Raw genomic sequence first — 56594 nt, 5'->3', positions numbered from 1 at the left:
GCACTTCTTCAACCCGCCGCGCTACATGCACCTCGTCGAGCTGATCCCGACCGCGCATACGCGTCCGGAAATCCTCGACCAGCTCGAAACCTTCCTGACGAGCGTCGTCGGCAAGGGCGTCGTGCGTGCTAAGGACACGCCGAACTTCATCGCGAACCGCGTCGGCATTTTCTCGATTCTCGCGGTGATCACCGAGGCCGCGAAGTTCGGCCTGCGCTTCGACGAAGTCGACGATCTGACGGGCAGCCGCCTCGGCCGCGCGAAGTCGGCGACGTTCCGCACCGCGGACGTGGTCGGCCTCGACACGATGGCGCACGTGATCAAGACGATGCAGGACAACCTCGCCGACGATCCGTTCTTCCCGGTCTATCAGACGCCTGCCGTGCTCTCCGAGCTGGTGAAGCAGGGCGCGCTCGGCCAGAAGACGGGCGGCGGCTTCTACAAGAAGGAAGGCAAGGCGATCAAGGTGCTCGACGCGAAGACGGGCGCCTACGTCGACTCGGGCGCGAAGGCGGACGAAACCGTCGGCCGCATCCTGAAGCGTCCGCCGGCGGAACGCCTGAAGCTGCTGCGCGAGACCAACCATCCGCACGCGCAGTTCCTGTGGTCGATCTTCCGCGACGTGTTCCACTACATCGGCGTGCATCTCGAGTCGATCGCCGACAACGCGCGCGACGTCGACCTCGCGATCCGCTGGGGCTTCGGCTGGAACGAAGGCCCGTTCGAAGGCTGGCAGGCCGCCGGCTGGAAGCAGGTTGCAGAATGGGTGCAGGAAGACATCGCGGCAGGCAAGGCGCTCGCGAACGTGCCGCTGCCGTCGTGGGTGCTCGAAGGCCCGGTCGCGGAGAAGGGCGGCGTGCACACGGCCGAAGGCTCGTGGGCGCCGGCGTCGAAGCGCTTCGTGCCGCGTTCCGATCTCGCCGTGTACCGCAAGCAGGTGTTTCGCGCGCCGCTCATCGGCGAAGCGGGCGCCGACCCGAAGACGTACGGCAAGACGCTGTTCGAGACCGACGCGGTGCGCGCATGGGTCGACGACCGTGCCGGTGAGGACGACGTCGTGATCGTATCGTTCAAGTCGAAGATGAACACGATCGGACCGAGCGTGATCGACGGCCTCGTGCAGGCGATCGAACTCGCGGAGAAGGACTACAAGGGCGTCGTGATCTGGCAGCCGACGTCGCTTAAGCTCGGCACGCCGGGCGGCCCGTTCTCGGCCGGCGCGAACCTCGAGGAAGCGATGCCCGCGTTCATGATGGGCGGCGCGAAGGGCATCGAGCCGTTCGTGAAGAAGTTCCAGGAAGGCATGCTGCGCGTGAAGTACGCGAACGTGCCGGTCGTGGCGGCCGTGTCGGGCATCGCGCTCGGCGGCGGGTGCGAGCTGATGCTGCACAGCGCGAAGCGCGTCGTGCACGTCGAGAGTTACATCGGTCTGGTCGAAGTGGGCGTCGGCCTCGTGCCGGCGGGCGGCGGCCTGAAGGAAGCGGCGCTGCGCGCGGCGGAAGCCGCCACGGCCGCGAACGCGACCACCGACATCCTGAAGTTCGTCACGAAGTCGTTCGAGAACGCAGCGATGGCGAAGGTGTCGTCGTCCGCGCACGATGCGCGTGCGATGGGCTACGTGAAGCCGTCGGACACGATCGTCTTCAACGTGTTCGAACTGCTGGACACCGCGAAGAAGGAAGCGCGTGCACTGGCCGACACCGGCTACCGCGCACCGCTGCGCGCGAAGGACGTGCCGGTCGCCGGGCGCTCCGCAATCGCGACGATCAAGGCATCGCTCGTCAACATGCGTGACGGCCGCTTCATCAGCGACCACGACTTCCTGATCGCGAGCCGCATTGCCGAAGCCGTGTGCGGCGGCGACGTCGAAGCGGGCAGCCTCGTCGACGAAGAATGGCTGCTCGCGCTCGAGCGCCGCGCATTCGTCGAGCTGCTCGGCACGCAGAAGACGCAGGAACGGATCATGGGCATGTTGCAGACCGGCAAGCCGGTGCGTAACTGAGCGAGTGCACAGCATGGGACCAGGGTGAGCGCCGACGCGCAAGCACTGGTCGACAGGCCAAGGAGTCTCAAATGAGCAAACAATTGCAAGACGCATACATCGTCGCCGCCAGCCGCACCCCGATCGGCAAGGCTCCGCGCGGTGTCTTCAAGAACACGCGGCCGGACGAGCTGCTGGTTCACGCGATCAAGTCGGCGGTCGCGCAGGTGCCCGGTCTCGACACGAAGGTGATCGAGGACGCGATCATCGGCTGCGCGATTCCCGAAGCCGAGCAGGGGCTGAACGTCGCGCGGATGGGTGCGCTGCTCGCGGGCCTGCCGCAGACGGTCGGCGGCGTGACGGTCAACCGCTTCTGCGCGTCGGGCATCACCGCGCTCGCGATGGCGGCGGACCGCATCCGCGTCGGCGAATCGGACGCGCTGCTCGCCGGCGGGTGCGAATCGATGAGCATGGTGCCGATGATGGGCAACAAGCCGTCGATGTCGCCGCACATCTTCGATCGCAGTGAAGACTTCGGCATCGCGTACGGGATGGGTCTGACGGCCGAGCGCGTCGCCGAGCAGTGGGAGGTGAGCCGCGAAGACCAGGACGCGTTCTCGGTCGAATCGCACCGCAAGGCGCTCGCCGCACAGCAGGCCGGCGAATTCGGCGACGAAATCGCCGCGTACACGATCACCGAGCGCTTCCCGAACCTCGCGACCGGCGAGATCGACGTGAAGACGCGCGAGATCAAGCTCGACGAAGGCCCGCGCGCGGATACGTCGCTCGAAGGCCTCGCGAAGCTGCGCACGGTGTTCGCGAACAAGGGCTCGGTCACGGCCGGCAACAGCTCCCAGACGTCGGACGGCGCGGGCGCGCTGCTCGTCGTATCGGAGAAGGTGCTCAAGGAGTTCAACCTGACGCCGCTCGCGCGCTTCGTGAGCTTCGCGGTGCGCGGCGTGCCGCCGGAAATCATGGGCATCGGTCCGAAGGAAGCGATTCCGGCCGCGTTGAAAGCCGCGGGCCTGAAGCAGGACGACCTTGACTGGATCGAACTGAACGAGGCATTCGCCGCACAGTCGCTGGCGGTGATGCGCGACCTTGGCCTCGATCCGTCGAAGGTCAACCCGTTGGGAGGCGCGATCGCACTCGGCCACCCGCTCGGCGCGACCGGCGCAATCCGCGCGGCGACCGTCGTGCACGGGCTGCGGCGCCGCAACCTGAAGTACGGGATGGTCACGATGTGCGTCGGCACCGGCATGGGTGCGGCGGGCATCATCGAACGCCTGTAAGCGGGACGCAACGAAGAGCGACGACGGTGCGCGGGCCACGAGCTCGCGCACCGTTTTTCATTTCGGTAGGGGCAAGACAAGGAGACGGTGGTGTCCGACATTCAAGTGGAACGCGCCGAAGGCGTGATGACGATCACGATCGCGCGCCCGGCGAAGAAGAATGCGCTGACGGCGGCGATGTACCAAACGATGGCCGACGCGCTCGCCGACGCGCAGGAAGACAAATCGGTTCGCGTAATCCTGCTGCGCGGCAGCGACGGCAATTTCAGCGCGGGTAATGATCTCGAGGATTTCCTGAAGGCGCCGCCGACGGACGAGAACGCATCGGTGTTCCAGTTCCTCGCGCGAATCAGCACCGCGAGCAAGCCGATCGTCGCGGCGGTGCCGGGCGTCGCGGTTGGCGTCGGCGTGACGATGCTGCTGCATTGCGACCTCGTCTACGCTGCCGACACCGCGACGTTCTCGCTGCCGTTCGCGCAGCTCGGCCTGTGCCCGGAGGCCGCATCGAGCGTGTTGCTGCCGCGTCTGGCCGGCCATCAGATCGCCGCCGAAAAACTGCTGCTCGGCGAAGCGTTCGACGCGCTCGAAGCACACCGGATCGGCATCGTCAATCGCGTGCTGCCGGCGGCCGAGCTCGACGCGTTCGCGGCGAAGCAGGCGGCGAAGCTCGCGGCACTGCCGGCGTCGTCGCTGCGTGTGACCAAGGCGCTGCTGAAGGAGACGGGCGGCGTGGCGGTCGCCGCGCGGATGAACGAGGAAGCCGCGCACTTCTCCGCGATGCTGCGCGCCCCCGAGGCGCGCGAGGCGATGACCGCCTTCTTCGAGAAGCGCAAACCGGATTTCCGCCAGTTCGACTGACAACGTCGGCCTGCGCCGGCGGTCATGCGCGGGCGCGGGCCGCACCGGCCGCATCAGGCCGTGCCGTAATCCACGTGGCCGGTTTCGCGGCAAAAGCTCACGAGCCGCAGGCCGGCCGTCCTCGCGATCGCGATCGCGAGCGACGACGGCGCGGAAATGGTCGCGACCATCGGGATGCCGACTCGCGCCGACTTGCGCACCAGTTCGTAGCTCGCGCGGCTCGACAGAAACACGAACCCGTCGGTGGTGTCGCCGCGCGACAGCACCAGCGAGCCGATCAGCTTGTCGAGTGCGTTGTGGCGGCCGACGTCCTCGAATGCCATCCGGATCGCGCCTGTTGCATCGCACCACGCGGCCGCGTGCAGGCCGCCGGTGAGTTGCGTGAGCGCCTGGTGCGCCGGCAGCGCATGAGCCGCACGCGCGAGCGCGTCGGGCGCGAGGCGCGCGAGGAAGCCGGTGTCGGGCACGCGTTCGGGCGCAAGATCGAGCAGGTCGATGCTTTCGATCCCGCACACGCCGCAGCCGGTGCGCCCGGCGAGCGCGCGGCGCCGGTCCTTCAGCGCGGCGAACGCCTGCTGGACGACTTCGAGATGCACCTCGGCGTGCGGCAGCGGCGCGTCGGCGTGCAGGATCACGTCGATGTCCTTGATGTCGCTGCCGCGCTCGACGATCCCTTCCGAGATCGCGAAGCCGACTGCGAACGCTTCGAGATCGCGCGGCGTGCACATCATCACCGCATGCGAGATGCCGTTGAAGACGAGCGCGACCGGCCACTCCTGGCCGACGTAGTCGTGCGCGGTTTCGACGGCGCCGCCGCGCGCGCGGCGCACGGACAGCTCGATCGCGCCGCGCGGCTCTTCTGTTTCGGTCGGATTCACGAGCACTCCCGTTGATTCGAGGCGGCGGCGGCGATCGCATGCGCCGCTCGCGCGCAGAGGTTCTAAAATACCCCAGGCAGGCCGGCCGCGCCGGCATCGCCATTCAGGTAACGATCATGGGACTCAGCGACGCTCCGCTGCTATTCAATTTCGAACACGATTCGTCGGAAAACCTGACGTACATCCCGATGATCGTGCGCTTCAATCTCGACCGCTTCGGGCTGCGGATTTCCCTCGAGCAGTGGCAGTTGCTGCCGCTCGAGGACCGCAAGCTGCTCGCGCGGTTTCCGGCCGACGACGACACCGCGATCGAGCCCAACTTCGACCATGCGCTGTTCGAAATGCTGCGTACGCATGCCGACCTGGAGCCGTCGTGGTTTCAGCCGGACGAGCAGCCGGGCTGGCGCGCGACCGATACGGTGCCGGACGCGCTCGTGCAGCAGAGCGCGCTGGCCGGGCTGCCGGCGCCGACGCTCGCGCAGTGGCAGCGGCTTGCACCGTTCCAGCGCTACGTGCTGATGAAGCTGTCGCGCAAGCCGACGCTCAATCACGACTTCGTGCCGGCGATGCGCGAGTTCGGGCTGACGGCCACGCACTGATCGGTTCCGGGCAGTGTCGCGGGCGCTGAGGCGCCGGTGCGCGCTTACAGCGGCGGCAGCTGACGGGGCTTGCGGTCGGGGCCGGTCGCGACGTAGGTGAGCGTCGCTTCGGTAACCTTCACGATTTCGCCCATCAGCCGCATGCGCTGCGCGTAGACCTCGACGTCGACCGTCACCGACGTGTTGCCGGTGCGCGTGATGGTCGCGTAGAAGCTCAGCAGGTCGCCGACGAACACCGGCTGCTTGAACACGAACGAATTGACCGCCACCGTTGCGACGCGGCCGTTTGCGCGCTGGCTCGCGGGAATCGAGCCGGCGATGTCGACCTGCGACATGATCCAGCCGCCGAACACGTCGCCGTGGACGTTCGCGTCGTGCGGTTGCGGGACGACGCGCAGCGCGGGCTGCTTCTGCGGGAGTTCGAGGGTCGAATCGGTCATGGCGGGGGCTTTCATCCTGTAATAAATGCGCCGCCGCGCGCAGCCTGGCCGGCGAGGCCGCCGGCAGCGGCGCGTAGCGGCTTCTGCGACAATACAACGTTCGCAAATTGTACGAGAAAGCACGCGAGTCGAGCGCCGCAGCACGCGTTTCGCATCGCCGCCGATCCATTCCCCCATGCGCCGATACTCCGCTTCCGGCGAGCCCGCGCCGGCTCCGACCGGGCCTCGCAACGACTGGCAGACCATCCGGTCGCTGCTGCCGTACCTCGTTACCTACAAGTGGCGCGTCGCACTTGCGCTCGGCTGCCTGATCGGCGCGAAGGTCGCGAACCTGGGCGTGCCGGTCGTGATGAAGCGCATCGTCGATCACCTGTCCGCCGTGCAGCAGCTCACCGCGCTCGGCCGCGCCGAGCAGTCGGCGGGGATCGTGCTCGCGGGCGGCGTCGGGCTGCTGGTCGTCGCATATGCGCTCGTGCGGCTGTCGACGTCACTGTTCACCGAGTTGCGCGAGATCCTGTTTTCAAAGGTCACCGAGAGCGCGGTGCGCCAGCTTGCGCTGCAGGTGTTCCGGCATCTGCACGGGCTGTCGTTGCGATTCCATCTCGAGCGGCAGACAGGCGGGATGTCGCGCGATATCGAGCGCGGCACGCGCGGCATCCAGCAACTGATCTCCTATTCGCTGTACAGCATCCTGCCGACGCTCGTCGAAGTCGGGCTCGTGCTCGGCTTCTTCGTCGTCAAGTACGACGCCCACTACGCGTATGTCACGTTCGCGGCGCTCGTCACGTACATCGTGTTCACGGTGAAGGTCACGAACTGGCGCACGCACTTTCGCCGCACGATGAACGAACTCGATTCGCGGGCCAACTCGCGGGCGATCGATTCGCTGATCAACTACGAGACGGTGAAGTACTTCGGCAACGAGGAGTGGGAAGCGCAGCGCTACGACGAGAATCTGAAGCGCTACCGCAAGGCCGCGATCCGCTCGCAGAACTCGCTGTCGGTGCTGAACTTCGGCCAGCAGGCGATCATCGGCACCGGGCTCGTGTTCATCCTGTGGCGGGCGACGCAGGGCGTGCTGGCCGGCAAGCTGACGCTCGGCGATCTGGTGCTGATCAACACGTTCATGCTGCAGCTGTACATCCCGCTGAATTTCCTCGGCGTCGTGTATCGCGAACTGAAGCAGAGCCTGACCGACATGGACCGGATGTTCGGGCTGCTGTCGGCCGCGAAGGAAGTCGCGGACTTGCCCGACGCACGTCCGCTCGCGGTGTCCGGCGCGCAGGTGCGCTTCGAGCACGTGAACTTTTCGTACGAGGCGTCGCGGCAGATCCTGCACGACGTGACGTTCACGATCGACGCAGGCACGACGACCGCGGTGGTCGGCCACAGCGGTTCCGGCAAGTCGACGCTGTCGCGGCTGCTGTTCCGCTTCTACGATCTCGACCGGCAAACGGGCGGCGCGATTCGCATCGACGGCCAGGACATTCGCGACGTCACGCAGGACTCGCTGCGCGCGTCGATCGGGATCGTGCCGCAGGACACCGTGCTGTTCAACGATTCGATCTACTACAACATCGCATATGGCCGGCCGACCGCGAGCCGCGACGAAGTGATCGCGGCCGCGCGCGCCGCGCACATCCACGAATTCATCGAGAGCTTGCCGAAAGGCTATGACACGCCGGTCGGCGAGCGCGGGCTGAAGCTGTCGGGCGGCGAGAAGCAGCGCGTCGCGATCGCGCGCACGCTGTTGAAGGATCCGCCGGTGCTGTTGTTCGACGAGGCGACGTCCGCACTCGATTCGCGCTCGGAGCGCGCGATCCAGCACGAGCTCGACCAGATCGCGCGGCATCGCACGACGCTCGTGATCGCGCACCGGCTGTCGACGGTCGTGCATGCGCAGCAGATTCTCGTGATGGATCACGGGCGCATCGTCGAGCGCGGCACGCACGACGAACTCGTGCGCGCGGACGGGCTGTATGCGCAGATGTGGGCGCTGCAGCAACAGCGCGCAGCCGCGGGCGGGGAAGCGGCCGAGGCCGCGTGAGCGCGGACGGCGGGCGGCGCTCAGCCCGCCGCGGCACGCAGTCGCGCGTCGAGCTCGCCGAGCTGCGCGGGCGTGCCGACGTTCTCCCAGATGCCTTCATACAATTCGCCGGTCGCGCGGCCGGCTTCGATCGTCGCCTTGAAGTACGGCGACAGCGCGCGGTGCGTGCCGGGCTCGATGTCGCGGAACATTCGCGTGTCGTAGACGCCGATGCTGCCGAACGTGACGCGCGGCGCACCGGTGAGCGCGAGCCGGCCATCTTCACGCAGCACGAAATCGCCGGCCGGGTGGAACGGCGGGTTCGGCACCATCACGAGATGCATCGCGGGCGCGTCGAGCGCGGCCATCTGCGCGGCGCGCGCGGCAAGCGTCCGGTAGTCGAATCCGCAATACACGTCGCCGGCCACTGCGGCGAACACCGTCGGCCGCCCGTCGCGTTCGAGCAGCGGCAGCGCCTTCGCGATGCCGCCCGCGGTTTCCAGCGCTTCGCCTTCGGCCGAATACGCGAGCCGCACGCCCCAGCGCGAACCGTCGCCGAGGGTCGCCTCGAGCTGCTCGCCGAGCCACGCGTGGTTGATCACGATCGTGTCGACGCCCGCGCGTGCCAGCGCCTCGATCTGCCAGACGATCAGCGGCTTGCCGCCGGCTTCGAGCAGCGGCTTCGGGCGGGTGTCGGTCAGCGGGCGCATCCGTTCGCCGCGGCCGGCGGCGAAGATCATCGCCGTGGTCAGGGTAGTGCTCATGTTCGGCTGAAAATGGAGGCGGTGAGGGCGTTCAGAATGTATAGCCGACTTCGGCGGCGCCTTTGCCCTCGAGCTCGTCGAGCAGCTTTGCGAACGGCACGAGCGGGCGGTAGCGCAGTGCGACCTTGCGCGCGTATGCAAGGAAGCGCGGCAGGTCCGCGACGTAATGCGGCTTGCCGTCGCGGTAATTGATGCGCGCGAACAGGCCGAGGATCTTGATGTGGCGCTGCAGCCCCATCCATTCGAGCTGGCGGTAGAACTCGCCGAAATCCGGCTCGACCGGCAGGCCGGCCTTCTTCGCCTTTTCCCAGTAGTACGCGAAGCAGTCGAGCTCGAACTCCTCGTCCCAGCTGATGAACGCGTCGCGCAGCAGCGACACGACGTCGTACGTCAGCGGCCCGTACACGGCGTCCTGGAAGTCGAGCACGCCCGGGTTCGGCTCGCACACCATCAGGTTGCGCGGCATGAAATCGCGCAACATGAAGCCCTGAGGCTGCGCATGCGCGTTGGCGACCAGCAGCGCGAACGTGCGGTCGAGCGTGCCGCGCATCGCGTCGCTGACGGTCTTGCCGAGGTGCCGCCCGATGAACCATTCGGGCAGCAGCTCCATTTCGCGGCGCAGGAACGCCTCGTCGAACGGCGGCAGCACGTCGGGCTTCGAGCTCAGCTGGAAGCGGATCAGCGCGTCGAGCGCGTCGCGCATCAGCGGGCGGGCGGCGGCCGGATCGGCCGGATCGAGCACCGAGATGTACGACTTGCGGCCGAGGTCGGTCACCAGCATGAAACCTGCGTCGAAATCGTGGGCCAGCACGTCCGGCACGTGGTCGCCAGCCGACGCGAGCAGCTGCGCGACCTGGACGAATTCGCGGCACTTCTCGGGCGGCGGCGCGTCGACCGCGATCAGCGAGCCGCCGGGGCTCGTGGCCGATGCGACACGGAAATAGCGGCGGAAACTGGCGTCCGACGATGCGGGCGCGAGGGTCGACAGGTCGAGGGCGTAGCGCTCGGCAAGCGGGCGCAGCCACGCGGTGAGCGCTTCGAGGCGGGCGTCGGGCTGGGATGCGGCGGATGGGGGCGTCATGAAACTCGGCGGAGGGGGGAACGTCTTGCCATATAATACCCCACGACTTTTTTGACGCGCCCCGCGTCAGCTTCCGCCGTGCAGGCCTGTGGCCTGTCGCGCGGCCCGCCCGATCGCCTCCCCGGTTTGCGAAGAGCCGCAGTCGCGGTTCGACGGTGCGGCCCGTCGTGCGCGGATGTGCCGTGCAGATGCGGCTGACAAGGGGCGATTCGCCAAACGATAGATGCCGCCCAAACCGCTATTCCCGAATGTCTTCCCCGGTGACGGGGCGCCGCGCAAACGGCGGCTCGCGCTCGCGCTCCTGGCCGTGCCCGGCCTCGTGCCGGCCGTGTCGCACGCGCAGCTGTCGGGCGCGGCCGCGCAACCGCAGCCGCTCGATTCGCCGTGGGACCTGCGCCTCGCACCACAGCTCGAGGATCATCCGCTGAAGGACGGCGCGAAGCCGGCCGCCTTCGTGATCGCCGACCATACGAGCGGCACGGCCGAGCAGGACCTGGCCGCGAAAGGCTCGGCCGAGCTGCGCCGCGGCGAAGCGGTCGTGAAGGCCGACGCGATCCACTACGATCAGGATACCGACATGGCCGATGCGTACGGCCAGGTCAAGGTGATCAACGGCGGTACGTCGTTCGCGGGCCCCGAGGCGCACCTGAAGGTCGAGGCGAACCAGGGCTTCATGACGGCGCCGAAGTACCACTTCAACGTGACGGGCGGGTCCGGCAGCGCGGAGCGCGTCGACCTGCTCGACAGCGAGCGCTCGGTGTTCGTCAACGGCACCTACACCGCATGCCAGTGCGCGACGGACCCCGCGTGGTACATCAAGGGCAGCCGCTTCGACTTCGATACGGGCGCCGACGAAGGCACTGCACGCAACGGCGTGCTGTTCTTCCAGGGCGTGCCGATCTTCGCGAGCCCGTGGATGACGTTCCCGCTGTCGGGCGAGCGCCGCAGCGGCCTGCTGCCGCCGACGTTCTCGATCAACTCGAACAACGGGTTCGAGCTGTCGCTGCCGTACTACTTCAACATCGCGCCGAATCGCGACCTGACGATCACGCCGCACATCATCTCGCGGCGCGGCGTGCAGACCGAAGCGACGTTCCGTTATCTGTCGCCGTCGTATTCGGGCACGTTTACGGCCAATTACCTGCCGGACGACCGGCTCGCGCACCGCAACCGCTACGCGATCTACTGGCAGCACCAGCAGAACTTCGGCGGCGGTTTCGGCGGTTACGTCTACTACAACAAGGTCTCGGACAACACCTATCCCGAAGACCTTGGGTCGATGAACCAGTTCGTCAACGGGACGCAGACGCTGTACCAGCAGGAGGCCGGCCTCACGTACAACAACGGCCCGTGGTCGGTGCTCGCGCGCTACCAGCACTGGCAGACGCTGCCGCCTTCGATCGCGCCGTACAGCCGCGAGCCGCAGCTGAACGTGAAGTACACGGAGTACAACGTCGGCGGCTTCGACTTCGGTGCGGAAGCCGACTATTCGCGGTTCCGCATCACCACGGCCGATGCGACCGAAGGCGACCGGATCGTCTTCAATCCGTACATCGCATACGGCGTGTACGGCCCAGGCTACTTCGTCGTGCCGAAGGTCCAGTACCACTTCGCATCGTACGATCTGAACTACCTGTCGCCGAGCACGCCGAACAGCCCGAAGCGCTTCACCGAGTCGATCCCGACCGTGAGCTTCGACTCCGGCCTGATCTTCGACCGCTCGGTGCGCCTGTTCGGCCAGGACTTCATCCAGACCCTCGAGCCACGCCTGTACTACGTGTACACGCCGTATCGCGACCAGTCGAACGCGCCGCTGTTCGACACCGCGGAGTCGGACTTCGGGCTCGCGGAGATTTACCAGCCGAACACGTTCGTCGGCAACGACCGCATCGCCGATGCTAACCGGATCACGGCGGGCCTGACGTCGCGCTTCATCGATCCGCGCACCGGCGACGAGCGTGCGCGCTTCGTGGTCGCGCAGCAGTACTATTTCGCCGACCAGCGCGTGACGCTGGACACCAAGCAGAGCGCGGTGCTCGCGCGCCACTCCGACCTGATCGTCGGCGCCGCGCTGAAGCTCGGCTCGGGCTTCATGTCGGAGACGGCGTTCCAGTACAACCAGAACAACAACCAGCTCGTGAAGTCGAGCATCGGTTTCGGGTTCAGTCCGGGCGAGCGCCGCGTGATCAACGTCGGCTATCGCTATACGCGGACGAACACGACGCTCGACAACCAGCCGATCAACCAGTTCCTGGTGTCCGCGCAGTGGCCGCTCACGCGCCGCCTGTATGCGATCGGCCGCTTCAACTACGACCTGGCAGCCGACCGGGTTGTCGACGGTCTGCTCGGCTTACAATACGACGCGGATTGCTGGGCGCTCGGCGTCGGGGTGCAGCGGTTTGCGAACGGCATCAATACGTCGGGGCAGCAGAACGCGTCGACGCGCTTCATGATGCAACTGACGCTCAAGGGCTTGTCGACGGTCGACAACGGGCTCGTGTCCGCATTCCGCGCCGGAGTGCCGGGGTACACGCCGTTGCCGCCGCCGCCGCCGCCGATGTCCCGCTTCAGCAACTACGAGTAACGCCGGCTTTGTCTGCACCGGTCAGCACGATTTCAATGGAGTATCAGTGGCAATGAAGAAAACCCTTCGTTTCGCGGCAGTCGTGTCCAGCCTCGCCGCGTCCGCCGCGCTGCTCGCCGCTGCGCCGGCCGCGGCGCAGGCGCTCGGTTCGCAAGGCGCGCAGCTCGCCGACGAAGTCGTCGCGGTCGTCAACAACGACGTGATCACCGGCCGCGAACTCGACCAGCGCGTCGGCCTGATCTCGCGCCGGCTGCAGCAGCAGAACGCGCCCGTGCCGCCGGCCGACCAGTTGCGTGCGCAGGTGCTGAACCAGATGGTGCTCGAACGCATCCAGGTGCAGAAGGCAAAAGACGACGGGATCCGCATCGATGACGCGACCGTGCAGGCCACGCTGCAGCGCCTCGCGCAGGCGAACGGGATGACGCTCGACCAGTATCGCGCGCGCATCGTCGCGCAGGGCGTGCCTTGGAACGTGTTCACGAGCGACGCGCGCACCGAGCTGATGCTGTCGAAGCTGCGCGAGCGCGAGGTCGACGGCAAGATCACCGTGTCGGACGCCGAGGTCGCGAACTACATCGCGAGCCAGCGCGGGCCGAACGCGTCGCAACAGCAGGACCTGCGCTTCCAGCACATCTTCATCAAGGCGCCGACCAACGCGCCGCAGGCCGAGATCGAAGCCGCACAGAAGAAGGCCGAAGCGCTGCTGCAGCAGGCGACGTCGGGCGCCGATTTCGAAAAGCTCGCGAAGAACAACTCGGAAGCGAACGACGCGAAGAAGGGCGGCGACCTCGGCTTCAAGGCGCCGAGCGCGCTGCCGGCCGACGTCGTCGAGGCCGCATCGAAGCTGCGTCCGGGTCAGGTCAATCCGACGCTGATCCGCGTGCCGGACGGCTTCGAAATCGTGCGTCTCGTCGACCGTCGCCAGAGCCAGGGCGCGACCGCCGCGGCACCGAAGATCGTCCAGACGCATGTGCGCCACATCCTGCTGCGCGTGGGCGAAGGCAAGTCGGAAGGGCAGGCGCGCCAGCAACTGCAGGACATCCGCCGGCAGGTCGAGGCGGGCGGCGATTTCGCGAAGTTCGCGCGCACGTACTCGCAGGACGGTTCGGCGTCGCAGGGCGGCGATCTCGGCTGGATCAGCCCAGGCGAGACCGTGCCCGAATTCGAGCGGGCGATGAACAACCTGCAGGACGGCCAGGTCAGCCAGCCGATTCGTACCGAGTACGGCTATCACCTGATCCAGGTGCTGGAGCGCCGCGAGGCCGAAGGCTCGGTGCAGCAGCAGATGGATATCGCACGCCAGGCGATCGGCCAGCGCAAGGCCGAGCAGGCATATGCCGACTGGCTGCGCGAGCTGCGCGACTCGTCGTACGTACAGTACAAGATCGGCGGCGTCGGCCCGGCGAACTGAGCGAGCTTCGCATGACGGCACCCGCGCTGCAGATCGCGATCACGACCGGCGAACCCGCGGGGGTCGGCCCGGAACTGACCGTGCAGGCGTTGCAGGATGCAGCGCGGCGCTGGCCGGGCGCGCATTTCACCGTGCTTGGCGACGCCGCGCTGCTCGACGCGCGCGCGGCGGCGGTCGGCACCGACCGTGCGGTGCTGGCGGGCGGCGGCGCGGTGTCGGTCGAGCACCACCCGCTCGCCGTGCCCGCGCAGGCGGGCAAGCTCGACGCGGCCAACGGCCGCTATGTGCTCGGGTTGCTCGATGCGGCGATCGACGGCGCGGTGGCCGGACGGTTCGACGCGATCGTTACCGCGCCGTTGCAGAAGAGCACGATCAACGACGCGGGCGTGCCGTTTACCGGTCATACCGAATACCTCGCGGAGCGCACGCATACGCCGCGCGTCGTGATGATGCTCGCGGGCATCGGCGAACGGCCGCTGCGCGTCGCGCTCGCGACCACGCACCTGCCGCTGAAAGACGTATCGGCCGCGCTGTCGATCGACGGGCTCGTCGATACCCTCGCGATCGTCGATCGTGACCTGCGTCGCGACTTCGGTCTCGCAGCGCCTCGCATCCTCGTGACGGGGCTGAACCCGCACGCGGGCGAGAACGGCTATCTCGGGCGCGAGGAGATCGACGTGATCTCGCCGGCCCTCGCGCAAGCGCAAGCGCAGGGCATCGACGCGCGCGGCCCGTATCCGGCCGACACGCTGTTTCAGCCGCGCCATCTCGAGGGCGCCGATTGCGTGCTCGCGATGTTCCACGATCAGGGCCTGCCCGTGCTGAAGTATGCAACCTTCGGCGAGGGCATCAACGTCACGCTCGGGCTGCCGATCATCCGCACGTCGGTCGATCACGGCACCGCGCTGGATCTGGCCGGCACCGGTCGCGCGGATCCTGGCAGCATGGTTGCCGCGCTGGACACGGCCGTCACGATGGCGCGCCACCGCCGCGCATCCTGACGCACGCAGGCGAGAGCCTGACCTTATTCGTCGTTTTTTTCGTTTTTCTCAGTCGATGTCGAACAGCAGACAGCATCAGGGCCATTTCGCGCGCAAGCGCTTCGGGCAGAACTTCCTCGTCGATCACGGCGTGATCGATTCGATCGTCGCGACGATCGGCCCCGCGCGCGGCCAGCGGATGGTCGAGATCGGGCCCGGCCTCGGCGCGCTGACCGAGCCGCTGATCGCGCGTCTTGCAACGCCGGAGTCGCCGCTGCATGCGGTCGAGCTCGACCGCGACCTGATCGGGCGCCTGCAGCAGCGCTTCGGCGCGCTGCTCGAGCTGCATGCCGGCGACGCGCTCGCGTTCGACTTCGGCTCGCTCGCGGCGCCTGGCGACAAGCCTTCGCTGCGCATCGTCGGCAACCTGCCGTACAACATCTCCAGCCCGCTGCTGTTTCATCTGATGACGTTCGCGGGCGTGGTAATCGACCAGCATTTCATGCTGCAGAACGAAGTCGTCGAGCGGATGGTCGCGGAGCCGGGCACGAAGGCGTTCTCGCGGCTGTCGGTGATGCTGCAGTACCGCTATGTAATGGACAAGATGCTCGACGTACCGCCGGAATCGTTCCAGCCGCCGCCGAAGGTCGATTCGGCGATCGTGCGGATGATTCCGTACGAGCCGCATGAACTGCCGGATGTGGATCCCGTGCTGCTCGGCGAAGTCGTCACGGCCGCGTTCTCTCAGCGCCGCAAGATGCTGCGCAACACGCTCGGCGATTATCGCGAGTCGATCGATTTCGACGGGCTCGGCTTCGATCTCGCGCGCCGCGCGGAGGATGTGAGCGTCGCCGAATATGTCGGCGTCGCCCAGGCGCTGGCGAAGGTGCGCAAGGCCGCGCAATAGCGGCCGCGCGCGCCGGTTCGATGCTCACGAGGCTGCCCTTTCGCGGGCAGCCTTTTTATTTTGCCGATCGTGTTCGTTGCATTCGCCCGCTTCGCCGAGACCGGCGCGCGGCACGCGGACGTCACCGGCGCTGCTGCGGCGCGTTCACGAGCGCGATCCCGACGAGCACCAACGCGGCCGCCGACATGAAGCGCCCGCCGACCGATTCGCCGAGCAGCAGCACGCCGAACGCGACGCCGAACAGCGGCGACAGAAACGTGAACACGGACAGTCGCGACGCGGTGTAGCGCGTGAGCAGCCAGAACCACGACAGATAGCTGACGAACGCGACGATCACGGACTGATAAGCGAGGCTCGCCAGCGCGATCGGCGTGACCCGCGCGAACGACGTCTGGCCGAGCAGCGCAGCAAGCGCGACCAGCACGACGGCCGACACCGCGAGCTGATAGAACAGCGTCTTGCTCGCACTCGCGCGTGCGAGCGACGTCGAACGGACGACGACCGTCGTCGCTGCCCACATCGCGCCGCCGAGGATCCCGAGCGCGTCGCCGGCCAGTCCGGCCAGGAGCGACGCGCCGGGCGCGCGCGGCTTCAGGAAGCCGTCCGCGAACGCGAGCGCGATGCCGGCGAATGCGAGCGCGACGCCGGCCCACTGCACGCGCCGCAGCCGTTCGCCGGGCGTGAACAGGTGCAGGCCGAGCGCGGTGAAGCACGGTGCGGTGTACAGGAAGATCGCCATGTGCGACGCGCTCGTCAGCGTCAGCCCGAAGAACACGCAGATGAACTCGCCCGCGAACAGCGCGCCTGCTGCGATACCCGCGCCGAGCGTGCCGTCGGCGCGAAACAGCGGCGTGCCGCGGGAGCGCGCCCAGCCCCACAGCAGCAGCGCGGCGATCACCGAGCGCAGTCCGGCCTGGAACATCGGCGGGATCGCCGCGTTCGTGCTCTTGATCGCGACCTGCTGGAAGCCCCAGATCGCACACAGCAGCAGCATCACGCCGACGGCGCGCGCGTCGAGCGCGCGGCGCACGGGCGACCCGGCGAGCGCGGTCATCGGCGGACCTCGCCGGCGTGGACGGAGGCAGCTAAGGACATCGGCAGCGGCGGCTGAACGGCGCAGCCGGCACGCTCGAATCGGCGATTTCGCACGGCAGGGAGGTGGCTGAATGGGAAAGTGGTCGCGCTCCGGCGGCAGACGGGATGCCCGCTTTTGGTGCGAAGTGGGACGATGTTACCCGATCGGCGGAGTTGCCGGGGCATTCAGCGTGGCGATGTCGGCCTGCGGCCGCTTTCGGCGCCGTTGCGCGGACGGTCGCGGATCTCACCGGGCCGCCGACGGCGAGATCTACCCGACTCCGGTAGAATTTCCGGTTCCGGAAAGTCCCCACAGGAGTACGACACATGCGTTTGCTGCATACGATGTTGCGAGTCGGCGATCTCGACCGCTCGATCAAGTTCTACACCGAATTGCTCGGCATGAAGCTGCTGCGCCGCGAGGATTATCCGGAAGGCAAGTTCACGCTCGCGTTCGTCGGCTATGAAGCGGAAAGCACGGGCACCGTGATCGAGCTTACCCATAACTGGGATACGCCGTCCTACGATCTCGGCAACGGCTTCGGCCATCTGGCGGTGCAGGTCGACGATGCGTACGCGGCCTGCGAGAAGATCAAGGCGCAAGGCGGCAAGGTGACGCGCGAAGCGGGCCCGATGAAGCACGGCACGACCGTGATCGCGTTCGTCGAGGATCCGGACGGCTACAAGATCGAGTTCATCCAGAAGAAGACGCACTGAGCGCCGGCTGAGCGGCCCGGGCGCATGGATGCGCGGCGGGCACGAAAAACGGGCGATGCGGAGGGTTCCGTATCGCCCGTTTGTTTTTGCCGGCGCGGCCGATCGCGTTACAGCGACGGCAGCAATTCGGGCGGGTGGTGCTTGAGCGTATGCCGCGCTTCGCGGAATTCCGGGAAGATCGATTCGACGGTCTGCCAGAACGCCGGGCTGTGGTTCATTTCGCGCAGGTGCGACAGCTCGTGCGCGACGACGTAGTCGATGATCGACATCGGGAAGTGGATCAGCCGCCAGTTCAACCGGATCTTGCCGTCGCTCGAGCAGCTGCCCCAGCGCGTTGCGGCCGACGACAACGCGTACATCGAATACGTGACGCCGAGCCTTTCCGCGTAAACCGCGAGGCGTTCGCCGAAAATCCGCTTCGCTTCGCCCTGCAGCCAGCCCTGCACGCGATCCTTGATCTGCTGCGTGTCGGCTTGCGCGGGCAGCGGCAGCGACAGCCGTTGCGTGTCGGCGTCGAACGCGACGGCACCCGCGCCGAGCGCGATCGTGATCGTCTTGCCGAGATACGGCAGTTGCGCGCCGTCGCGCCAGTCGATCTGCGGCAGCGCGCGCTGTTCGGTGCGGGTCTTCCATTCCGCGAGCTTCGCGAAAATCCAGCGCTGCTTTTCGGCGATCGCCGCTTCGATGTCGGCGAGCGTGACCCAGCGCGGCGCGGTGATCGACAGCCCGCTGCCGTCGATCGTGAAGCCGATCGTGCGGCGAGCGGAGCGCTTGAGCCGATACTCGAGCACGCGGCTGTCGACGGCGAACGTACGGACGCGGGAACGATCGGGCGCAGTGCCCGGATCGAGCGGCGCTGCGGGGACGGACGGCGCCGCAGCGGCTTCAGGCGGCGACGGCGGTGTCGATGGCGCCGACGGCGCCGGCGACGCCGCTGCGGGCCCGTCGAAGAGCGGCAGGTCCATCTGGCGATGATCGAGGGCCACGACGGCAGGCCGTGGCCGCGGACGCTTTTTCATCAGTTCGCTTCTTTTCGTCGTACGCAACGGCTGCAATCCGGGTGATTCAGACGCGCGCGGCATCGCGCGCGCCGGCATTGCCCGGCTGCCGATAGGCATCGGGATCGATGCGGCGCATTTCCGCTTCGATCCATGCTTCGACTTGCGAGTTCAATACGTCGGGCGTCTTGCCTTCGACCGGAATCGGCTTGCCGATCGACACGGTCACGACGCCCGGGAACTTCGTAAACGAATTGCGCGGCCACACATGGCCTGCATTGTGCGCGATCGGCACGACCGGCGTGCCGGTTTCGATTGCGAAGCGCGCGCCGCCCGTCTTGTACTTGCCTTGCTTGCCGACCGGCGTGCGCGTGCCTTCCGGGAACATGATCATCCATGCGCCTTCCGACAGCCGCTTCTTGCCTTGGCGGATTACCGACGCGAACGCGTTCTTGCCTTCCTTGCGGTTGATGTTGACCATGTGCAGCATGCCAAGCGCCCAGCCGAAGAACGGCACGTACAGCAACTCGCGCTTGAACACGTAGCAGAGCGGCTTCGGCATCAGCGCCGGAAACGCGAGCGTTTCCCATGCGGACTGGTGCTTCGACAGCAGCACGGCCGGGCCGTCGGGGAGGTTTTCCATCCCTTCGATCCGGTAGCGGATACCGTTCAGCCAGCGCACGACCCACAGCGTGGACTTGCACCAGCCGGCCGCCATCCAGTAGCGGGCGTCGGGACGCATGAACGGGAACGCGATGAAGCACGCGGTCGCGTACGGCACCGTATACAGGATGAAGTAAATCAGCAGCAACAGGGAGCGGACGAAGCGCATCGGCGTGGGTCTGGCTGTAAGGAGGATGCGCGCGGCAGTCGCATCACTCGTATTCGTGTGAAAGGAAATCGAGCGCGAATGCGCGCAGATCGTCGTGCACCTTCGTGCCGTCCGGCAGATTGCCCGCCGCGAGCGTCTTCTTGCCCTTGCCGGTCAGCACGAGGTGCGGCTGGAAGCCGACCGCGACGCCGGCGAGCAGGTCGCGCAGCGAATCGCCGACGACCGGCGTGTGCGCCGGTTCGATCTCGAAGCGCTCGGCGATCATCTGCATCATGCCGGGTTTCGGCTTGCGGCAATCGCAGTGATCTTCCGACACGTGCGGACAGAAGAACACCGCGTCGATACGCGCGCCAACCGCGGCTGCCGCGCGATGCATCTTCAGGTGCATCGCGTTGAGCGCGGCCATGTCGAACAGCCCGCGGCCGATGCCGGACTGGTTGGTCGCGACGACCACGCGGTAGCCTGCGTGATTGAGCCGCGCGATCGCCTCGAAGCTGCCCGGCAGCGCGATCCACTCGTCGGGCGACTTGATGAACGCATCCGAATCGACGTTGATCACGCCGTCGCGGTCGAGGACGACGAGCTTGCGGTTGGGGCTGATCGGCATCGTGCGGCCCTTATGCGGCAAGCTTCGAGATGTCGGCGACGCAATTCATCTGCTGGTGCAGCGCGGCCAGCAGCGCGAGACGGTTCGCGCGCAGCGCAGGATCCTCCGCGTTGACCATCACGTCGTTGAAGAACGTGTCGACCGGCGCGCGCAATGCGGCCAGCGCCGACAGCGCGCCCGTGTACGCGCGCGCCTCGAGCTGCGACTGCACGTGCGGCGTCACGGCCGCGAGCTGTTCGTGCAGCGCCTTTTCGGCCGCCTCGACGAGCAGCGTCGGCTGCACCGCGCCGTTCGTGCCGCCTTCGGATTTCTTCAGAATGTTCGAGATCCGCTTGTTCGCAGCCGCGAGCGCTTCGGCTTCCGCGAGGCGCGTAAACTCGCGCACCGCATCGAGGCGCGCGACGAGATCGTCGACGCGCGTCGGGTTCAGGCTCAGCACCGCGTCGACTTCGCCGGCCGAGTAGCCGCGTTCGCGCAACAGGCCGCGCAGGCGGTCCATGAAGAACGCGAAGATCGCGTCGGTCGATTCGGCGACGCCCGGCACACCCGCGAAGCGTGCATGGGCGGTGCGCAGCAGCGACACGAGATCGAGTGGAAGCTGCTTCTCGAGCAGCAGGCGCAGCACGCCGAGCGCATGGCGGCGCAGCGCGAATGGATCCTTCTCGCCGGTCGGCGCGAGCCCGATGCCCCAGATGCCGACGATCGTCTCGAGCTTGTCGGCGAGCGCGACCGCGGTGGACACCGGCGTGGTCGGCAGCGCGTCGCCGGAGAAGCGCGGCTGGTAGTGCTCCGCGCACGCGAGCGCGACGTCGTCGGGCTCGCCGTCGTGGCGCGCGTAGTACGTGCCCATCGTGCCCTGCAGTTCCGGGAACTCGCCGACCATGTCGGTCAGCAGGTCGGCCTTCGCAAGGCGCGCGGCGCGCTTCGCATGCGCGGCGTCGGCGCCGATCGCCGGGGCGATCTCGCCCGCAAGCGCCTCGAGGCGCTCGACGCGCGCAAGCGCCGAACCGAGCTTGTTGTGATAGACGACGTTCGCGAGCAACGGTACGCGCTCGGCGAGCGGCTTCTTCTTGTCCTGCTCGAAGAAGAATTTCGCATCGGCAAGACGCGGACGCACGACGCGCTCGTTGCCCTCGACGATCTCGCCCGGCGTCTTCGTCTCGATGTTCGATACGATCAGGAAGCGCGAGCGCAGCTTGCCCGCGATGTCGGTCAGCGCGAAATACTTCTGATTCGTCTGCATCGTGAGGATCAGGCACTCCTGCGGCACCTGCAGGAATTCGTCCTCGAAGCGGCACGGGTAGACGACAGGCCATTCGACCAGCGACGTCACTTCGTCGAGCAGCGCCTCGGGCATCACGACGGTGTCGCCGTTCGCATGTTCGTTCAACTGCGTGCGGATCGTTTCGCGGCGATCGGCGAAGTGCGCGATCACGCGGCCCTTGTCGCGCAGCGTGTCCGCATACGCGTGCGCATGCTGGATCGCGACGAGGCCGTCGGACAGGAAGCGGTGGCCGAGCGTGGTGTCGCCGGCATCGACGCCGAACGCGGTGACGGGCACGACGCGATCGTCGTGCAGCACGGTCAGGCGGTGCACCGGGCGCACGAATTTCACGTCGGAGCCGTCCGGGCGCTGGTAGGTCATCACCTTCGGGATCGGCAGCTTCTCGAGCGTCTCGTCGAGCGCGGCCTGCAGCCCGTCGGCGAGGGTCGCGCCGGCCGCCGAGTAATTGACGAAGAACGCTTCGGCCTTGCCGTCCTGCGCGCGCTCGAGATCGGCGATCGTCAGGTTCGGGTGGCCGAGCGCCGCGAGCTTCTTCGCGAGCGGGGCGGTCGGCTTGCCTTCGGCGTCGAGTGCGACCGACACGGGCAGCACCTTTTCGCGGACCTGTTTTTCGGGTGCGACGGCGCGCACGTTCTGCACGACGACCGCGAGGCGGCGCGGCGTCGCATAGCGTTCGAACACGAGTTCGCCTTCGACGAGGTCGCGCGCCGCGAGGCGTTGCGCGAGACCTTCGGCGAATGCGTCGCCGAGGCGGGCGAGCGCCTTCGGCGGCAGCTCTTCGGTCAGCAGTTCGACGAGCAGGGGGGCGGGATGATTGTGCGTCATGTGTGGAATAAGTCTCGTCTCGTCAGTCCTGATCGATCTTGCGTTCGACCTTCAGCGGCGGCGCCCATGCCGGCTGCGCGGCGTCCTGGGCGTCGGTGGTGAGGCCCGGCACGCCCGGCGGATTGCCGAGCATCGGGAAGCCGAGCTTCTCGCGCGAGTCGTAGTAAGCCTGCGCGACGAGACGCGACAGCGCGCGAATGCGGCCGATGTACGCCGCACGTTCGGTGACCGAGATCGCGCCGCGCGCGTCGAGCAGGTTGAACGTATGGCCGGCCTTCAGCACGAGCTCGTATGCGGGCAGCGCGAGCTGCGCGTCGATCATCTTCTTCGCTTCCGCTTCGTAGCTGTTGAAGAACGTGAACAGCAGGTCGACGTTCGCGTGCTCGAAGTTGTAGGTCGACTGCTCGACCTCGTTCTGGTGGTACACATCGCCGTACGACAGGCGGCGCAGCTCGGGGCCGTTCGGGCCTTGCTCCTCCCACTCGGTCCACACGAGGTCGTACACGTTCTCGACCTTCTGCAGGTACATCGCGAGGCGCTCGAGGCCGTACGTGATCTCGCCGAGCACCGGCTTGCAGTCGAGGCCGCCGACCTGCTGGAAATACGTGAACTGCGTGACTTCCATCCCGTTCAGCCACACTTCCCAGCCGAGGCCCCACGCGCCGAGCGTCGGGTTCTCCCAGTCGTCCTCGACGAAGCGCACGTCGTTCTGCTTCAGGTCGAAGCCCAGCGCTTCGAGCGAGCCGAGGTACAGGTCGAGGATGTTCTCCGGCGCCGGCTTCAGCACGACCTGATACTGATAGTAGTGCTGCAGGCGGTTCGGGTTCTCGCCGTAGCGGCCGTCCTTCGGGCGGCGCGACGGCTGCACGTACGCGGCGCGCCACGGCTCGGGGCCGACCGCGCGCAGGAACGTGTGGACGTGCGACGTGCCCGCACCGACTTCCATGTCGATGGGCTGGAGCAGAGCGCAACCCTGCTTGTCCCAGTAGGACTGCAGCGTCAGGATGATTTGCTGAAACGTAAGCATGAAGAGCCTTCGTGGCGCTGGCGCTCCGTTGCGGACGGCGCTCCGGGCAACGCCCGGAGGGTCGGCTCGCGCGGCGGCGCGGCTTGTTAGTGTGCTGAAACGTGCAATTTTACCGGATCGGCGACCGGATGCGGCCGGAACGCGGATGAACGGGCCGCCGGCGGCATGGGGACGGCCTCTGCGCGCCGCTGCACGGCCGTTGCGAAGCCTGGGCGCGACGAGTCGCGTGCCCGTCGCATGCGTCGGCGCCGCGTCGCGACGCGCCGGTCGAGTCGCTTGCCGCGTCGCGTGGCGCGGGCGTTAAGATGCGCGTATCGCGGCGCGCGCGACCGCCGCCGCACGACCGCCAGCCCACTCCGGACCGCATGGACGATTCGAACGACTTCCTCATTCCGCTGATGCCGCCGCTGCTCGCATTGCTCGGGCAGGCGGCCGATGCACGCGCGCGCGGCGAACACGCTGCGCACGCGCTGTGGCTCGCCGCGGCCGGCCATCTGCATGCGGTCGACATGGCCGCGCTCGCGCAGCTCACCGCGACGCTCATCGCGCGGCAGCGCGCGGGCGATGCGCTCGCGCTGGCCGAATGCGCGGCGCGCGTGCATCCGGGCGCCGATGCCCGCTTCAATCACGGCTACGCGTTGCAGATGCTCGGCCGCCATGCCGATGCGATCGCGCCGTACCGTGCTGCCCATGCGCTCGATCCGGGCTGGCCGTCGCTGCGCAACAACCTCGCGATTGCGCTGCGGCTGTCGGGCGGCGATCGCAGCGAAGAAATCGCGCTGCTGGAGACGGCCGTCGACGCCGATCCGCACGACGTACAGGCGTGGATCAACCTGGTCGTCGCGCGCCTCGCGACGCAGGACCTCGACGGCGCACTCGTGTGTGCGGCGCGGCTCGCGGAGATCGCGCCCGACAACGCGCTCGCGCTGAACAACATCGCGATGGCGATGAAGGAGGCGCAGCGCTGGGACGACGCCGAGCGCTACGCGGCGCGCGCGTGCGAGCTTGCGCCTGACGACGCGTCGTTCCGTTTCAACCTTGCGATCATCCAGCTCGTGCGCGGCAACTACGCGGCCGGCTGGCGCGGCCACGAGGCGCGCTGGGACGGCGCGGGCGAATTGCGCGGCCGCCGGCCGGCGCTGCCCGGGCCGCGCTGGCACGGCGAGCCGCTCGCGGGCAAGACACTGCTCCTGTGGGGCGAGCAGGGGCTCGGCGACGTGCTGCAGTTCGCGCGTTTCGTCGCGCCGCTCGCCGAGCGTGTGCACCGCGAAGGCGGGCGACTCGCATGGAACACGTTTCCGCAGGTCGCCGTGCTGATGCAGCGCAGCCTCGGCGCGCACGTGGACGCATTCAGCGCGGGCGGCGGTGTCGACGAATTGCCCCGGTTCGATTGCGAAGTGCCGCTGATTGGCTTGCCGCTGATGCTCGGAATGGAGACGTCGACGCTCGGCGCGTCGGTGCCGTACCTGCATGCCGATCCGGCCCTGAGTGACGCGTGGCGTGCGCGGCTCGCGGGAGAAGGCCGGCTGAAGGTCGGTCTCGTGTGGACGGGCAGTGCCGGGCATCAGCGCAATCCGTTCCGCCGCGTCGGCCTCGAACGCTATGCCGATGCGTTTCGCGGCGTCGACAACGTCGCGTTCTATTCGCTGCAGCCTGGCGCGGACGCGGACGTGGCCGCGGCGCGCGCGGCCGGGTTCGCGATCGAGGACTTCACCGCGGAACTGCGCAGTTTCGACGACACAGCCGCATTCATCGGCGCGCTGGACCTGGTGATCACGGTGTGCACGTCGGTCGCGCATCTGGCGGGCGGCCTTGGCGCACGCACGTGGGTGCTGCTCGACGTGAATCCACACTGGCCGTGGCTGCTCGAACGCACGGACAGCCCGTGGTATCCGACCGCGACGCTGTATCGGCAGCCGCGGTTCGGCGATTGGGACGCGGTGTTGGGCGCGGTGACCGGCGATTTGCGACGACTGATTGCAACGCGGACATGATCGACCGCGCCGGGGATAGTGCGATCGCCATCAGCCGCGCGGGGAATGCTCCGGAAACGATCGATCGCTCCGGAATTCAACCGCGCCGGCGCAACCCCGGCCCGAACGCGAACCCGAATGCGAGCAGGATCAACGACATCGCGAGCACGACGCTGTTGCCGCTCGTCACATAAGGCGTGAAGCCGCTTGTGCCTTCGATCCGCACGTCGAGCGAGCCGATCGTAAACGGCTTCAGCTGGCCGAGCACGCGGCCGCGCGCATCGATCGCAGCCGTCATCCCTGTATTGGTGGAACGCAGCATCGGCCGCCCCGTTTCGAGCGCGCGCATCCGCGCGATCTGCAGGTGCTGGTCGAGCGCGATCGTGTCGCCGAACCACGCGAGGTTCGTCACGTTGACGAGCACGCCGGGCGGCTGCGGATTGTCGCGAATCGTCGCGGCGATTTCCTCGCCGAACAAGTCCTCGTAGCAAATGTCGGCCATCACCGGCTGGTTGTGCACGAGGAACGGCTTCTGCACCGGCGCGCCGCGCGCGAAATCGCCGAGCGGCATCTTCATCAAGTCGACGAACCAGCGAAAGCCCCACGGAATGAATTCGCCGAAGGGCACGAGGTGGTGCTTGTCGTAGTGGTATATGTCGCGCGAGTGCGGCGTTACGCCGTACAGGCTGTTCGTGTAATCGACGTAACGGCCGTCGGGCGTGACGGATGCGCCGACCGCGCCGAACAGCACGGCCGAGCCCGTCGTGTCGCTGAACTTGCGGATCGCGACGGCGAACGGCTCGGGAAGCTCCTGGATCATTACCGCAATCGCGGTTTCCGGCGTGACGATCAGGTCGGCCGGCTTCTCGACGATCATCTGCGTGTACATCTTGATCGCTGCGTCGATGCCTTCCTGCTCGAACTTGATGTCCTGCTTCACGTTGCCCTGCAGAAGCCGCACCGTGAGCGGCGCATTCGCGGGCACGGTCCATGTCGCCTGCGACAGCGCGACGCCGGCCGCGACGAGCGCGACCGCGATGCAGGCCGGCGCGATCGTCCGCACGCGCGCATTGCCGGCGGCGCCGCGTTCGACCGCGGGTGCGCGCCGCGCGGCGACGAGCGCCTGCACGACCAGCGCGGCGAACAGCGCGAGCACCCACGCGATTCCGTATACGCCGACGATCGGCGCGAAGCCGGCGAACGGGCCGTCGACCTGCGGATAGCCGCTGGCGAGCCACGGAAAGCCGGTGAATACGGTGCCGCGCAGCCATTCGCCAAGGGCCCATGCACTTGCGAATGCGAATGCGCCGTGCCAGCTCGGCGAGAACGGCCGCGGATCGGGCTCCCGGCGATGCCACGCGTGGCCCGCGCAGAACGACCACAGCCCCGCGGAGAACGCCGGATACAGCGACAGATACAGCGCGAACAGCACCAGCGCGCCGCCGGCGAGCGGCGCGGCCATCTCGCCGTACACGTGCATGCTGATGTAAAGCCACCAGATGCCGCTGATGAAGTTGCCGAAGCCGAACGCGCCGCCGGTGAGCGCGGCGCCGCGCCAGCTCGACGTGCGCGTCAGCTGCGCGAAAAACCAGACGAATACGACGAGCTGCAGCCAGCCGCCGTGCGGGGTCGGTGCGAAGCTGAGCGTATTGGCCGCGCCCGCGAGCAGTGCGGCCGGATAGTGCCAGCGCGGCAGCGCGCGGCCGGGCGCCGGCGCGAGAAGACCGCCAGCCGGGCGGGACGGAATCGGTTCGTCCATGTGAAGCGAGAGGGGGCGAGCGGTTGAGGGAGACGCGACCGGCGCGAGACGATCAATCCTCGTGCGAGGTTTCGGCGCGGCGGCTCGCGAGCGGGTTGCGGCGCACCAGCAGCACGTGGACCTGGCGCGCATCGCCGCGCTGGATCTCGAATACCAGGTTGCCGAGCTGCAGCTTCTCGCCGCGGTGCGGCACGCGGCCGAAGTGATGGGTGATCAGCCCGCCGATCGTGTCGACTTCGTCGTCGGAAAAATCGGTGCCGAACGTCTCGTTGAACTGCTCGATCTCGGTCAGCGCACGCACGCGGTAGCGGCCGTCGGGCCCCGAGATGATGTTGCCGGCTTCCTCGTCGAAGTCGTATTCATCCTCGATGTCGCCGACGATCTGTTCGAGCACGTCCTCGATCGTGATCAGGCCCGCGACGCCGCCGTATTCGTCGACGACGATCGCGAGATGGTTGCGGTTCACGCGGAAGTCGTGCAGCAACACGTTCAGGCGCTTCGACTCCGGAATGAACACGGCCGGGCGCAGCATCCCGCGTACGTCGAATTCCTCTTCGGCGTAGAAGCGCAGCAGGTCTTTCGCGAGCAGCACGCCGATCACGTTGTCGCGGTTCTCCTCGTACACGGGGTAGCGTGAGTGCGCCTTCTCGAGGACGAACGGGATGAAGTCTTCGGGTTTGTCGGCGATATTGATCGCGTCCATCTGAGCGCGCGGCACCATGATGTCGCGCGCGCACAGATCGGACACCTGGAACACGCCCTCGATCATCGACAGCGAATCGGCGTCGATCAGGTTGCGTTCGTGGGCGTCCTGGAGAATTTCCAGCAGCTCGGTCCGGGATTCCGGCTCGGGCGAGATGAAGTCGGTCAGGCGCTCGAGCAGCGAGCGCTTTTCTTGCGGTTTGTCGGTGAGCTTACGACTGGGATACGAATCGTTCATGGTGGTGCGCCCGGGTCATGCCGGGGCGCGCGGTCACGGAGTAGGCAAGGATACACCAAGGGCATGGCGCGGCCGTGTCACCCCGCCGTCCGGCCGAGGGCACGCGGCGCGTTCCGGCCCCGCTCGGGAACGGCCGCGCGCGGCGCGGCGGTGTCCGTCGGGTCCATCCTATCTCAGAAAGGCGCGGCGGGGCAGTGGTGGCAAAAAAGTGGCGCGCAACGGCGCCCGGCCGGCGCCCAGCGGCATTTGGTCGCGCGCGCGCAGGAGGGGCGGCCAGTGTGCGCGCGGGCCGGAGACGCGCTGGGCAACCGAAATTCCGGAATTCAGAAGCGCATGCCGGCCGAGCAGCCGCCGGCGGCCGCGCCGTTGGTCGCGGCGCCGCCGCAGCCGAAGATCCCGCAGCCGGACAGCGCGACGCTCGCGAAGACGAGCAGCGCAGCCAGCGCACCGCGCGATCGGAGTGACGGTTTCATGAGTAACGGTTCTCCTCCGAACGCCGCGGCGCGGTGGCCCGCGTCGCGCAAGCGTGTGTGCCGCGCGTCACCGGCAGCGCGCGAGCAGCGCTTCCAGCGCGCGATCGGGGATCCCGCTCGCGCGCAGTGCATCGACGGTGCGGCTCACGTAATCGAGCGTCGTGCCGTAGCGGCCGGCAGCGCTGCTGAATACTTCCTTCACGACGGGGTCGGGCAGCTTGCCGGTGTAGGTCGGTGCGTCGCGCCGCATCACGAATGCGAGCGCGGTCACGCGTTCGCCGGTTTCGAGCGTGCACGGCAGCCACGCAGGCCGGTACGAGCCCATCGGCATCTCGCGCTTCCACAGCGTCTCGAGATGCGGCTGCGCGGTCGGTCCCGCGAGCCGGAACGCGATGCCTGAGCACGAACCGCCGCGATCGAGCGCGAGCACGAGGCCCGGGCGTTCCGGCGTGCCGCGGTTCACGCGCGACCACAGGTAGAGCCCGCGATGATACCCGTGCACCTTGCCGCGCACCGCGGCGACGGTCGGCAGCCCCGGATTCCAGATCAGCGACCCATAGCCGAACAGCCAGAGATCCTGCCGGCCGTCCCAGTCGCGCATCGTGTGCGCGAGCGACGCCGCGAGCTCGTCTTCGGTCAGCAGCCGTCCGTCGCCGATTGACGGCGGGTAGGCGGGCGGCTGCATCGCGGCGTGGGGCATGGAACGGACAACGTTTATTGGTACGGGTTCGGGAAGCCCAGCTTCGCCAGAATGTCGACTTCGAGCGTTTCCATTTCGGCCGCGTCCTCGTCGCTCGTTTCGTGATCGTAGCCCTGCGCGTGCAGCGCGCCGTGCACCAGCAGGTGCGCGTAATGGGCCGTGAGCGGCTTGCCCTGTTCGTGTGCTTCCTTCTCGACGACCGGGCAGCACAGCACGAGGTCGCCGATCACGGTGCCGTCCGGCGCAGGGTCGTACGCGAACGTCAGCACGTTGGTCGGGTAGTCCTTGTGGCGGTAGCCGGCGTTCAGCGTGCGGCCTTCCTCCTCGCCGACGAAGCGCACCGTGATCTGCGCGCTGGCGAACAGCGCGGGCTCGATCCATTCGGCGATCAGCTTGCGCTTCGGCAGCGTCTTGCGCACGTCGGCCGTGATCTCGTCGCCATACTGCACCGACAGGTCGAGCTCCAGTTCGCGCAGCCCTTCCTCCAATTCCTCGTCGCGCGGCGCGGGTTCGGCGCCGACGTGGAGCGTCACGCTGTCGTAGTGCTCGGGTTGCAGCGCGAGCTTCGCGCGCAGCGCCGGATCGTTGTGCTGCGCGACGATCGCGACGGCTGCGTCGCCCGAGCTGCCCGACAGGTCGAACATCAGGCTGCGGCCGTCCGGGAAGTCGATTCGCAGCCCCTGCGCGTTGACGGTCCGGGCCTTGCCCTTCGCATCGAACAGCGAAAGACGGGGAGATTGGGGCGCGGCGGACTGCGCGCGCCCCGACTTGCGAGAACGGGAAGATTTCATGACCGGTACGGCGATTGGAACGCGTTGAGGATACACCAAACAGCCGATCGCGCCCGAATTCGGACCGGGCCGCGCGCGGCCGATAAAAAGCCCGGCGCGCCGTCGGGCGGGCCGGGCCTTCGGACGCTGCGGCGCGCGCGGCGCTGCATGCGGCTCAGGCGTGCGGGGTCACGCGTCCTTGTGCTGCGCGTGAAAGTCGTCGTACGCTTCGACGATGCGCGCGACGAGCGGATGGCGCACGACGTCCGCGCTCGTGAAGCGCGTGAGCGCGATGCCGCGCACGCCGCCCAGCACCTGCTGCGCCTCGACGAGCCCGCTCTTGTGTCCGCGCGGCAGGTCGACCTGGCTCGTGTCGCCGGTGACGACGGCTTTCGAGCCGAAGCCGATCCGCGTGAGGAACATCTTCATCTGCTCGGGCGTCGTGTTCTGCGCCTCGTCGAGGATGATGAACGCATGATTCAGCGTGCGGCCGCGCATGTACGCGAGCGGCGCGATTTCGATCATCTGGCGCTCGAACATCTTCGCGGTCTTGTCGAAGCCCAGCAGGTCGTACAGCGCGTCGTACAGCGGCCGCAAATAAGGATCGACCTTCTGCGCGAGGTCGCCCGGCAGAAAGCCGAGCCGCTCGCCGGCCTCGACGGCCGGGCGCGTCAGCACGATCCGCTTGACCTGGTCGCGCTCGAGCGCGTCGACCGCGCATGCGACCGCGAGGTAGGTCTTGCCGGTGCCAGCCGGCCCGATGCCGAACGTCACGTCATGCGACAGGATCTGTTTCAGGTATTCGCGCTGCGCGGGCGTGCGGCCGCGCAGGTCGGCCCGCCGCGTGTAAAGCTTCGGCGCCGGCTCCTCGTCGGGGCCTGCGTCGTCGAGCTGCGCGACCGGTTCGTCGAACGGATGATCGGGGTCGCCGCGGAAACGCACGTCGAGCGCGTCCTGACGGCCGTTGCCGGCGGTGTGACGCACTTCGACCAGCGCAAGCTGGATATCGTCGACCGACAGCGGATCGCGCGCGCGGTTGTAGAAGTTTTCGAGCGCGGCGAGTGCCAGTTTCGCGCCGCGCCCGCGGATCGCGATCCGGTGGCCGCGCCGCGCGAGCGTGACGTCGAGCGCCTGTTCGATCTGCCGCAGATTCTCGTCGAGCGGGCCGCAGAGGTTGGCAAGGCGCGCGTTGTCGTCGCGCGGCGCGGTGAATTCCAGTGCTTGGACGGTCTTCAAAGTAGCGTCGGGCTCCTGTTCAGCGTCAGTCGTCAGTGGGTGACCGTGCTCGCGTCGTCGCTGACGAGCAGCAGCTCGCCGCGCAGCGAGTGCGGGTACGCATGGTTGATCTTCACGTCGATCATCTGGCCGATCAGGCGCGGGTGCGACGCGAGCGGCGCCGGGAAATTCACGACCCGGTTGTTCTCGGTGCGGCCGGACAGTTCGTTCGGGTCCTTGCGCGACGGGCCCTCGACGAGGATCCGCTCGACTTTCCCGACCATCGACTGGCTGATGCGCGCGACGTTTTCCTCGATCGTCGCCTGCAGATGTTGCAGGCGTTTGAGCTTCACTTCGCGCGGCGTGTCGTCGTGCAGGTTCGCGGCCGGCGTGCCGGGGCGCGGGCTGTAGATGAACGAGAAGCTGGTGTCGTAGCTCATCTCGTGCACGAGCGCCATCATCTTGTCGAAATCCTCCTCGGTTTCGCCGGGGAAGCCGACGATCATGTCGGTCGACAGCGACAGGTCGGGGCGGATCGCGCGCAGCTTGCGGATCACCGACTTGTATTCGAGCACCGTGTAGCCGCGCTTCATCGCCATCAGGATACGGTCGGAGCCGTGCTGGACCGGCAGGTGCAGGTGGCTCACGAGCTTCGGCACCTTCGCGTACGTGTCGATCAGGCGCTGCGTGAATTCCTTCGGGTGCGACGTCGTGTAGCGGATCCGCTCGATGCCCGGGATGTCGGCGACGTATTCGATCAGCGTCGCGAAATCGGCGATGTCGGACGAGCCGGCCGTCAGCGCGCCGCGGTAGGCGTTCACGTTCTGGCCGAGCAGCGTGACTTCGCGCACGCCCTGGTCGGCGAGGCCGGCCACTTCGGTCAGCACGTCGTCGAGCGGACGCGATACTTCATCGCCGCGCGTGTACGGCACGACGCAGTAGCTGCAGTACTTCGAGCAGCCTTCCATGATCGACACGAACGCGCTCGGCCCCTCGACGCGCGCGGGCGGCAGGTGGTCGAACTTCTCGATCTCGGGGAACGTGATGTCGACCTGCGCGCGGCCGCTGGCGCGGCGCGCGTCGATCATCTGCGGCAGGCGGTGCAGCGTCTGCGGGCCGAACACGAGGTCGACGTACGGCGCGCGCGACACGATCGACGCGCCTTCCTGGCTCGCGACGCAGCCGCCGACGCCGATCAGCAGCCCCGGTTTCGCTTCCTTCAGCTCGCGCACGCGGCCGAGGTCGGAGAACACCTTCTCCTGCGCCTTTTCACGCACCGAGCACGTGTTGAACAGGATGATGTCCGCGTCTTCCGGAGTGTCGGTCTTTTCGAGGCCTTCGGCCGCATTGAGCACGTCCACCATCTTGTCCGAGTCGTACTCGTTCATCTGGCAGCCGAAGGTCTTTACGTAAACTTTTTTCGTCATGGGGATTCGCCGTTCGCAGTGGTTGACCTGGGGGCGTCGTCAAAGGTGAATCGGGACGGCTGCTGCCGGTGCAGCGGTGCGGGCCCGTGCCATCGCTGCGCAAGGGCGAACCGGCGCGCGTGCCGCGCGCACGTGAAAAGCCGTCGGGAAAGCCTTCCATTATAGCTTCACGCGCTGCGCCAGGCGGTCCGCCGGTTGCAGGCGCGCGACGGCGCAGCGCGGCTTCCGACCCTGAAACGATGCCGCGCGAGCCGTCAGCGGCACGCGTTCAGCAAGTCGTCGAGCGCCGCTTCCTCGCGGGCAAAACGTTCGACGAGGAAGTCGAGCAGCACGCGTACGCGCGGCGCCATGTAGCGCTTGCCGTGATAGATCGCGTGCAGCGGCGCGTCCTGATGCCGCCAGTCGGGCAGCAGCACGCGCAGTCGGCCCGCGCGCACGTCGTCGGCGATGTCCCATAGCGACTTCAGCGCGATTCCGTGGCCGCGCAGCGTCCATTCGCGCGTGAGGCCGCCATCGTTGGTTTCGAACGCGCTCGACATGGGCACCGTGTGAGTCTGCACTTCGTCGCCGCGCGTGAAACGCCACGTGTTCATCGGACCCGACGCAATCGTGATCACGTTGCACGGAAAGCGGGCCAGATCGTGCGGATCGGCCGGCACGCCGTGACGCCGGACGAACGACGGCGCCGCGCACAGCACGCGGCGGTTCGCGGCGAGCGGCCGCGCGATCAGCGCGCCGTCGGGCGGTGCGGCAAAGCGTATCGCGAGGTCGATCTCGTCCTGCCACAGGTTCGACGCCGAATCGGACGCCGTCAGCGAGAACGTCACGCCCGGATGCAGTGTCGTGAATTCGTGGAGCCAGTCGAGCAGCTGGCGGCGGCCGAAATCGGACGTCGACGACAGCCGCACCTTGCCGGCGACGACGTTGCGGCCTTGCTGCAGCAGCGCGTGTGCATCGTCGAGCGCCTGCAGCGCCTGGCGGCAGCAGCTCAGGTAGAGCCGCCCTTCGTCGGTGAGCCGCAGCTGCCGCGTGGAGCGCTCGAACAGCCGTGTCGCGATGTTCGCCTCGAGCTTCGCGAGGCGCGCGCTCGCAGCGGCCGGCGTCAGATTCAGCTTGCGCCCGGCCGCGGACAGGCTGCCGAGGTCCGCGGCTTCGACGAACAGCCGGATGTCGCCCAGTCGGTCCATCTGATTTTCCAAAATTTTTTGAAAATGATTCAAGTGCCACGCCAATTATCAAAGATAGGCGTATTCGGGACAATGCGCGCACCTCGTGCTTTTTGTGCGGTGCGGCACCCACCGGGCGCCGCATCCGCCGTCCAACGGAGAACGTCATGCCCATTCCGCTCCTGGCGCTCGCGATCAGCGCGTTCGCCATCGGCACCACCGAATTCATCATCATGGGGCTCCTGCCCGAAGTCGCGCGCTACCTCGCCGTGTCGCTGCCGTCGGCCGGGCTGCTGGTGACCGGCTACGCACTCGGCGTCGCGGTCGGCGCACCGTTGCTCGCGGTGCTGACGAGCCGCATGCCGCGCAAGGCCGCGCTGGAGTTGCTGATGGCGATCTTCATCGTCGGCAACGTGCTGTGTGCGATCGCGTCCGGCTACGCGATGCTGATGGTCGCGCGCGTCGTCACGTCGTTCGCGCACGGGTCGTTCTTCGGAATCGGCGCGGTGGTCGCCGCGTCGCTGGTGCCGGCTGACAAGCGTGCGAGCGCGATCGCGCTGATGTTCACGGGACTCACGCTGTCGAACGTGCTCGGCGTGCCGTTCGGCACGCTCGTCGGCCAGCTGCTCGGCTGGCGCGCGTCGTTCTGGATCGTCGCGGCACTCGGCGTGCTGTCGCTCGGCGGTGTTGCGCTGCTCGTGCCGAACCGTCATGACAGCGGGCCCGTCGGCCTCGGTCACGAGGTGCGCGTGCTGAAGGACCCGCAAGTCTGGCTCGCGTTGCTGATGACCGTGCTGGGCTTCGGCGGCGTGTTCGTCGTGTTCACGTACATCGCGCCGATTCTCGAAACCGTCACCGGCTACTCGCCGCGCGCGGTCGCGCTGATCCTCGTGCTGTTCGGCGCCGGGCTGACGGTCGGCAACATGCTCGGCGGCAAGCTCGCCGATCGCGCGCTGATGCCGTCGCTGATCGCGATCCTCGTCGCGCTGATGGCCGTGATGGCCGCGTTCGCGAAGACGAGCCACTTGCCCGTCGCGGCGGCGGTCACGGTATTCGTCTGGGGGATCGCAGCATTCGCAACGGTGCCGCCGCTGCAGGCGCGCGTCGTCGAGAAGGCCGCGAGCGCGCCGCACCTCGCGTCGACGCTGAACATCGGCGCATTCAACGTCGGCAACGCGGCCGGTGCGTGGCTCGGCGGCGTCGCGCTCGCGCATGGCTTCGCGCTCGATGCGCTGCCGTGGGTCGCCGTCGCGGTGACCTTCGCGGCGCTCGTCGTCACGTGGCTCGCGATGCGGCTCGATGCGCGCGGCCCGGCACGCGGCGCGGCGCCTGCCGCGCATTGAACGCTGCATCGCCTCGGGCTGCGCGGCGCGCGGCGCCGGCGCGATAGCGACACGCAAAGGTTCGCGAGAAACGCATTCCTCCGCGATGCTGATAACGGTGTGAAGATAACTTCGTTTGCCGGCCCGGGGCTGGGTGATAGCGTCTCGATACGCGCCGTTCGTGGCGCAATCCGATTCCGGCTTACCCCATTCGCAGGGCCGCATCGCGGCCCGGAGGCCATGCTATGTCTTCACCCCTGGCGCTGGTGCGCGACGTGTCTTCCTTCGAGTCCGGCGATACGGGCGACGCGCGGACGTCCGTTCCGCTCGACGCGCTCGAGCAGGTCGTCGGCGTGAATCTCGCGCGTCTGCGCGCGGAGCGGCAACTGTCGCTCGATGCGCTTGCGCGGCTGTCCGGCGTATCGCGCGCGATGCTCGCGCAGATCGAATCCGCGCGCAGCGTGCCGTCGATCAAGGTGCTGTGCAAGATCGCCGCCGCACTAAAGGTGTCGGTCGCCGCGTTCCTGCGCCGCCATGCGGTGAACGGCTTCGAGCATCTGGCGGCCGAGCGCGCGGCGCGTGTGGTCAGCTCGAACGGCCGTTTCTCCGCGCGTGCGTTGTACCCGGAAGGCGAGCCGGCCGCGGCCGAGTTCCACGAGTTGCGGATCGCACCGTTGCACACCGAACCCGGCACGCGCCGCGCGCCCGGCACGACGGTCAATCTGGTCGTCAGCGAGGGCACGCTAGAAGTCAGCGTGCACGATCGCCGTCAACTGCTCGCGACCGGCGACGCGATCGTGTTCGACGCCGACCAGCCGTACAGCCTGCGCAACCCCGGCGACAGCGAGGCACGCGCGTTCCGCGTCACGGTGAGCGCCGAAGTGCCGCCGCGCTGGCTCGTGCGCGATGCCGCGCACGCGGGCGGCTGAACGCACCGTTGACCGCGTCGCGCCGGTTCCGGCCGCGGCGGTCGCGCAAGCACGGCGCCGGCCGTTCGGGCGATGCCGTTAGACGATACCGTCAGTAAGGTTTTGAGTGTGATCGGCTGCGTGGCGAGCGCGGCTGATGTATGCTTGGCCCGCCGGCGTCGGGGTGGATCCCCGGCCGGCAATCAGTGCGTCTTCAGGGCGGGGCGAAATTCCCCACCGGCGGTAGGCTGGCGAAAGCCGGCGAGCCCGCGAGCGCCCGCGCATCCGCGCGGGGTCAGCAGATCTGGTCGAATGCCAGAGCCGACGGTTACAGTCCGGATGAGAGAAGATGTGCAGATAGTCATGTCCGTCAGGGCCGCTTCGCCGTGTGTGCGAAGCGGGTTGTCGTTCTGTCTGTTTGCAATGCCCTGGAACGTTTTTCGCCCAAATCGTAATCGCGAGGAGCGTTTCACATGTCCTTCAAGTCCGTTTCGTCGGCACCCGCCGATGCCTTTGCCGATCTCCCGTTGCTGGATTCCGAACCGGTGCCGCCGCGCATCGCCGCCGCGCTCGACGCATTGCGCGCGGGCCGCGCGGTCGTGTTGCAGGACGATCACGACCGTGAAAACGAGGCCGACCTGATCGTCGCCGCCGAACGCATCACGCCCGAGACGATGGCGCTGCTGATCCGCGAGTGCAGCGGCATCGTGTGCCTGTGCCTGACCGACGACAAGGTGCGCGCGCTCGAGCTGCCACCGATGGTGCAGACCAACGAAAGCCGCAACGGCACCGCGTTTACCGTGTCGATCGAGGCACGTGAAGGCGTGCATACGGGCGTGTCCGCGGCCGATCGTGTGACGACGATCCGCGCGGCGATCGCCGACGATGCGAAGCCGTACGACATCGTGCGCCCCGGCCACGTGTTTCCGCTGCGCGCGCAGCCGGGCGGCGTGCTCGCGCGCCGCGGCCATACCGAAGGGACGGTCGATCTGTCGATCCTCGCGGGGTTGAAGCCGGCCGGCGTGCTGTGTGAACTGATGAATCCGGACGGCACGATGACGCGCGGCGACGACGTCGAGCGGTTCGCGCGGCTGCACGGGCTGCCGATGCTGACGATCGCGGAGCTGGTCGAATTCCGCGAAGCGCTCGCGGCCGCGCGCGAGCGCTGCTGCGAACCGGCCTGACGGGGCGGCTGCTGCGCGCCGGTGCGCGCGACGCGGCCTGCGGGCGGCATCGCGCACCGGGCGGCCTGGCCGTTCCGGGCCGGCCTCGGGCGGCCGGCCGTCAGGACTGCACGTCGCCGAACTCGCCGCGCAGGCCGGCGGCGACGAGCGCCGGCAGTTCGTCCATGTTGCGCATGATCCGCGTGATGCCCATCGCGCGCAGCGCGTCCGCGTAGTTGTCGGGGATGTGGCTCGCGCCGACGAACGCGATCGTCTTCATCCCCGCGGCGCGCGCCGCGTTCAGGCCCGACACGCTGTCCTCGACGACGATGCAGCGCGCCGGCGCGACGCCGAGCGTCTTCGCTGCGTGCAGGTACACGTCGGGGTAAGGCTTCGGCCGCGCGACCTGCTCGGAGCTGAACACGCGATCGCCGAAAATATCGGTGAGCGATGCGCGCTTCAGCGAGCTGCGCACGCGCGCGAGCCGGCTGTTCGACACCACGGCAGCGGGCAGCTCGACCTTCAGCAACGCGTCGCGCACGCCGGTGATCGGCGCGAGCGATTGCGCGAGGCCGGTCTCGATGTTGTGCTCGATGGTGTCGATGAAGTTCTCGGGCATCCGGATCCCGAAATGCGCTTCGAGCCCGGCGAGAAAGCGCGACGTCTGCTGGCCGAAGGCGGATTTCGCGGCGTCGGCGAAATCGAGGTGCGGAAACGTCGCGGACAGCGTTTCGAACAGTACGCGGTCGGCAATGACTTCGCTGTCGACGAGTACGCCGTCGCAGTCGCAGATGAGATGATCGAGCATGGTGGTGAAGAAGCAGAGTGCCGGCGACGCCGGGCATCCCGCCATGATACGTGCTTTCGCAACCGCGCCGCGCGACGCTCGGCGAGCGGTTCGCGACGCATACGGCAAACCGGTTCGCCCGCGGGGCCGCTCCGGCGTATTGGATTCGTATGCGCTTCCCGACGCGGCGATGGCGACTGCGGCATGCCGCCGCCGGCCGCCGCCACGTCCATTGTGCATCGACCATGCGCCCCGGCTGTCACGACATCATCGCAGTCTCGGCCGGTTCGCGCGGCGAGCCCGTCATCGATCGTCGTCCTGACTGAAGTCGAGGTCGCGAGTGGCGGCCGCGGGCGATTGCCGGCGGCGCTCGGTGAAAAGGGAAGGGGCAGGGCGCGCGGCAACCGCTGCCGCGCGCTCAGGCGCCGACCCGGGCTGGCGTTGCGGCCCGAGGTCGAATGGAACGCCCGATCACGCCATCGCGTGCAGGCGCAGATACAGGCCGGCTGCCGCGGCGCCGCCGAGCAGCGGGCCGATCACCGGCACCCACGCGTAGCGCCAATCGCTGTCGCGCTTGCCCGGGATCGGCAGCAGCGCATGCATCAGCCGCGGCGACAGGTCGCGCGCCGGACTCATCGCATATCCGGTCGGGCCGCCGAGCGAGATGCCGATGCCGAGCACGAGCAGGCCGACGGGCAGCGCATCGAGCGCGCCGAGGCCGACCTGCGGCGACGCGAGATACAGCACGCCGAGGATCAGCACGAACGTGCAGATCGCTTCGGTCAGCACGTTGTGCGTGGTGCTGCGGATCGCGGGCGCCGTGCAGAACACGGCGAGCTTCAGGTCCGCATCGACTTCCTTCGCGAAGTGTTGCCGATACGCGAGCCACACGAGCAATGCGCCGGCCATCCCGCCGAGCATCTGCGCAACGATGTAGCCGCCGACCTTCGACCAGGCGAACTTGCCCGCGAGCGCGAGGCTGATCGTGACGATCGGGTTCAGGTGCGCGCCGCTGAACGACGCGGTCACGTACACGGCGACGAACACGGCCATCGCCCAGCCCATCACGATCACGATCAGGTCGGCGCCCTTGCCCTTGGTCTTCGCAAGCAGCACGTTCGCAACCGCGCCGTTGCCGAGCAGCACGAGAATGGCGGTGCCGATGAATTCTGCAATATAAGGTGACATGTTTGTCTCTCGTAGATCGCGGCGGACTCGCGCGTTGCGCGGTCCGCCGGCGTTGTTGTATTTCGTTCGGATTGCTTGAGTGACTGCTTCGCCCTTTACTGAGCGTCGTCGGCCCACGCCTTCGCGGCGCGCACCGCACGCTGCCAGCCGGCCATGCAGCGCTCGACCTGGTCCTTCGGCATCGACGGCGAGAAGCGGCGATCGAGCTGCCACTGGCTGCGCACTTCGTCGAGGTTCTTCCAGTAGCCGATCGCGAGGCCCGCAAGGTAGGCCGCGCCGAGGGCGGTCGTTTCGGTGATCTGCGGACGCACCGCGTCGACGCCGAGCAGGTCCGCCTGGAACTGCATCAGCAGGTTGTTCGCGCTCGCGCCGCCGTCGACGCGCAGCTCGCCGATGCTGATGCCCGAGTCGGCTTCCATCGCGGCCAGCACGTCGAGCGACTGGTATGCGATCGCGTCGAGCGCTGCGCGCGCGAGGTGCGCGGACGTCGTGCCGCGCGTGACGCCGAATACCGACCCGCGTGCGCGTGCATTCCAGTGCGGCGCGCCGAGGCCCGCGAACGCCGGCACGAGATACACGCCGTCGGTATGCGGCACGCTCGCCGCGAGCGCTTCGATTTCGGCGGCGGTCTTGATGATGCCGACACCGTCGCGCAACCACTGCACGACCGCGCCTGCGATGAAGATGCTGCCCTCGAGCGCGTATTGCACGTCGTCGCCGATCTGCCATGCGATCGTCGTGACGAGGTTGTTCTTCGATTCGATCGGCTTGCTGCCGGTGTTCATCATCAGGAAGCAGCCGGTGCCGTAGGTGTTCTTCACCATGCCCGACGTCGTGCACATCTGGCCGAACAGCGCCGCGTGCTGATCGCCGGCGATCCCCGCGAGCGGGATCTTAGACGCGAACACCGTGGTTTTCGTGTGGCCGTAGATTTCCGACGACGCCTTTACTTCCGGCAACATGCTGCGCGGGATGTCGAGCAGTTCGAGCAGCTCGCTGTCCCACTCGCGCGTATGGATGTTGAACAGCATCGTGCGCGATGCGTTCGTCACGTCGGTCACGTGCAGCTCGTGCTTCGTGAAGTTCCACACGAGCCAGCTGTCGACCGTGCCGAAGGCGAGTTTGCCTTGACGCGCCTTGTCGCGCGCGCCGGGCACGTTGTCGAGGATCCAGCGGATCTTCGTCGCGGAGAAATACGAGTCGATCGGGAGGCCCGTCTTCGCGCGCACCTTCGCCTCGAGGCCCTGCTTCTTCAGCGAATCGCAGAAGTCGGCGGTGCGGCGATCCTGCCACACGATCGCGTTGTAGACGGGCTGGCCCGTCTCGCGATCCCAGACGATCGTCGTCTCGCGCTGGTTCGTGATGCCGATCGCGGCGATCGACGTGCCGTTCAGGCCGGTGCGCGTGACGGCCTCGGCGGCGACGCCCGCTTGCGTCGACCAGATTTCCTGCGGGTCGTGCTCGACCCAGCCAGGTTGCGGGTAGATCTGTTCGAATTCCTTCTGGGCGATCGAAACGATGTTGCCCTGGCGATCGAACAGCATTGCGCGGGAGCTCGTCGTGCCCTGGTCAAGCGCGAGGATGTACTGGTCCTGCATGTCTCTCATCTCCATCCGTGGATTGGCGTAGTTGTGATGCGCGCCGCATGTTACGCGGCGCGTCGGTGAATCAACGTCGGTCAGGCGACTGCAACTGCAAACGCATTAGAACTGCGACTGCGAACGCATCACGCGTGCGGCGCATGCGCGGCGGCGAACCACGCATCGACCGCGGCCGTCACCGCGTCGAGCGTGCCCGGCGCGACGTGCAGGCCGAGCTTCGAACGGCGCCACAGCACGTCCTGCGCGCAAGTCGCCCATTCGACGTCGCGCAGATAGCGCAGTTCGGCGTCGAAGAGGCCGGGCGCGACTTCCGTGCCGAGCTCGGCGAGCGACGTCGCGCCTTCGATCACGCGTTCCGCACGCGTGCCGTATGCACGCGCATAGCGGCGTGCGAGCGCGGCGGGCAGCCACGGGTGACGTTTCGCGAACGCGTCGGCGAACGCGTCGAACTTCGCGTTCGCGATATCGCCGCCGGGCAGCGGCGCACCCGCCGTCCACGTTTTCGCATCGCGGCCGAGCGCGCGGCACAGCAGGTCGCCGGCTTCCTCCGCGAGCTTGCGGAACGTCGTGATCTTGCCGCCGAACACCGACAGCAGCGGCGCGCCCGCGCCGTCGTCCATCTCGAGGCGGTAGTCGCGCGTGACCGCCGACGCGTTCGCCGCGTTTTCGTCCTCGAGCAGCGGGCGCACGCCCGAGTAGGTCCAGTGCACGTCGGCCGGCGAAATCTTGCGCTTGAAATAGCGGTTGATCGACTCGCACAGATACTGCGTCTCGTCGCGATCGATCGCGACTTTCGCGGGATCGTTCGTGTATTCGACGTCGGTCGTGCCGATCAGCGTGAAGTCGTGTTCGTACGGAATCGCGAAGATGATCCGCTTGTCCGGGTTCTGGAAGATGTATGCGTGATCGTGCTCGAACAGGCGTCGCGTGATGATGTGGCTGCCCTTCACGAGCCGCACGCTGTGGTGCGCGCCGCGGCCGAGTGCACCGTGCAGCACGTCGCCGACCCACGGGCCGGCCGCGTTCGCGACCGCACGCGCATGCACGACGCGGATCGATCCGTCCGCGTGCTGCAGCCGCGCTTCCCATTCGTCGCCGCGGCGTTCCGCCGACACGAGCTTCGTGCGGGTGAGGATCTCGGCGCCGCGCTCCTTCGCGTCGAGCGCATTCAGCACGACGAGGCGCGCGTCGTCGACCCAGCCGTCCGAATACACGAAGCCGCGCTTGATCGAGTCGATCAGCGGCTTGCCGGCCGCATGGCGGCGCATGTCGATGCCGCGCGAGCCGGGCAGCAGCTCGCGTTTCGCGAGGTGATCGTAGAGGAACAGGCCGATGCGGATCAGCCACGCCGGCCGCAGGTTCGGCATGTGCGGCATGACGAAACGCAGCGGCCACATGATGTGCGGCGCCGCGCGCAGCAGCGTCTCGCGCTCCTGCAGCGCTTTGCGCACCAGGCCGAATTCGTTGTACTCGAGATAGCGCAGGCCGCCGTGAATGAGCTTCGTGCTGGACGACGACGTGTGCGATGCGAGGTCGTCCTGCTCGCAGAGCAGGACCGACAGGCCGCGGCCGGCCGCGTCGCGCGCGATGCCCGCGCCGTTGATGCCGCCGCCGACGACGAGCAGATCGTAGCGATTCGGTTGGGTCACCCTGCTGTCCTTATCGTCTGATGGAAATGGGCGAACATGAAATGTTCGAATTCGAAATTTAACGAACGAAATCGAAAAAGTAAAGTTCGAAAAAGCGGGCCAGTAGCGCGCAGCGCGATCCCGGACGATACTGGCGGCATCGATCGTCTCGCGAGGTGAATCATGCGTATTGGGATGTGGGCCGGCGCGTGCGCCGTCGTGCTGTCGGCGTGCAGCGCCGGCACGCCGCCGCTGGCCGGCAACTGGCGTGCGCCGTCGTTCGTCGACCTGCAGACGGCGTGCGGCGGCGCCGCGCGCGACTGGGGTGCGGACGCGCAACCGGTGTATTCGGCGCTGTACGACGCGTACGTTGCGAAGCGGTATCGCGGATTGACGCAAGCGAACTATTGCACGTTCGTAAACGAACTTTCGGCGCACTATGCGGCGCCGGACGCGGCCGGGCGCGCCGGCTGGGTCGCCTATTTCAACGGCGCACGTGCCCAAGCGGTCAGCTGGCGGGCCGCGGTCGATCCGACGCTGCGCGGCGGCTGACGCGGTACAGCTGCGAGAGGCGGGAAAGGCGTGACAGGCGGAGAAAGCGGCGCGGCCGGGAATCCGGCCGGCGCGCTCGGGTCAGGACCAGCGGAACTTCACGAATAGCGGTATTTGATGGATCGCAGTGCGGCGTCGCCCGTCTCGGTCACGCAGTATTTGCGCCCCGATCCAAGTCCTTCCAGCCGGACAAGCTGCTGCTCGAGCAGCGCGTCGAGTTCATCCCTGTCCATGTCGCCCTGGTCGGGGGCGTCCTTCACAAGCAATAGCGTGGCGAATTCATGCGGGCTCAGCATCGTTCTCTCCATGGCAATCGGTCTGCCCGCGCGGCCGGCGCGGGCGCCGGCGCGCGATACCCCGCGGGGGTATGGCTTGGGGGGAAAGCTGTATTCGCCGGCCTTCGGATTCGCCCACGCCTTGGCACGGGCGGGTCGAGCGAACGGGCCGGGGAACTGGAGTCTAGTCGAGCGCGCGGGCAACGACAAATCGCGCCCCGTTAATTTTCAGTTTGACAGGCGCACGGCCCTCAAGCGGTCCGGCCGGCGCGTCAACTTCTTGATTTCACTTGAAGTTTCGGGTGCGGCGCAGCATCGGGGCGATCATTCCGCGACGTACACCTGGGTGCCTGCGGCGGCGACCGTGTCGGCCATCTCCGGCGGCAGCGGCTTGTCGGTGAAGAGCGCATGCACCTGGCTCAGGTGCCCTTGCCGCACCAGCGCCGGGCGGCCGACCTTCGAATGGTCGGCGACGAGATAGACGGTGCGCGCATGCTGCATGATCGCCTCGGCCACCCGCACCTCGCGCGTGTCGAAGTCGCGCAGCGTGCCGTCGGCCTCGATCGCCGACGTGCCGATGATCGCGTAATCGACCTTGAACTGGCGGATGAAGTCGATCGCGAGCTCGCCGACGATGCCCTTGTCCCACGGCCGCACGATGCCGCCCGTGATCAGCACCTCGCAGTCGGGGTAGCCGCTCATCATCGACGCGACGTTCAGGTTGTTCGTGATCACGTGCAACCCGTGATGGCGGTTCAGCGCGCGAGCGACTTCCTCGGTCGTCGTGCCGAGATTGATGAACAGCGACGCCTGGTCGGGAATGTGCGACGCGGCGAGCGCCGCGATGCGCCGTTTCTCGTCGTGAAACATTCGCTGGCGTGCCGTGTACGACACGTTCTCCGAACTGGTCGGCAGGCTCGCGCCGCCGTGATAGCGGCGCAGCAAGTTCAGGTCGGCGAGCCAGTTCACGTCGCGGCGGATCGTCTGCGGCGTGACCGCGAAGTGCGCGGCGAGATCGTCGACGGTCACGAAACCGTCGCGCTGCACCCATTCGAGCAATTCCTGCTGGCGCGCGTTGAGGGTGAGGCGGGGATCTCGGGTCATGGCTCGGCGGTCGGATCGGGAGATGAAGCCGGTATTGTAAGGGCGGGAAGGGCGTCCCACCCGGCGCGCGGTGCACAGCGGCCGTTTATTCATGCGGGAAACGTATGGATTCATGTAATAAATGAATTTGTCCGATTGCGCGGATCGCGCTGCAATGGCGGACTGTCCGCGCGCGAATCATGCGTGTCGCGCGGTGATTGAGCTTTCGACGAGGTAGCCCCCGATGACTGGCTTCAACTGGCACAACCCGTATCCGACGACCCGCATTCCGGTGTTCGCGCGCAATGTCGTGTCGACGTCGCACCCGCTCGCCGCGCAGGCCGGGCTGCGGATGCTGTGGAAGGGTGGCAACGCGGTCGATGCGGCGCTGGCCGCCGCGGCCGCCATCACGGTGGTCGAGCCGGTGTCGTGCGGGCTCGGCGGCGATGCGTTCGCGCTCGTATGGGACGGCGAACGGCTGTCCGGGCTGAACGCGTCGGGCGTCGCACCGGCTGCGTGGAACCCCGACTACTTCCGCCGGCGCCACGGCGAGGACGCACGCGGGATCGCGAACAAGCCGACGCGCGGCTGGGACACCGTCACGGTGCCGGGCGTAATCGCCGGCTGGGAAACGTTGCATGCGAAGTTTGGCTCGCTGCCGTTCGCGGACCTGCTCGAACCGGCGATCGATATAGCCGAGCGCGGCTATTCGGTGTCGCCGATCGTCGCGCACAAGTGGGCGGCGGCCGTGCCCGAACTGCAGGGCCTGCCGGGCTTCGCCGACACGTTCATGCCGCGCGGGCGCGCGCCGCTCGTCGGCGAACGCATGCGCCTGCCGGGCCACGCGCAGACTTTGCGCACCCTTGCCAAGGACGGCCCGCGCGCGTTCTATGAAGGCGCGCTCGCGACTCAGCTCGCTCGCTTCGCACACGAAGGCGGCGGCGCGCTGACCGAAGCCGACCTGCGCGCGTACCGGCCGGAATGGGTCGAGCCGATCGGCAAGCGGTTCGGCCATCACACGATTCACGAGATTCCGCCGAACGGGCAGGGTATCGCCGCGCTGATCGCGCTCGGCATCGCCGAGCATGCGGGCGTGACCGATTGGCCGGTCGATTCGGTCGACTCGCAGCATCTGCAGATCGAGGCGATGAAGCTCGCGTTCGCGGACGTCTACCGCTACGTCGCCGATCCGCGCGCGATGGACGTGACGCCCGAGCAGATGCTCGACGACGCGTATCTTGCCGAACGCGCGAAGCTGATCGACCGCACGCGCGCGACGCACTTCGCGGCGGGCCGCCCGCATGCGGGCGGCACGATCTATCTGTCGGCGGCGGACGAACGAGGGATGATGGTGAGCTTCATTCAGTCCAACTACATGGGTTTTGGCTCGGGCCTCGTCGTGCCCGGCACGGGCATTGCGTTGCAGAACCGCGGGCACGGCTTCTCGATGGATCCGGCGTCGCCGAATGTCGTCGCAGGCGGCAAGCGGCCGTTCCACACGATCATCCCGGCATTCGTGACCGAGGAAGCGAACGGCCGCACCGAGGCCGTGATGAGTTTCGGCGTGATGGGCGGAGACATGCAGCCGCAGGGCCATCTGCAGACCATCGTGCGGATGCTCGGTTACCGGCAACAGCCGCAGGCCGCGTGCTGCGCGCCGCGCTGGAAGGTCAATCGCGACTTCACGCTCGACGTCGAGGCGACGATGAATCGCGAGACGGTCTACGCGCTCGCCGCGCGCGGCCATACGATCAAGTCGATCGACGATCCTTACATGGATTTCGGTTCGGGGCAGTTCGTATGGCGGCTCGATCCGGACGATCCCGAGCGCGGTTACGTGGCCGCGAGCGACAGCCGCCGGGACGGTCTGGCGGCCGGATTCTGACGGAACCCTTCCAGTGTGGTGCCTCGACGGGCGGCCTGAAGGCCGCCCGTCCCGCTTGTGGCCGCGTCGTTCTTCGGGCGCGCGCGGCCGGTTCGACGAACCTGTCTAACGAACCGCAACATGGACGGTGGAACTGCGCGTGCGGGGCACGGTCAGTGCTTGAAGCACGAACATAAAAGTCCGGCTAAGATGCCAGGATGGTTCGGCCGGACCCATTCACTATAAATGCAAGCAAACGCCGCCTGCGGGCGCCGGGCCAGTGCGAAACGCACATGGGCCGGACGCCCGCGCGACGACTGGGAGCGCAACACCATGCATACTGAAACGACGCATGTCATGCCGTGGCGTATCGAGGACATCGACCTGAACCGGATCGATCGTCAGCGCGCCGCGGCGAACGAGGATCTGCTGCTGCTGCTGTGCGCATCGTCATTCATCGAGAGCGGCTCGGATCTCTACACGAGCAACCTGAGCGAGTTCTTCAACGACGATCCGGAAGTTTCCGCGTGGCTCAACAATGCGTGGGAGCACGAAGAATTGCAGCATGGCCGCGCGCTGAAGGCATATATCGCGCACGTGTGGCCCGAGTTCGACTGGGACACCGCGTTCGCGAATTTCTTCGCCGAGTATTCGAAGACCTGCTCGGTCGAAGCGTTCGAGAAGACCCGCGCGCTTGAAATGGTCGCGCGTTGCGTCGTCGAGACGGGCACGGCCACGCTCTACCGCGCGATCAACGAATGCTCGGACGAGCCGGTGCTGAAAGAAATCACCGACAACATCCGCTCTGACGAAGTGCGCCACTACAAGCACTTCTTCAAGTTCTTCAAGAAGTACAACAAGCTCGAAGGCAACGGCCGGCTCGCGGTGCTCGGCGCGCTGATGCGCCGCGTGATGGAAATCAAGAACGAGGATTCGGAAATCGCGTTGCGCCACGTGTTCGCGGTCCGCTATCCCGATCGCATCGGCGACGATCAATACAACCGCGAGCGTGCCGCGCGCATCAGCTCGCTCGTGCGACGCAACCTGTCGGCCGACATGTGCGTGAAGATGCTGCTCAAGCCGCTCGATCTGCCCGCGAAGATCCAGCCGAGCGTCCACTATCCGCTGACGAAGATCACGCGGCACGTGTTCATGCGCTGAGCGTCGTCGCGCGGCTCAACGCGCGTATGCTGCGGCATCGCCATCCGCTTTTCACCGGGCCGCCATCATGACCGAATCCCATCGCCACGCGCTCGAACAATGGACGTTCGACGCGTGGCCGCCGGCCGTCGTCGCCTTGTTCGACGGCACCGCGCTCGAACGCCATGCGGACCTCGCCGCGTCGCTGATCGTTGCAACTGGCGACGGCCAGCTGCGCACGACGCTGCTCAGCGTCGGCGAGATTTTCGCGCGGGACGCGCGCACGCTGTTGCTCGTGCTGTGGCCGCAATCGCGCGCGGCGCGCGCGCTCTTGCAACGGCGCACGGCCGCGCTGACGCTCGTTGCTGACGGCGCATTCTTTCAGGCACAACTGGTGATCGAGCCGCTCGAAGGGGACTTCGGCGGCCTGGCCGGATTCGCTGCGACGATCGCGCATGGCGATGCGCAGCGGGTCGGCTATGCGCATCTCGCGACGGGCGTCACGTTTGCGCTGGAAGGGGAGGGGCGCGCCGACGTGCTCGCGCGCTGGCAGCGCCAGGTCGAGCACCTGCGGCGCGCGGCCGCGCGGCTTCAGTGACCGCGCTGGCCGCTGCGCGACGAACGGTTGCGGTTCGCGTGCGCGGCATTGCCGTTCGCGGGACGCGCGCCGTTGCCGGCGCCGGACGGGCGACCGCCGCCGGTGGCGTTACCGCCCGTGCCGGCGGCCGCGCGCGGCTTGGCCGGCTTCGCGGCCTTCGGCTGCGCATTGCCATCGCGCTTCGCGGCCGGCTGGCCTGAGCCGCCCGCACGCGGCTGGCGATTGCCGCCGCCACCGCCGCCACCGCCGCGCGGCTGCTGGCCGCGACGCTGCTGGATCGGCTCCGGTTTCGCATTCGGATCCGGTTCGAAGCCCGCGATCACTTCTTGCGGAATCTCGCGCTTGATCAGCCGCTCGATGTCGCGCAGCAGCTGCTTCTCGTCGACGCACACGAGCGACACCGCTTCGCCGGTCGCGCCCGCGCGGCCCGTGCGGCCGATCCGGTGCACGTAGTCTTCCGGCACGTTCGGCAGGTCGAAGTTGACGACGTGCGGCAACTGGTCGATGTCGATCCCGCGTGCGGCGATGTCGGTTGCGACGAGCACCTGCAGCGTGCTGTTCTTGAATTCCGCGAGCGCACGCGTGCGCGCCGACTGGCTCTTGTTGCCGTGGATCGCCATCGCGCTGATGCCGTCCTTCGTCAGCTGCTCGGCAAGCCGGTTCGCGCCGTGCTTGGTGCGCGTGAACACGAGCACCTGGAACCAGTTGTGTTCGCGGATCAGGTGCGTGAGCAGCTCGCGCTTGCGATCGCGGTCGACCGGGTGGATCTTCTGCGCGACGCTTTCCGCGGTGGTGTTGCGGCGTGCGACTTCGATCAGCGCCGGCGAATCGAGCAGGCTGTCGGCGAGCGACTTGATTTCGTCGGAGAACGTGGCCGAGAACAGCAGATTCTGGCGCTGCGGCGGCAGCTTCGCGAGCACGCGCTTGATGTCGTGGATGAAGCCCATGTCGAGCATCCGGTCCGCTTCGTCGAGCACGAGGATGTCGAGATCCGACAGATCGATCGTCTTTTGCTGCATGTGGTCGAGCAGCCGGCCCGGCGTCGCGACGACGATGTCGACGCCGCGCTTGAGCGCATCGATCTGAGGATTGATGCTGACGCCGCCGAACATCACGGTCGAGCGCAGCTTCAGGTACTTGCTGTACGCACGCACGCTTTCCTCGACCTGAGCGGCCAGTTCGCGCGTCGGCGTGAGAATCAGCGCGCGCACCGCGCGCTTCGCGCCGCGGTGCTCGGCGTAGAACGTGTGCAGGCGCTGCAGGATCGGCAGCGTGAAGCCGGCGGTCTTGCCCGTGCCGGTCTGTGCGCCGGCGAGGAGGTCGCCGCCGCCGAGGACGGCGGGGATCGCCTGCTGCTGGATAGGAGTCGGCGACGTGTAGCCGAGCTCGTTGACCGCCTTCACAAGCGGTTCGGCCAGGCCGAGAGATTCGAAAGACATAGATACCACTCTTGAGTTTTATGATCGGCGACGCCTCGCGCGGCCCGCGCGGGGAACTGGCGTCGCGAAAAAGCAAAGGGGCGCGGAACGCAGGTCGCTCACCTGTTGCGGCGAGATCGGCGTACCGTTGTTGCCCCACGACATCCGGATATACGTGACGACCGCAGCAACTTCCTGGTTCGACAGCGACTGCGCGAACGGCGGCATCCCGTACGGGCGCGGATTCTTGAACGTGCTCGGCGGATAGCCGCCATTCAGCACCATGCGGATCGGGTTGACCGCCGATTCCATCACGATCGAATGGTTGCCCGCGAGCGGCGGATAGGCCGGCGGCTTGCCTGCGCCGTTTTCGGCGTGACAGGTCGCGCAGTTGTCCGCGTAGATCTTCTTGCCCTGGTCGAACAGCGCGTTGCCGAACTGCTTCGACGGCTCGTACTGCATGTTCTTCGGCGCCTCAGCCTTCTGCGGGATCGACTTCAGGTACGTCGACATCGCGCGCGTATCCTCGTCGGTCATGTACTGCAGGCTGTTGTGCACGACGTCGGCCATCGGGCCGAACACCGCGCCCTTGTTCGACACGCCGGCTTGCAGCAGGTCGGACAGCTCCTGCACGTGCCAGTCGCCGAGGCCGAGTTCCTTGTCGTTCGTCAGCGACGGCGCATACCAGTTCTGCAGCGGGATCAGGCCGCCCGCGAAGGCCGCCGAATTCACCGGGCCGCCCATCATGTTGATCGACGTGTGGCACATCGAGCAGTGGCCGAGACCTTCGACGAGGTAAGCGCCGCGGTTCCATTCGACCGACTTGGTCGGATCCGGCTTGTACTCGCCTTCCTTGAAGAACAGCGTGCGCCAGCCGATCAGCAGGTTGCGGTTGTTGAACGGGAACTTCAGCTCATGCGGACGGCTCGGCACCGAAACCGGCGGGACCGAACGCAGGTACGCGTAGATCGCGTCCGAGTCGGCGCGCGTGACCTTCGTGTAGCTCGCGAACGGGAAGCCCGGGTACAGCAGGCTGCCGTCCTTCGAACGGCCGGTGTGCATCGCGCGATAGAAGTCGTCCGACGTCCATTTGCCGATACCGTCCTTGTCGTCCGGCGTGATGTTCGGCGTGTACATCGTGCCGAACGGCGTTGCCATCGGCAGGCCGCCCGCGAACGACTTGCCGCCGCGCACGGTGTGGCACGCGATACAGTCGCCGACGCGCGCGAGGTATTCGCCCTTCTTGATCAGCGCGGCCTGGTCGGCCGGCGTGGCCGCGACGGCGGAAGCGCCGTGCAGCGTGTCGTTGCCCGGCCACAGAACCGGCACGAGGGCGGCGGCCGCGACGATCGCGACAGCCGAGAGTGCAAACAGGGACTTGCGTTTCATTGTGTCTGTCTCCCTTGCCTTATTGCGGTTCGCTGCCGCAGGCGAGCGGAGTCTTCATCGAACGCGCCGGTGCCGGCACGGGGTTGGCGGGCGCCGGTTGCGCGGCCAGCCATGCGGTCACGGCCGTCACGTCTTCATCCGACAGCTTCGATGCGATGTCGTGCATGCAATCCGGTGCCTTCGCGTGACGGTTGCCCGAGCGCCATGCGCCGAGCTGCGCGCTCAGGTAATCGGCATGCAGGCCGACGAGGCCCGGGATCGCCGGCTGCATGCCGGTCAGACCCGCGCCGTGGCAGGCCACGCAGGCCGGCAGCTTGCGTGACGGATCGCCTTGCGTGACGAGCTGCTTGCCGCGCGCGAGCGTTGCCGCCGGCAGCGTCGGCTTGGCCGGCGCCGGGTACGGCGGGCGCTCGGCCGAGAAGTGTTCGGCGATTTCCTTCAGGTAGTCGTCGTTCAGGTACGTCAGCAAATAGTTCATCGGCGGGTACTTGCGCCGGCCGTCACGGAAGTTGACGAGCTGGTTGTACAGGTACTCGGCCGGCTTGCCGGCAAGCCGCGGGAAGTAGTCGTTGTCCGTGCCCTGGCCGTGGACGCCGTGGCATGCGGTACAGCCGCGCACGCGCTCGGCCATCGTATCGGGTGCCTTGAGCGGCGCCTGCTGGGCGTGCGCTTGCTCCGTGGGCTTGGTCTGCGCTTGGGCAGCGCTCGTAAGGCCCGCTCCGCCGATCAACAGAACGGCGAGCAGCGGACGGAAGAGGCGTCTTGAAGACACACGAGACTCCATGTTTATTCGTCGGGGACCTGTCCGGGCTACGATCGGCTCGGCGCATGGACGGCAGGACAGCCGGGCTGCTGCGACGCGGCATTCTATCATCGATGGGTAATGACGGCTATTTGGCGAAAGGACATCGGTTCCTGTCTGTTTGCGACTTGCGACAATTTGACGCGCCGCGCGTCGCTGCCGTGTGAACCGACGTGCGCTGTGGCCATCGAAGACCGTACACTCGCGGGTCGCGCGGCGCCGCCTCCGCCGCAGATCCAGACATTTCTCCCGTTTCCGGATTCATCGATGACGTTTTCTACCGTGCCGTTGCCGTCTTTCCGCCGTTCTTGCACTTGCCGCCGCGCCGTCGGCCGGCCGTTCGCGGGAGGGCGCGGGCAATGAGGATCGACAGCTTGTGGGTCGGACAGGTCGCACTCGCGGCTCTGATGGATGCGACGTTCGCGATGGCGGTCGGCTCGGCGCTGCTGAAGGCGTGGCTCGGCAAGGACGGCGCGCGGCCGCTCGTCGCGCCTGCGCATCCGGCGTGGATGCGCGCCCAACATTCGTTGGTCGCGGCGGCGCTGGCGCTCGTGCTTGCCGATCTCGGCTGGCTGCTGTACGAAGCTGCGTCGATGAGCGGCACCGGTCTCGGCGGCGGGTTCGCCGCGATTCCGACGGTGCTGATGCAGACTCACACGGGCTTCGCATGGAGCGTCGCGTTCGCGGGCGCCGCGGTGCTTGCGATCGTCGCGCTCGCGAAGCCCGAAGGGCCGCTCGCGCACGCGGTGCTGTGGCTCGCGGTGATCGCGATCGCGGCCGGCAAGGCGTCGCTCGGCCATGCGGCCGACACGGGCCCGCTGTCCGCCGCGGTCGGCGTGCAGACGTTGCACCTGCTCGCGACCGCGGTGTGGGGCGGCCTCGTGCTCGCGGGCGGGCTCGCGGTGCTGCCGCTGCTCGGCTCGTCGGTCGCACGCGGCGCGCTGATCCGGATCGGCCAGCAACTGTCGCGCACGTCGGTGATCGCGGTCGTGTTCGTGCTCGGCACCGGCGTGCTCAACGCGCTGCGCGGGCTCGGCGGCTCGCTCGCGCCGCTCGACGGCAGTACGTGGGGGCGCGTGCTGTTGCTCAAGCTGCTGCTCGTCGCGCTCGCGCTCGTGCTCGGCGGGTTGAACCGTTTCTCCGCGCTGCCGCGCCTGCGCCGCACCGCGTCGACCGAGGACGCGCATACGTTCCGCAACATCCTGCATCTCGAGGCGCTGACGATGATCGGCGTGTTCGTCGCGGCTGCCGTGCTTTCGTTCAGCGTGCCGGGGTTCGCGGCGCTCGGCTGACGGGCGACCTGCGGGGCGTGCGTCGCGCGCCCCGGGTGCGCGCCGTGCGAGGCCCGCATGCAGAAACGGCCGCCTTGCCGGGGCGGCCGTGTCGAGCGCGTTGCGCGGCACGCGTGCCGCGCAGTTTTTCCTGCTTCAAGCGTTCATCACCATTCGGCGACGCTGCCGTCCGCATGGCGCCACACCGGATTGCGCCAGCGGTGGCCGGTCTTCGCCATCTCGCGCACCTTTTCCTCGTTCACGTCGATGCCGAGGCCCGGGCCTTGCGGAATCGCGACGAAGCCGTCTTCGTAGCGGAACACCTCGGGATTGCGCAGGTAGTCGAGCAGGTCGTTGCCCTGGTTGTAGTGGATGCCGAGGCTCTGTTCCTGGATGAACGCGTTGTAGCTGACCGCATCGAGCTGCAGGCACGCGGCCAGCGCGATCGGCCCGAGCGGGCAGTGCAGCGCGAGCGCGACGTCGTAGCTTTCCGCGAGCGTCGCGATCTTGCGGCACTCGGTGATACCGCCCGCGTGCGACGCATCGGGCTGGATGATGTCGACGTAGCCGCCCGCGAGGATGTGCTTGAAATCCCAGCGCGAGTAGAGCCGCTCGCCAAGCGCGATCGGCGTGTTGGTCTGGTTGACGATGTCGCGCAGCGCCTCGGCATTCTCCGACAGCACCGGCTCCTCGATGAACATCAGCTTGTACGGATCAAGCTCCTTCGCGAGCACCTTCGCCATCGGCTTGTGGACGCGGCCGTGGAAGTCGACGCCGATTCCGACGTGCGGGCCGACTGCATCGCGCACCGCCGCGACGTTCGCGATCACCTGCTCGACCTTGTCGTAAGTGTCGACGATCTGCAACTCCTCGGAGCCGTTCATTTTCACGGCCTTGAAGCCGCGCTCGACCACCGCGCGCGCGTTGTTCGCGACGTCGCTCGGCCGGTCGCCGCCGATCCACGAATACACCTTGATGCGATCGCGCACCTGGCCGCCGAGCAGCGCGTGCACGGGCACGCCGTGATGCTTGCCCTTGATGTCCCACAACGCCTGGTCGACGCCCGCGATCGCGCTCATCGTGATCGGGCCGCCGCGGTAGAAGCCGGCGCGGTACATCACCTGCCAGTGATCTTCGATCAGCAGCGGATCCTTGCCGACGAGGTAGTCCGCGAGTTCGTGCACCGCGGCCTCGACCGTGTGCGCGCGACCTTCGACGACCGGCTCGCCCCAGCCGACGATACCCTCGTCGGTTTCGATCTTGAGAAACAGCCAGCGCGGCGGGACGACGAAGGTTTCGAGGCGGGTGATTTTCATGTCGCGAGTCTCCAGGTGGACCGGCGCGCGCGTGCGGATGCGGCGCGGGTCGAATACATGACGGATATCCTAGCGCAGCGCGTTAAAAAATAGTATTAATAGCACTATTGTGCAGATAGTGGGCAACCGCCGGGATGCCTGCGCAACGGAGAACGATCATTCAACGCGACCTGCATGGACAGACGGCTTTCCGGCTGGCGACGGCGATTCTGCGCGGCGACTATCCGCCCGAGACGCTGCTGCCGCGGGAGCCGGACCTGATGGAGATGTTCGGCGTGAGCCGCACGGTGCTGCGCGAGGCGCTGCGCACGCTGACGTCGAAGGGGCTTGTCGAATCGCGGCCGAAGGTCGGCACGCGCGTGCGGCCGCGCCGTGCGTGGAACCTGCTCGACGCAGATCTGCTCGACTGGTACGCGCGCGTCGCGCCGCCGCTCGCGTTCGCGCTGAAGCTGCAGGAGATGCGCGAGATGATCGAACCGCACGCGGCGGCACTCGCCGCGCGCGCACACGGGCCCGGCGCATTCGACGCGATCGAGGACGCGGTGCGCGCGATGGCTGCCGCGCGCACCGTCGACGAATGGGTGCGCGCGGATCTGCGCTTTCACCTGAGCGTGCTGGAGGCCGGCGGCAACGAGCTGCTGGTGCCGCTCGGCGCGCTGATCGACCGCACGCTCGAGGCGCAGCTGCATCTGAATGCGCGGCGCGCGCACGTGTTCAACGCGTCGCTGGCCGAGCATACGGCCGTCAGCGATGCGATCCGCGTGCGCGACGAGGAGGGCGCGCGCCGCGCGATGGCGGCGCTGCTCGCGGTCACGCGGGCGCGGATCGAGAAGTCGTGAACGGCGGCCGGCGCGCGGCCGTCAGTGGCTCGGGCAGCCGCCCGGCTTCAGCACGCGCTGCGTCGACGCCGGGTACTTCGCGAGCAGGCTCGCGGGCCGGCGCGGCCGTGCGACCAGATCACCGCCGCAGTTCGGGCAGCGCCCTTTGAGCACGTCGTCGGCGCAGCTGGCGCAAAAGGTACATTCGAATGTACAAATGCGTGCTTCCGCCGAATCGGGCGGCAAATCCTTGTCGCAGCATTCGCAGCCGGGGCGCAGTTCGAGCATCGCGGTTTTCCTTGCAGTGGAACGGTTGTGGGCGGGGGCGTACGCCGCACGACATTGCACGCGGCACGCGTGAGCGCTACTGTACGCGCTTGAGCCGGCCCGGCCAACGGTGTCCCGCTGGATGCCGATGCACGCACGGGCCGCCCCGGGAGACGACCATCCTCTATCGCGGAAGCTGTCGCTGCGGCGACGTGAAGTTCGACGCGCAAGGCGACCTGCGGCGCGTGATGGCGAGCAACTGCTCGATCTGCCGGCGCAAGAGCGCGCTGATGTGGTTCGTGCCGCGCGATCACATGACGCGCGTCGCGTCCGACGACAACCTTGCGACCTACCTTGTTCAACAAGCACGTGATCAGGCACCGCTTCTGCAAGCGCTGCGGAATTCACACGTTCGGCGAAGGCGCGCATCCGGACGGCACCCAGATGGCCGCGATCAACGTGCGCTGTTTCGACGATGTCGATATCGATGCGCTGTGCGTCACGCACTTCGACGGCCGTTCGCCGTGAACGGCGCGCACGCGCCGCGCGCGCGTCGAACGTCCGGGCTCACTGTCACGACGGCTCGGCCGGCGCCGCTTGCGGCGTCGGCGTTTCCGCCTGCGGCGCGGGGCCCGCGGTGCGCGTGCCTGCCGTGGCCGGACGCTCGATCAGCGGCGCGAGCGCCGGCGCCATCGACTTCAGCAACTGCACGGCCATCGCGCTCGTGAAGTCGTAGCGCGCAGCGTATGGCTCGTGCGCGGTCGCCGTCAGCACGCCGAAGAAGCGGTCGCCGAGCACGAACACGAACGTGCCGCTGCGATTGACCTTGCGCGACTCGATCAGCCGCGCGCCGCGCGCGTAGACGTTGAAGCGCTGGTCGCCCGTCCCGGTCTTGCCGTACACGTCGAGCGTCTTGCCGTCGGGCAGCGTGAAGCCGCCCGCCAGGCGTCGCGCGGTGCCGTTCAGCACGACGCCGCGCAGCAGCGTGCGTGCGACGTTGACGATCTCCGGCGACAGCGTCTGCTGCGGCTGCGCGGCCGCGCGCACGAAGCGCGTTTCGTACGGCGTGCCCTTCGCAAAGTCGAGGCGGGTGATCGTCTCGGTCGGCGCCTTCTGTCCGCCGTTCGCGATCAGGCCGATCAGCTTGGCGAGCGCGTCGGGCTGGTCGCCCGATGCGCCGATCGCGGCCGCATACGACGGCGTGACTTCCGCGAACGGGTAGCCGAGCGCACGCCACGCCTTCGTGATTTCGCCGTATGCGCGCAGCTCGACCATCCGGCGGATGCGGCGGTCCTGCGTCGCGTGATAGCGCGTCTTGTAGAGCCACGAATAGGTGTAGAAGCGCGCGTCGTGGCTGTCGCGCTGGACGTCGGCGAGCGACGCGTCCGGGTGCGCGCGCAGGTAGTTGAGCGTCCACAGCGCGAGCGGGTGCACGCTTGCGATGTAGCCGCGATCGTTCAGGTTGAAGCGGTCGATCGCGTACTTCGCGTACAGCGCGGCGAGATCGTCGTCCGACAGCGTCGCGGCCGGTGTGCCCTTCAGCTGCGCGCGCATCTGCGCACTGAACCACGCAAGCGATTCGTTCGGCGCGACGCTGCGCAGCACCGTCGCGATC

General features: G+C 67.6%; 50 protein-coding genes, 1 pseudogene and 1 riboswitch (2 of these 52 only partly in view). Of the genes and pseudogenes, 21 read left to right on the top strand and 30 right to left on the bottom strand.

Features of this window, described 5'->3' with window-relative positions:
• The 3 genes from KDW55_RS06725 to KDW55_RS06715 all read left to right on the top strand — a co-directional run.
• Nucleotides 1-2002 carry the 3' portion of a 3-hydroxyacyl-CoA dehydrogenase/enoyl-CoA hydratase family protein gene (locus KDW55_RS06725; protein ID WP_212160859.1) on the top strand. Its footprint begins 434 nt before the window's first position, so 2002 of the gene's 2436 nt are visible here — the last part of the coding sequence; the start codon falls outside the window, past its left edge; it ends in the stop codon at nucleotides 2000-2002.
• A gap of 71 nt (nucleotides 2003-2073) precedes the next feature.
• Nucleotides 2074-3273, top strand: a complete 1200-nt coding sequence (locus KDW55_RS06720; protein WP_212160861.1) for an acetyl-CoA C-acyltransferase — start codon at nucleotides 2074-2076, stop codon at nucleotides 3271-3273.
• Between the two features lie 90 nt (nucleotides 3274-3363).
• Nucleotides 3364-4131 (top strand): enoyl-CoA hydratase, encoded by a 768-nt coding sequence (locus KDW55_RS06715; protein ID WP_040144794.1) that lies wholly within the window; start codon nucleotides 3364-3366, stop codon nucleotides 4129-4131.
• Nucleotides 4132-4184: 53 nt separating this feature from the next.
• Here KDW55_RS06715 and fdhD read toward each other — a convergent pair whose 3' ends face one another.
• Nucleotides 4185-5015 (bottom strand): formate dehydrogenase accessory sulfurtransferase FdhD, encoded by an 831-nt coding sequence (gene fdhD, locus KDW55_RS06710; protein WP_212160862.1) that lies wholly within the window; start codon nucleotides 5013-5015, stop codon nucleotides 4185-4187.
• Between the two features lie 110 nt (nucleotides 5016-5125).
• Here fdhD and KDW55_RS06705 point away from each other — a divergent pair, with 110 nt between their 5' ends.
• Complete coding sequence (locus KDW55_RS06705) at nucleotides 5126-5608, top strand: nitrate reductase associated protein (RefSeq protein ID WP_040141897.1); 483 nt, start codon at nucleotides 5126-5128, stop codon at nucleotides 5606-5608.
• A 44-nt stretch (nucleotides 5609-5652) separates the two neighbouring features.
• On the opposite strand, the gene KDW55_RS06700 is transcribed toward KDW55_RS06705, so the two are convergent.
• Nucleotides 5653-6048, bottom strand: a complete 396-nt coding sequence (locus KDW55_RS06700) for an acyl-CoA thioesterase (RefSeq protein ID WP_040141895.1) — start codon at nucleotides 6046-6048, stop codon at nucleotides 5653-5655.
• 175 nt (nucleotides 6049-6223) lie between these two features.
• On the opposite strand from KDW55_RS06700, the gene KDW55_RS06695 reads away from it, so the two are divergent.
• The gene (locus KDW55_RS06695; protein ID WP_212160863.1) at nucleotides 6224-8095 is read left to right on the top strand and encodes an ABC transporter ATP-binding protein/permease; all 1872 of its coding nucleotides are present in this window, start codon (nucleotides 6224-6226) and stop codon (nucleotides 8093-8095) included.
• A 20-nt stretch (nucleotides 8096-8115) separates the two neighbouring features.
• Here KDW55_RS06695 and murU read toward each other — a convergent pair whose 3' ends face one another.
• Nucleotides 8116-8838, bottom strand: a complete 723-nt coding sequence (gene murU / locus KDW55_RS06690; RefSeq protein WP_040141891.1) for an N-acetylmuramate alpha-1-phosphate uridylyltransferase MurU — start codon at nucleotides 8836-8838, stop codon at nucleotides 8116-8118.
• Nucleotides 8839-8869: 31 nt separating this feature from the next.
• Complete coding sequence (locus tag KDW55_RS06685; RefSeq protein WP_212160865.1) at nucleotides 8870-9919, bottom strand: phosphotransferase; 1050 nt, start codon at nucleotides 9917-9919, stop codon at nucleotides 8870-8872.
• Between the two features lie 223 nt (nucleotides 9920-10142).
• On the opposite strand from KDW55_RS06685, the gene KDW55_RS06680 reads away from it, so the two are divergent.
• From KDW55_RS06680 to rsmA, 4 genes are read left to right on the top strand one after another with little or no spacing between them, the layout of a single operon-like run.
• The gene (locus KDW55_RS06680) at nucleotides 10143-12503 is read left to right on the top strand and encodes an LPS-assembly protein LptD (protein WP_212160866.1); all 2361 of its coding nucleotides are present in this window, start codon (nucleotides 10143-10145) and stop codon (nucleotides 12501-12503) included.
• Between the two features lie 52 nt (nucleotides 12504-12555).
• Entirely contained in the window at nucleotides 12556-13914 is a 1359-nt protein-coding gene (locus KDW55_RS06675) for a peptidylprolyl isomerase (RefSeq protein ID WP_040141885.1), read from the top strand.
• Nucleotides 13915-13925: 11 nt separating this feature from the next.
• Nucleotides 13926-14915 (top strand): 4-hydroxythreonine-4-phosphate dehydrogenase PdxA, encoded by a 990-nt coding sequence (pdxA, locus tag KDW55_RS06670; RefSeq protein ID WP_212160867.1) that lies wholly within the window; start codon nucleotides 13926-13928, stop codon nucleotides 14913-14915.
• A 55-nt stretch (nucleotides 14916-14970) separates the two neighbouring features.
• Nucleotides 14971-15801 carry a 16S rRNA (adenine(1518)-N(6)/adenine(1519)-N(6))-dimethyltransferase RsmA gene (gene rsmA, locus KDW55_RS06665; RefSeq protein WP_040141881.1) on the top strand — a complete coding sequence of 277 codons (831 nt, stop codon included), beginning with the start codon at nucleotides 14971-14973 and terminating at the stop codon, nucleotides 15799-15801.
• Between the two features lie 121 nt (nucleotides 15802-15922).
• On the opposite strand, the gene KDW55_RS06660 is transcribed toward rsmA, so the two are convergent.
• Complete coding sequence (locus KDW55_RS06660; protein ID WP_212197906.1) at nucleotides 15923-16855, bottom strand: DMT family transporter; 933 nt, start codon at nucleotides 16853-16855, stop codon at nucleotides 15923-15925.
• Nucleotides 16856-17202: 347 nt separating this feature from the next.
• Between KDW55_RS06660 and gloA the strand changes: the two genes are divergently transcribed.
• Nucleotides 17203-17592 carry a lactoylglutathione lyase gene (gloA, locus tag KDW55_RS06655; RefSeq protein ID WP_040141877.1) on the top strand — a complete coding sequence of 130 codons (390 nt, stop codon included), beginning with the start codon at nucleotides 17203-17205 and terminating at the stop codon, nucleotides 17590-17592.
• A 107-nt stretch (nucleotides 17593-17699) separates the two neighbouring features.
• Here the strand turns inward: gloA and KDW55_RS06650 are convergent, their stop codons facing one another.
• The 5 genes from KDW55_RS06650 to glyQ are packed head-to-tail and all read right to left on the bottom strand — an operon-like array spanning nucleotide 17700 to nucleotide 23166.
• A complete protein-coding gene (locus tag KDW55_RS06650) occupies nucleotides 17700-18611 on the bottom strand; it encodes a SprT family zinc-dependent metalloprotease (protein WP_212197905.1) in 912 nt (303 codons plus the stop codon).
• Between the two features lie 46 nt (nucleotides 18612-18657).
• Nucleotides 18658-19422: a lysophospholipid acyltransferase family protein gene (locus KDW55_RS06645; RefSeq protein WP_040141876.1), complete on the bottom strand. Its 765-nt coding sequence runs from the start codon at nucleotides 19420-19422 to the stop codon at nucleotides 18658-18660.
• Between the two features lie 43 nt (nucleotides 19423-19465).
• Nucleotides 19466-20029, bottom strand: coding sequence for a D-glycero-beta-D-manno-heptose 1,7-bisphosphate 7-phosphatase (gene gmhB / locus KDW55_RS06640; protein ID WP_040141874.1), 564 nt, complete (start codon nucleotides 20027-20029; stop codon nucleotides 19466-19468).
• A 10-nt stretch (nucleotides 20030-20039) separates the two neighbouring features.
• The gene (glyS, locus tag KDW55_RS06635; RefSeq protein ID WP_059548668.1) at nucleotides 20040-22139 is read right to left on the bottom strand and encodes a glycine--tRNA ligase subunit beta; all 2100 of its coding nucleotides are present in this window, start codon (nucleotides 22137-22139) and stop codon (nucleotides 20040-20042) included.
• 22 nt (nucleotides 22140-22161) lie between these two features.
• The gene (glyQ, locus tag KDW55_RS06630) at nucleotides 22162-23166 is read right to left on the bottom strand and encodes a glycine--tRNA ligase subunit alpha (protein WP_080294533.1); all 1005 of its coding nucleotides are present in this window, start codon (nucleotides 23164-23166) and stop codon (nucleotides 22162-22164) included.
• A 365-nt stretch (nucleotides 23167-23531) separates the two neighbouring features.
• On the opposite strand from glyQ, the gene KDW55_RS06625 reads away from it, so the two are divergent.
• The gene (locus KDW55_RS06625) at nucleotides 23532-25160 is read left to right on the top strand and encodes a tetratricopeptide repeat protein (protein ID WP_209824597.1); all 1629 of its coding nucleotides are present in this window, start codon (nucleotides 23532-23534) and stop codon (nucleotides 25158-25160) included.
• A 76-nt stretch (nucleotides 25161-25236) separates the two neighbouring features.
• Here the strand turns inward: KDW55_RS06625 and lnt are convergent, their stop codons facing one another.
• From lnt to KDW55_RS06585, 8 genes are all read right to left on the bottom strand, one after another.
• Nucleotides 25237-26898, bottom strand: coding sequence for an apolipoprotein N-acyltransferase (gene lnt, locus KDW55_RS06620; RefSeq protein ID WP_209821088.1), 1662 nt, complete (start codon nucleotides 26896-26898; stop codon nucleotides 25237-25239).
• A 52-nt stretch (nucleotides 26899-26950) separates the two neighbouring features.
• A complete protein-coding gene (locus KDW55_RS06615; RefSeq protein WP_040141864.1) occupies nucleotides 26951-27838 on the bottom strand; it encodes a transporter associated domain-containing protein in 888 nt (295 codons plus the stop codon).
• Between the two features lie 323 nt (nucleotides 27839-28161).
• A complete protein-coding gene (locus tag KDW55_RS06610) occupies nucleotides 28162-28311 on the bottom strand; it encodes a hypothetical protein (RefSeq protein WP_167432647.1) in 150 nt (49 codons plus the stop codon).
• A 67-nt stretch (nucleotides 28312-28378) separates the two neighbouring features.
• The gene (locus KDW55_RS06605; protein ID WP_212197904.1) at nucleotides 28379-29011 is read right to left on the bottom strand and encodes a gamma-glutamylcyclotransferase; all 633 of its coding nucleotides are present in this window, start codon (nucleotides 29009-29011) and stop codon (nucleotides 28379-28381) included.
• Between the two features lie 14 nt (nucleotides 29012-29025).
• A complete protein-coding gene (gene ybeY, locus KDW55_RS06600) occupies nucleotides 29026-29802 on the bottom strand; it encodes an rRNA maturation RNase YbeY (protein WP_212197903.1) in 777 nt (258 codons plus the stop codon).
• Nucleotides 29803-29970: 168 nt separating this feature from the next.
• On the bottom strand, nucleotides 29971-31017 hold the full coding sequence (locus tag KDW55_RS06595) for a PhoH family protein (protein WP_040141857.1): 1047 nt from the start codon (nucleotides 31015-31017) through the stop codon (nucleotides 29971-29973).
• Nucleotides 31018-31049: 32 nt separating this feature from the next.
• Nucleotides 31050-32423 carry a tRNA (N6-isopentenyl adenosine(37)-C2)-methylthiotransferase MiaB gene (miaB, locus tag KDW55_RS06590; protein WP_040141856.1) on the bottom strand — a complete coding sequence of 458 codons (1374 nt, stop codon included), beginning with the start codon at nucleotides 32421-32423 and terminating at the stop codon, nucleotides 31050-31052.
• A gap of 254 nt (nucleotides 32424-32677) precedes the next feature.
• Nucleotides 32678-33610, bottom strand: coding sequence for a LysR family transcriptional regulator (locus tag KDW55_RS06585; protein WP_209824594.1), 933 nt, complete (start codon nucleotides 33608-33610; stop codon nucleotides 32678-32680).
• A 146-nt stretch (nucleotides 33611-33756) separates the two neighbouring features.
• On the opposite strand from KDW55_RS06585, the gene KDW55_RS06580 reads away from it, so the two are divergent.
• From KDW55_RS06580 to ribB, 3 genes are all read left to right on the top strand, one after another.
• A complete protein-coding gene (locus KDW55_RS06580) occupies nucleotides 33757-34932 on the top strand; it encodes an MFS transporter (RefSeq protein ID WP_212197902.1) in 1176 nt (391 codons plus the stop codon).
• 224 nt (nucleotides 34933-35156) lie between these two features.
• Nucleotides 35157-35840: an XRE family transcriptional regulator gene (locus tag KDW55_RS06575; RefSeq protein ID WP_069241736.1), complete on the top strand. Its 684-nt coding sequence runs from the start codon at nucleotides 35157-35159 to the stop codon at nucleotides 35838-35840.
• Nucleotides 35841-36025: 185 nt separating this feature from the next.
• A riboswitch (FMN riboswitch) is annotated at nucleotides 36026-36174 on the top strand.
• A 118-nt stretch (nucleotides 36175-36292) separates the two neighbouring features.
• Nucleotides 36293-37003 carry a 3,4-dihydroxy-2-butanone-4-phosphate synthase gene (gene ribB / locus KDW55_RS06570; RefSeq protein WP_069241735.1) on the top strand — a complete coding sequence of 237 codons (711 nt, stop codon included), beginning with the start codon at nucleotides 36293-36295 and terminating at the stop codon, nucleotides 37001-37003.
• 100 nt (nucleotides 37004-37103) lie between these two features.
• Here the strand turns inward: ribB and KDW55_RS06565 are convergent, their stop codons facing one another.
• The 4 genes from KDW55_RS06565 to glpD form a co-directional block, all read right to left on the bottom strand.
• Nucleotides 37104-37790: an HAD family hydrolase gene (locus KDW55_RS06565; protein ID WP_212197901.1), complete on the bottom strand. Its 687-nt coding sequence runs from the start codon at nucleotides 37788-37790 to the stop codon at nucleotides 37104-37106.
• 450 nt (nucleotides 37791-38240) lie between these two features.
• The gene (locus KDW55_RS06560) at nucleotides 38241-38957 is read right to left on the bottom strand and encodes an MIP/aquaporin family protein (protein ID WP_040141841.1); all 717 of its coding nucleotides are present in this window, start codon (nucleotides 38955-38957) and stop codon (nucleotides 38241-38243) included.
• Nucleotides 38958-39052: 95 nt separating this feature from the next.
• Nucleotides 39053-40555, bottom strand: coding sequence for a glycerol kinase GlpK (gene glpK / locus KDW55_RS06555; protein WP_040141840.1), 1503 nt, complete (start codon nucleotides 40553-40555; stop codon nucleotides 39053-39055).
• A gap of 128 nt (nucleotides 40556-40683) precedes the next feature.
• On the bottom strand, nucleotides 40684-42207 hold the full coding sequence (gene glpD, locus KDW55_RS06550; RefSeq protein ID WP_059548657.1) for a glycerol-3-phosphate dehydrogenase: 1524 nt from the start codon (nucleotides 42205-42207) through the stop codon (nucleotides 40684-40686).
• 162 nt (nucleotides 42208-42369) lie between these two features.
• Here glpD and KDW55_RS06545 point away from each other — a divergent pair, with 162 nt between their 5' ends.
• Nucleotides 42370-42738, top strand: coding sequence for a hypothetical protein (locus KDW55_RS06545; protein ID WP_040141836.1), 369 nt, complete (start codon nucleotides 42370-42372; stop codon nucleotides 42736-42738).
• A gap of 98 nt (nucleotides 42739-42836) precedes the next feature.
• Here KDW55_RS06545 and KDW55_RS06540 read toward each other — a convergent pair whose 3' ends face one another.
• Together KDW55_RS06540 and KDW55_RS06535 are read right to left on the bottom strand one after the other, a co-directional pair.
• Nucleotides 42837-43034: a hypothetical protein gene (locus KDW55_RS06540; RefSeq protein ID WP_040144790.1), complete on the bottom strand. Its 198-nt coding sequence runs from the start codon at nucleotides 43032-43034 to the stop codon at nucleotides 42837-42839.
• A 303-nt stretch (nucleotides 43035-43337) separates the two neighbouring features.
• Complete coding sequence (locus KDW55_RS06535; RefSeq protein WP_040141834.1) at nucleotides 43338-44117, bottom strand: DeoR/GlpR family DNA-binding transcription regulator; 780 nt, start codon at nucleotides 44115-44117, stop codon at nucleotides 43338-43340.
• A 223-nt stretch (nucleotides 44118-44340) separates the two neighbouring features.
• Between KDW55_RS06535 and KDW55_RS06530 the strand changes: the two genes are divergently transcribed.
• The 3 genes from KDW55_RS06530 (at nucleotide 44341) to KDW55_RS06520 (ending at nucleotide 47698) form a co-directional block, all read left to right on the top strand.
• A complete protein-coding gene (locus KDW55_RS06530) occupies nucleotides 44341-45981 on the top strand; it encodes a gamma-glutamyltransferase family protein (RefSeq protein WP_212197900.1) in 1641 nt (546 codons plus the stop codon).
• 312 nt (nucleotides 45982-46293) lie between these two features.
• On the top strand, nucleotides 46294-47121 hold the full coding sequence (locus KDW55_RS06525; RefSeq protein ID WP_040141830.1) for a ferritin-like domain-containing protein: 828 nt from the start codon (nucleotides 46294-46296) through the stop codon (nucleotides 47119-47121).
• A gap of 67 nt (nucleotides 47122-47188) precedes the next feature.
• Complete coding sequence (locus tag KDW55_RS06520; RefSeq protein WP_069241732.1) at nucleotides 47189-47698, top strand: hypothetical protein; 510 nt, start codon at nucleotides 47189-47191, stop codon at nucleotides 47696-47698.
• On the opposite strand, the gene KDW55_RS06515 is transcribed toward KDW55_RS06520, so the two are convergent.
• Genes KDW55_RS06515 through KDW55_RS06505 form a run of 3 tightly spaced genes read right to left on the bottom strand, consistent with a single transcriptional unit; the run spans nucleotide 47692 to nucleotide 51289 of the window.
• On the bottom strand, nucleotides 47692-49137 hold the full coding sequence (locus KDW55_RS06515) for a DEAD/DEAH box helicase (RefSeq protein ID WP_059548652.1): 1446 nt from the start codon (nucleotides 49135-49137) through the stop codon (nucleotides 47692-47694). The genes KDW55_RS06520 and KDW55_RS06515 overlap by 7 nt on opposite strands.
• Nucleotides 49138-49155: 18 nt before the next feature.
• On the bottom strand, nucleotides 49156-50505 hold the full coding sequence (locus tag KDW55_RS06510; protein ID WP_209824585.1) for a cytochrome c: 1350 nt from the start codon (nucleotides 50503-50505) through the stop codon (nucleotides 49156-49158).
• A gap of 19 nt (nucleotides 50506-50524) precedes the next feature.
• Nucleotides 50525-51289, bottom strand: coding sequence for a c-type cytochrome (locus KDW55_RS06505; RefSeq protein WP_040141821.1), 765 nt, complete (start codon nucleotides 51287-51289; stop codon nucleotides 50525-50527).
• A gap of 377 nt (nucleotides 51290-51666) precedes the next feature.
• On the opposite strand from KDW55_RS06505, the gene KDW55_RS06500 reads away from it, so the two are divergent.
• Nucleotides 51667-52599, top strand: a complete 933-nt coding sequence (locus KDW55_RS06500) for a CopD family protein (RefSeq protein WP_212197899.1) — start codon at nucleotides 51667-51669, stop codon at nucleotides 52597-52599.
• A 146-nt stretch (nucleotides 52600-52745) separates the two neighbouring features.
• On the opposite strand, the gene dgoD is transcribed toward KDW55_RS06500, so the two are convergent.
• Nucleotides 52746-53894 (bottom strand): galactonate dehydratase, encoded by a 1149-nt coding sequence (dgoD, locus tag KDW55_RS06495; protein WP_040144789.1) that lies wholly within the window; start codon nucleotides 53892-53894, stop codon nucleotides 52746-52748.
• Between the two features lie 134 nt (nucleotides 53895-54028).
• Between dgoD and KDW55_RS06490 the strand changes: the two genes are divergently transcribed.
• Entirely contained in the window at nucleotides 54029-54733 is a 705-nt protein-coding gene (locus KDW55_RS06490) for an FCD domain-containing protein (protein ID WP_212197898.1), read from the top strand.
• Between the two features lie 21 nt (nucleotides 54734-54754).
• Here the strand turns inward: KDW55_RS06490 and KDW55_RS06485 are convergent, their stop codons facing one another.
• Nucleotides 54755-55000 (bottom strand): DUF1272 domain-containing protein, encoded by a 246-nt coding sequence (locus tag KDW55_RS06485; RefSeq protein WP_059548649.1) that lies wholly within the window; start codon nucleotides 54998-55000, stop codon nucleotides 54755-54757.
• 158 nt (nucleotides 55001-55158) lie between these two features.
• Here KDW55_RS06485 and KDW55_RS06480 point away from each other — a divergent pair.
• A pseudogene (locus KDW55_RS06480) lies at nucleotides 55159-55507 on the top strand (GFA family protein).
• Nucleotides 55508-55552: 45 nt separating this feature from the next.
• Here the strand turns inward: KDW55_RS06480 and KDW55_RS06475 are convergent.
• Nucleotides 55553-56594: the end of a transglycosylase domain-containing protein gene (locus KDW55_RS06475; protein ID WP_212197897.1), read on the bottom strand. It continues 2066 nt past the right edge of the window; 1042 of the gene's 3108 nt are visible here — the last part of the coding sequence; its start codon lies beyond the right edge, outside the window — the gene reads right to left on this strand; its stop codon occupies nucleotides 55553-55555.

Origin of the sequence: Burkholderia sp. AU19243 (assembly GCF_018148075.1) — a bacterium.
Taxonomy (GTDB): domain Bacteria; phylum Pseudomonadota; class Gammaproteobacteria; order Burkholderiales; family Burkholderiaceae; genus Burkholderia; species Burkholderia latens_A.
The sequence above is the reverse complement of the archived record's forward strand: the minus strand, read 5'-3'. Positions and strand labels throughout refer to the sequence as shown.

Coding starts and splice junctions, on each gene's coding strand:
- miaB (WP_040141856.1), bottom strand. CDS start 32,423: ATGACGAAAAAAGTTTACGTAAAGACCTTCGGCTGCCAGATGAACGAG.
- KDW55_RS06485 (WP_059548649.1), bottom strand. CDS start 55,000: ATGCTCGAACTGCGCCCCGGCTGCGAATGCTGCGACAAGGATTTGCCG.
- KDW55_RS06525 (WP_040141830.1), top strand. CDS start 46,294: ATGCATACTGAAACGACGCATGTCATGCCGTGGCGTATCGAGGACATC.
- pdxA (WP_212160867.1), top strand. CDS start 13,926: ATGACGGCACCCGCGCTGCAGATCGCGATCACGACCGGCGAACCCGCG.
- KDW55_RS06705 (WP_040141897.1), top strand. CDS start 5,126: ATGGGACTCAGCGACGCTCCGCTGCTATTCAATTTCGAACACGATTCG.
- gloA (WP_040141877.1), top strand. CDS start 17,203: ATGCGTTTGCTGCATACGATGTTGCGAGTCGGCGATCTCGACCGCTCG.
- KDW55_RS06500 (WP_212197899.1), top strand. CDS start 51,667: ATGAGGATCGACAGCTTGTGGGTCGGACAGGTCGCACTCGCGGCTCTG.
- KDW55_RS06645 (WP_040141876.1), bottom strand. CDS start 19,422: ATGCGCTTCGTCCGCTCCCTGTTGCTGCTGATTTACTTCATCCTGTAT.
- KDW55_RS06490 (WP_212197898.1), top strand. CDS start 54,029: ATGCCTGCGCAACGGAGAACGATCATTCAACGCGACCTGCATGGACAG.
- KDW55_RS06575 (WP_069241736.1), top strand. CDS start 35,157: ATGTCTTCACCCCTGGCGCTGGTGCGCGACGTGTCTTCCTTCGAGTCC.
- KDW55_RS06610 (WP_167432647.1), bottom strand. CDS start 28,311: ATGAAACCGTCACTCCGATCGCGCGGTGCGCTGGCTGCGCTGCTCGTC.
- KDW55_RS06580 (WP_212197902.1), top strand. CDS start 33,757: ATGCCCATTCCGCTCCTGGCGCTCGCGATCAGCGCGTTCGCCATCGGC.
- glyQ (WP_080294533.1), bottom strand. CDS start 23,166: ATGCTTACGTTTCAGCAAATCATCCTGACGCTGCAGTCCTACTGGGAC.
- KDW55_RS06720 (WP_212160861.1), top strand. CDS start 2,074: ATGAGCAAACAATTGCAAGACGCATACATCGTCGCCGCCAGCCGCACC.
- KDW55_RS06685 (WP_212160865.1), bottom strand. CDS start 9,919: ATGACGCCCCCATCCGCCGCATCCCAGCCCGACGCCCGCCTCGAAGCG.
- KDW55_RS06560 (WP_040141841.1), bottom strand. CDS start 38,957: ATGTCACCTTATATTGCAGAATTCATCGGCACCGCCATTCTCGTGCTG.
- KDW55_RS06660 (WP_212197906.1), bottom strand. CDS start 16,855: ATGACCGCGCTCGCCGGGTCGCCCGTGCGCCGCGCGCTCGACGCGCGC.
- KDW55_RS06680 (WP_212160866.1), top strand. CDS start 10,143: ATGCCGCCCAAACCGCTATTCCCGAATGTCTTCCCCGGTGACGGGGCG.
- KDW55_RS06510 (WP_209824585.1), bottom strand. CDS start 50,505: ATGAAACGCAAGTCCCTGTTTGCACTCTCGGCTGTCGCGATCGTCGCG.
- KDW55_RS06545 (WP_040141836.1), top strand. CDS start 42,370: ATGCGTATTGGGATGTGGGCCGGCGCGTGCGCCGTCGTGCTGTCGGCG.
- KDW55_RS06520 (WP_069241732.1), top strand. CDS start 47,189: ATGACCGAATCCCATCGCCACGCGCTCGAACAATGGACGTTCGACGCG.
- KDW55_RS06565 (WP_212197901.1), bottom strand. CDS start 37,790: ATGCTCGATCATCTCATCTGCGACTGCGACGGCGTACTCGTCGACAGC.
- dgoD (WP_040144789.1), bottom strand. CDS start 53,894: ATGAAAATCACCCGCCTCGAAACCTTCGTCGTCCCGCCGCGCTGGCTG.
- KDW55_RS06695 (WP_212160863.1), top strand. CDS start 6,224: ATGCGCCGATACTCCGCTTCCGGCGAGCCCGCGCCGGCTCCGACCGGG.
- KDW55_RS06535 (WP_040141834.1), bottom strand. CDS start 44,117: ATGACCCGAGATCCCCGCCTCACCCTCAACGCGCGCCAGCAGGAATTG.
- KDW55_RS06505 (WP_040141821.1), bottom strand. CDS start 51,289: ATGGAGTCTCGTGTGTCTTCAAGACGCCTCTTCCGTCCGCTGCTCGCC.
- ribB (WP_069241735.1), top strand. CDS start 36,293: ATGTCCTTCAAGTCCGTTTCGTCGGCACCCGCCGATGCCTTTGCCGAT.
- glpK (WP_040141840.1), bottom strand. CDS start 40,555: ATGCAGGACCAGTACATCCTCGCGCTTGACCAGGGCACGACGAGCTCC.
- KDW55_RS06700 (WP_040141895.1), bottom strand. CDS start 6,048: ATGACCGATTCGACCCTCGAACTCCCGCAGAAGCAGCCCGCGCTGCGC.
- murU (WP_040141891.1), bottom strand. CDS start 8,838: ATGAGCACTACCCTGACCACGGCGATGATCTTCGCCGCCGGCCGCGGC.
- KDW55_RS06615 (WP_040141864.1), bottom strand. CDS start 27,838: ATGAACGATTCGTATCCCAGTCGTAAGCTCACCGACAAACCGCAAGAA.
- KDW55_RS06625 (WP_209824597.1), top strand. CDS start 23,532: ATGGACGATTCGAACGACTTCCTCATTCCGCTGATGCCGCCGCTGCTC.
- KDW55_RS06585 (WP_209824594.1), bottom strand. CDS start 33,610: ATGGACCGACTGGGCGACATCCGGCTGTTCGTCGAAGCCGCGGACCTC.
- lnt (WP_209821088.1), bottom strand. CDS start 26,898: ATGGACGAACCGATTCCGTCCCGCCCGGCTGGCGGTCTTCTCGCGCCG.
- KDW55_RS06605 (WP_212197904.1), bottom strand. CDS start 29,011: ATGCCCCACGCCGCGATGCAGCCGCCCGCCTACCCGCCGTCAATCGGC.
- KDW55_RS06515 (WP_059548652.1), bottom strand. CDS start 49,137: ATGTCTTTCGAATCTCTCGGCCTGGCCGAACCGCTTGTGAAGGCGGTC.
- ybeY (WP_212197903.1), bottom strand. CDS start 29,802: ATGAAATCTTCCCGTTCTCGCAAGTCGGGGCGCGCGCAGTCCGCCGCG.
- KDW55_RS06530 (WP_212197900.1), top strand. CDS start 44,341: ATGACTGGCTTCAACTGGCACAACCCGTATCCGACGACCCGCATTCCG.
- rsmA (WP_040141881.1), top strand. CDS start 14,971: ATGTCGAACAGCAGACAGCATCAGGGCCATTTCGCGCGCAAGCGCTTC.
- glyS (WP_059548668.1), bottom strand. CDS start 22,139: ATGACGCACAATCATCCCGCCCCCCTGCTCGTCGAACTGCTGACCGAA.
- KDW55_RS06540 (WP_040144790.1), bottom strand. CDS start 43,034: ATGCTGAGCCCGCATGAATTCGCCACGCTATTGCTTGTGAAGGACGCC.
- KDW55_RS06675 (WP_040141885.1), top strand. CDS start 12,556: ATGAAGAAAACCCTTCGTTTCGCGGCAGTCGTGTCCAGCCTCGCCGCG.
- KDW55_RS06650 (WP_212197905.1), bottom strand. CDS start 18,611: ATGAAAAAGCGTCCGCGGCCACGGCCTGCCGTCGTGGCCCTCGATCAT.
- gmhB (WP_040141874.1), bottom strand. CDS start 20,029: ATGCCGATCAGCCCCAACCGCAAGCTCGTCGTCCTCGACCGCGACGGC.